The organism is Nocardia miyunensis NBRC 108239 (genome assembly GCF_001613065.1).
Lineage (GTDB): Bacteria > Actinomycetota > Actinomycetes > Mycobacteriales > Mycobacteriaceae > Nocardia > Nocardia miyunensis.
This window is the reverse complement of the sequence record NZ_BDBQ01000105.1, coordinates 1-54,165: the sequence shown is the minus strand read 5'-3', so window position 1 is coordinate 54,165 and position 54,165 is coordinate 1. Positions and strand designations below refer to the sequence as shown.

52 protein-coding genes are annotated in these 54,165 nt (G+C 68.5%); 32 read left to right on the top strand and 20 right to left on the bottom strand.

Annotated features, from left to right (window positions below):
• Positions 1 to 6: 6 nt before the first annotated feature.
• From NM2_RS53525 to NM2_RS39680, 8 genes are all read left to right on the top strand, one after another.
• A complete protein-coding gene (locus tag NM2_RS53525; RefSeq protein ID WP_439956969.1) occupies positions 7 to 126 on the top strand; it encodes a DUF6893 family small protein in 120 nt (39 codons plus the stop codon).
• Positions 123 to 599 (top strand): hydrogenase maturation protease, encoded by a 477-nt coding sequence (locus tag NM2_RS39710; RefSeq protein ID WP_067680748.1) that lies wholly within the window; start codon positions 123 to 125, stop codon positions 597 to 599. Before NM2_RS53525 ends, NM2_RS39710 begins: the two co-directional genes overlap by 4 nt.
• A gap of 2 nt (positions 600 to 601) precedes the next feature.
• Positions 602 to 844 carry a HypC/HybG/HupF family hydrogenase formation chaperone gene (locus NM2_RS39705; protein WP_067680747.1) on the top strand — a complete coding sequence of 81 codons (243 nt, stop codon included), beginning with the start codon at positions 602 to 604 and terminating at the stop codon, positions 842 to 844.
• Complete coding sequence (hypF, locus tag NM2_RS39700; RefSeq protein ID WP_067680744.1) at positions 841 to 3,114, top strand: carbamoyltransferase HypF; 2,274 nt, start codon at positions 841 to 843, stop codon at positions 3,112 to 3,114. The genes NM2_RS39705 and hypF overlap by 4 nt, the downstream gene beginning before the upstream one ends.
• 20 nt (positions 3,115 to 3,134) lie before the next feature.
• The gene (locus tag NM2_RS39695; protein ID WP_067680741.1) at positions 3,135 to 3,464 is read left to right on the top strand and encodes a HypC/HybG/HupF family hydrogenase formation chaperone; all 330 of its coding nucleotides are present in this window, start codon (positions 3,135 to 3,137) and stop codon (positions 3,462 to 3,464) included.
• Positions 3,461 to 4,573 (top strand): hydrogenase formation protein HypD, encoded by a 1,113-nt coding sequence (hypD, locus tag NM2_RS39690; protein ID WP_067680739.1) that lies wholly within the window; start codon positions 3,461 to 3,463, stop codon positions 4,571 to 4,573. The genes NM2_RS39695 and hypD overlap by 4 nt, the downstream gene beginning before the upstream one ends.
• Positions 4,566 to 5,651, top strand: coding sequence for a hydrogenase expression/formation protein HypE (gene hypE, locus NM2_RS39685; protein ID WP_067680736.1), 1,086 nt, complete (start codon positions 4,566 to 4,568; stop codon positions 5,649 to 5,651). The genes hypD and hypE overlap by 8 nt, the downstream gene beginning before the upstream one ends.
• Before the next feature lie 168 nt (positions 5,652 to 5,819).
• A complete protein-coding gene (locus tag NM2_RS39680) occupies positions 5,820 to 6,542 on the top strand; it encodes a DUF6390 family protein (RefSeq protein ID WP_245718447.1) in 723 nt (240 codons plus the stop codon).
• Between the two features lie 239 nt (positions 6,543 to 6,781).
• Here the strand turns inward: NM2_RS39680 and NM2_RS39675 are convergent, their stop codons facing one another.
• Positions 6,782 to 7,420, bottom strand: coding sequence for a TetR/AcrR family transcriptional regulator (locus NM2_RS39675; protein ID WP_067680730.1), 639 nt, complete (start codon positions 7,418 to 7,420; stop codon positions 6,782 to 6,784).
• A gap of 103 nt (positions 7,421 to 7,523) precedes the next feature.
• On the opposite strand from NM2_RS39675, the gene NM2_RS39670 reads away from it, so the two are divergent.
• The 3 genes from NM2_RS39670 to NM2_RS39660 all read left to right on the top strand — a co-directional run bounded on the left by NM2_RS39670 (position 7,524) and on the right by NM2_RS39660 (position 11,920).
• Positions 7,524 to 9,074, top strand: a complete 1,551-nt coding sequence (locus NM2_RS39670; protein ID WP_245718446.1) for an MFS transporter — start codon at positions 7,524 to 7,526, stop codon at positions 9,072 to 9,074.
• Positions 9,075 to 9,162: 88 nt separating this feature from the next.
• Positions 9,163 to 10,344 carry an amidohydrolase family protein gene (locus NM2_RS39665; protein ID WP_067680728.1) on the top strand — a complete coding sequence of 394 codons (1,182 nt, stop codon included), beginning with the start codon at positions 9,163 to 9,165 and terminating at the stop codon, positions 10,342 to 10,344.
• 148 nt (positions 10,345 to 10,492) lie between these two features.
• Positions 10,493 to 11,920 carry a FadD3 family acyl-CoA ligase gene (locus NM2_RS39660; protein WP_067680725.1) on the top strand — a complete coding sequence of 476 codons (1,428 nt, stop codon included), beginning with the start codon at positions 10,493 to 10,495 and terminating at the stop codon, positions 11,918 to 11,920.
• Positions 11,921 to 11,982: 62 nt separating this feature from the next.
• Here the strand turns inward: NM2_RS39660 and NM2_RS39655 are convergent, their stop codons facing one another.
• Together NM2_RS39655 and NM2_RS39650 are read right to left on the bottom strand one after the other, a co-directional pair.
• Complete coding sequence (locus tag NM2_RS39655) at positions 11,983 to 12,846, bottom strand: LLM class flavin-dependent oxidoreductase (protein WP_067680722.1); 864 nt, start codon at positions 12,844 to 12,846, stop codon at positions 11,983 to 11,985.
• A gap of 160 nt (positions 12,847 to 13,006) precedes the next feature.
• Positions 13,007 to 13,843, bottom strand: a complete 837-nt coding sequence (locus NM2_RS39650; RefSeq protein ID WP_067680719.1) for a mycofactocin-coupled SDR family oxidoreductase — start codon at positions 13,841 to 13,843, stop codon at positions 13,007 to 13,009.
• A gap of 462 nt (positions 13,844 to 14,305) precedes the next feature.
• On the opposite strand from NM2_RS39650, the gene NM2_RS39645 reads away from it, so the two are divergent.
• Positions 14,306 to 14,602: a DUF4286 family protein gene (locus NM2_RS39645; RefSeq protein WP_067680716.1), complete on the top strand. Its 297-nt coding sequence runs from the start codon at positions 14,306 to 14,308 to the stop codon at positions 14,600 to 14,602.
• Positions 14,603 to 14,612: 10 nt separating this feature from the next.
• Here NM2_RS39645 and NM2_RS39640 read toward each other — a convergent pair whose 3' ends face one another.
• The 6 genes from NM2_RS39640 to NM2_RS39615 all read right to left on the bottom strand — a co-directional run bounded on the left by NM2_RS39640 (position 14,613) and on the right by NM2_RS39615 (position 21,000).
• Positions 14,613 to 15,260 carry a TetR/AcrR family transcriptional regulator gene (locus tag NM2_RS39640; protein ID WP_067680713.1) on the bottom strand — a complete coding sequence of 216 codons (648 nt, stop codon included), beginning with the start codon at positions 15,258 to 15,260 and terminating at the stop codon, positions 14,613 to 14,615.
• Positions 15,261 to 15,398: 138 nt separating this feature from the next.
• Positions 15,399 to 15,791, bottom strand: a complete 393-nt coding sequence (locus NM2_RS39635; protein ID WP_067680710.1) for a hypothetical protein — start codon at positions 15,789 to 15,791, stop codon at positions 15,399 to 15,401.
• Position 15,792: 1 nt separating this feature from the next.
• Positions 15,793 to 16,953: a thiolase C-terminal domain-containing protein gene (locus tag NM2_RS39630; protein ID WP_067680707.1), complete on the bottom strand. Its 1,161-nt coding sequence runs from the start codon at positions 16,951 to 16,953 to the stop codon at positions 15,793 to 15,795.
• A 187-nt stretch (positions 16,954 to 17,140) separates the two neighbouring features.
• A complete protein-coding gene (locus NM2_RS39625) occupies positions 17,141 to 18,313 on the bottom strand; it encodes an OB-fold domain-containing protein (protein WP_067680704.1) in 1,173 nt (390 codons plus the stop codon).
• Positions 18,314 to 18,328: 15 nt separating this feature from the next.
• Complete coding sequence (locus tag NM2_RS39620) at positions 18,329 to 19,537, bottom strand: CaiB/BaiF CoA transferase family protein (RefSeq protein ID WP_067680701.1); 1,209 nt, start codon at positions 19,535 to 19,537, stop codon at positions 18,329 to 18,331.
• Entirely contained in the window at positions 19,534 to 21,000 is a 1,467-nt protein-coding gene (locus NM2_RS39615; protein WP_067680698.1) for an aldehyde dehydrogenase family protein, read from the bottom strand. Before NM2_RS39615 ends, NM2_RS39620 begins: the two co-directional genes overlap by 4 nt.
• Before the next feature lie 207 nt (positions 21,001 to 21,207).
• Between NM2_RS39615 and NM2_RS39610 the strand changes: the two genes are divergently transcribed.
• The 9 genes from NM2_RS39610 (at position 21,208) to NM2_RS39570 (ending at position 30,693) form a co-directional block, all read left to right on the top strand.
• Positions 21,208 to 21,915: an SDR family NAD(P)-dependent oxidoreductase gene (locus tag NM2_RS39610; RefSeq protein WP_067680695.1), complete on the top strand. Its 708-nt coding sequence runs from the start codon at positions 21,208 to 21,210 to the stop codon at positions 21,913 to 21,915.
• 58 nt (positions 21,916 to 21,973) lie between these two features.
• Positions 21,974 to 22,834 carry a mycofactocin-coupled SDR family oxidoreductase gene (locus NM2_RS39605; RefSeq protein WP_067680692.1) on the top strand — a complete coding sequence of 287 codons (861 nt, stop codon included), beginning with the start codon at positions 21,974 to 21,976 and terminating at the stop codon, positions 22,832 to 22,834.
• A gap of 14 nt (positions 22,835 to 22,848) precedes the next feature.
• Positions 22,849 to 23,043: a ferredoxin gene (locus NM2_RS39600; protein WP_067680689.1), complete on the top strand. Its 195-nt coding sequence runs from the start codon at positions 22,849 to 22,851 to the stop codon at positions 23,041 to 23,043.
• A 10-nt stretch (positions 23,044 to 23,053) separates the two neighbouring features.
• Positions 23,054 to 24,412, top strand: a complete 1,359-nt coding sequence (locus tag NM2_RS39595; protein ID WP_067680687.1) for a cytochrome P450 — start codon at positions 23,054 to 23,056, stop codon at positions 24,410 to 24,412.
• 45 nt (positions 24,413 to 24,457) lie between these two features.
• Positions 24,458 to 26,116: a thiolase C-terminal domain-containing protein gene (locus tag NM2_RS39590; protein ID WP_067680684.1), complete on the top strand. Its 1,659-nt coding sequence runs from the start codon at positions 24,458 to 24,460 to the stop codon at positions 26,114 to 26,116.
• A 27-nt stretch (positions 26,117 to 26,143) separates the two neighbouring features.
• Complete coding sequence (locus NM2_RS39585) at positions 26,144 to 26,665, top strand: DoxX family protein (RefSeq protein ID WP_067680681.1); 522 nt, start codon at positions 26,144 to 26,146, stop codon at positions 26,663 to 26,665.
• 65 nt (positions 26,666 to 26,730) lie between these two features.
• Positions 26,731 to 27,546, top strand: coding sequence for an NAD(P)-dependent oxidoreductase (locus NM2_RS39580; RefSeq protein WP_067680678.1), 816 nt, complete (start codon positions 26,731 to 26,733; stop codon positions 27,544 to 27,546).
• 28 nt (positions 27,547 to 27,574) lie between these two features.
• Positions 27,575 to 28,384: an NAD(P)-dependent oxidoreductase gene (locus NM2_RS39575; protein WP_067680675.1), complete on the top strand. Its 810-nt coding sequence runs from the start codon at positions 27,575 to 27,577 to the stop codon at positions 28,382 to 28,384.
• 59 nt (positions 28,385 to 28,443) lie between these two features.
• Positions 28,444 to 30,693 (top strand): sensor histidine kinase, encoded by a 2,250-nt coding sequence (locus NM2_RS39570; protein WP_245718445.1) that lies wholly within the window; start codon positions 28,444 to 28,446, stop codon positions 30,691 to 30,693.
• A gap of 396 nt (positions 30,694 to 31,089) precedes the next feature.
• Here NM2_RS39570 and NM2_RS39565 read toward each other — a convergent pair whose 3' ends face one another.
• Complete coding sequence (locus NM2_RS39565; RefSeq protein WP_067680673.1) at positions 31,090 to 32,133, bottom strand: TIGR03617 family F420-dependent LLM class oxidoreductase; 1,044 nt, start codon at positions 32,131 to 32,133, stop codon at positions 31,090 to 31,092.
• Positions 32,134 to 32,287: 154 nt separating this feature from the next.
• Here NM2_RS39565 and NM2_RS39560 point away from each other — a divergent pair, with 154 nt between their 5' ends.
• Positions 32,288 to 33,127, top strand: a complete 840-nt coding sequence (locus NM2_RS39560; RefSeq protein WP_067680672.1) for an enoyl-CoA hydratase — start codon at positions 32,288 to 32,290, stop codon at positions 33,125 to 33,127.
• Positions 33,128 to 33,517: 390 nt separating this feature from the next.
• Here the strand turns inward: NM2_RS39560 and NM2_RS39555 are convergent, their stop codons facing one another.
• The 3 genes from NM2_RS39555 to NM2_RS39545 are packed head-to-tail and all read right to left on the bottom strand — an operon-like array spanning position 33,518 to position 36,689.
• Positions 33,518 to 35,131, bottom strand: coding sequence for an acyl-CoA synthetase (locus tag NM2_RS39555; RefSeq protein WP_084532032.1), 1,614 nt, complete (start codon positions 35,129 to 35,131; stop codon positions 33,518 to 33,520).
• A 29-nt stretch (positions 35,132 to 35,160) separates the two neighbouring features.
• Positions 35,161 to 35,346 (bottom strand): ferredoxin, encoded by a 186-nt coding sequence (locus tag NM2_RS39550; protein ID WP_067680671.1) that lies wholly within the window; start codon positions 35,344 to 35,346, stop codon positions 35,161 to 35,163.
• A gap of 5 nt (positions 35,347 to 35,351) precedes the next feature.
• Complete coding sequence (locus NM2_RS39545; RefSeq protein WP_157121686.1) at positions 35,352 to 36,689, bottom strand: cytochrome P450; 1,338 nt, start codon at positions 36,687 to 36,689, stop codon at positions 35,352 to 35,354.
• Positions 36,690 to 36,792: 103 nt separating this feature from the next.
• Between NM2_RS39545 and NM2_RS39540 the strand changes: the two genes are divergently transcribed.
• Genes NM2_RS39540 through NM2_RS39525 form a run of 4 tightly spaced genes read left to right on the top strand, consistent with a single transcriptional unit; the run spans position 36,793 to position 41,163 of the window.
• The gene (locus NM2_RS39540) at positions 36,793 to 37,923 is read left to right on the top strand and encodes an acyl-CoA dehydrogenase family protein (RefSeq protein ID WP_067680669.1); all 1,131 of its coding nucleotides are present in this window, start codon (positions 36,793 to 36,795) and stop codon (positions 37,921 to 37,923) included.
• Positions 37,920 to 39,161, top strand: coding sequence for an acyl-CoA dehydrogenase family protein (locus tag NM2_RS39535; RefSeq protein ID WP_067680668.1), 1,242 nt, complete (start codon positions 37,920 to 37,922; stop codon positions 39,159 to 39,161). Before NM2_RS39540 ends, NM2_RS39535 begins: the two co-directional genes overlap by 4 nt.
• A gap of 1 nt (position 39,162) precedes the next feature.
• Positions 39,163 to 40,065 (top strand): LLM class F420-dependent oxidoreductase, encoded by a 903-nt coding sequence (locus NM2_RS39530; protein WP_067680667.1) that lies wholly within the window; start codon positions 39,163 to 39,165, stop codon positions 40,063 to 40,065.
• Between the two features lie 3 nt (positions 40,066 to 40,068).
• Entirely contained in the window at positions 40,069 to 41,163 is a 1,095-nt protein-coding gene (locus NM2_RS39525; RefSeq protein ID WP_084532031.1) for an SDR family NAD(P)-dependent oxidoreductase, read from the top strand.
• A gap of 133 nt (positions 41,164 to 41,296) precedes the next feature.
• Here the strand turns inward: NM2_RS39525 and NM2_RS39520 are convergent, their stop codons facing one another.
• Positions 41,297 to 41,968 (bottom strand): TetR/AcrR family transcriptional regulator, encoded by a 672-nt coding sequence (locus tag NM2_RS39520; RefSeq protein WP_067680664.1) that lies wholly within the window; start codon positions 41,966 to 41,968, stop codon positions 41,297 to 41,299.
• Between the two features lie 113 nt (positions 41,969 to 42,081).
• On the opposite strand from NM2_RS39520, the gene NM2_RS39515 reads away from it, so the two are divergent.
• Positions 42,082 to 43,161 (top strand): CE1 family esterase, encoded by a 1,080-nt coding sequence (locus tag NM2_RS39515; RefSeq protein WP_067680661.1) that lies wholly within the window; start codon positions 42,082 to 42,084, stop codon positions 43,159 to 43,161.
• A 303-nt stretch (positions 43,162 to 43,464) separates the two neighbouring features.
• Here the strand turns inward: NM2_RS39515 and NM2_RS39510 are convergent, their stop codons facing one another.
• The 5 genes from NM2_RS39510 to NM2_RS39500 are packed head-to-tail and all read right to left on the bottom strand — an operon-like array spanning position 43,465 to position 46,914.
• Positions 43,465 to 44,232, bottom strand: coding sequence for an enoyl-CoA hydratase-related protein (locus NM2_RS39510; RefSeq protein ID WP_067680657.1), 768 nt, complete (start codon positions 44,230 to 44,232; stop codon positions 43,465 to 43,467).
• The gene (locus NM2_RS39505) at positions 44,233 to 45,501 is read right to left on the bottom strand and encodes an acetyl-CoA hydrolase/transferase family protein (RefSeq protein ID WP_067680654.1); all 1,269 of its coding nucleotides are present in this window, start codon (positions 45,499 to 45,501) and stop codon (positions 44,233 to 44,235) included. It lies immediately after the preceding gene.
• On the bottom strand, positions 45,498 to 45,620 hold the full coding sequence (locus tag NM2_RS52715) for a hypothetical protein (RefSeq protein WP_281182820.1): 123 nt from the start codon (positions 45,618 to 45,620) through the stop codon (positions 45,498 to 45,500). Before NM2_RS52715 ends, NM2_RS39505 begins: the two co-directional genes overlap by 4 nt.
• Positions 45,617 to 45,778, bottom strand: a complete 162-nt coding sequence (locus NM2_RS49785; protein WP_157121682.1) for a hypothetical protein — start codon at positions 45,776 to 45,778, stop codon at positions 45,617 to 45,619. Before NM2_RS49785 ends, NM2_RS52715 begins: the two co-directional genes overlap by 4 nt.
• Entirely contained in the window at positions 45,775 to 46,914 is a 1,140-nt protein-coding gene (locus tag NM2_RS39500) for a CaiB/BaiF CoA transferase family protein (RefSeq protein ID WP_067680651.1), read from the bottom strand. The genes NM2_RS49785 and NM2_RS39500 overlap by 4 nt, the downstream gene beginning before the upstream one ends.
• A gap of 243 nt (positions 46,915 to 47,157) precedes the next feature.
• On the opposite strand from NM2_RS39500, the gene NM2_RS39495 reads away from it, so the two are divergent.
• From NM2_RS39495 to NM2_RS39475, 5 genes are all read left to right on the top strand, one after another.
• On the top strand, positions 47,158 to 48,693 hold the full coding sequence (locus NM2_RS39495) for a class I adenylate-forming enzyme family protein (RefSeq protein ID WP_067680648.1): 1,536 nt from the start codon (positions 47,158 to 47,160) through the stop codon (positions 48,691 to 48,693).
• Between the two features lie 15 nt (positions 48,694 to 48,708).
• Positions 48,709 to 49,506, top strand: a complete 798-nt coding sequence (locus NM2_RS39490; protein WP_245718444.1) for an SDR family NAD(P)-dependent oxidoreductase — start codon at positions 48,709 to 48,711, stop codon at positions 49,504 to 49,506.
• 24 nt (positions 49,507 to 49,530) lie between these two features.
• Positions 49,531 to 50,514 (top strand): acrylyl-CoA reductase (NADPH), encoded by a 984-nt coding sequence (gene acuI, locus NM2_RS39485; protein WP_067680645.1) that lies wholly within the window; start codon positions 49,531 to 49,533, stop codon positions 50,512 to 50,514.
• 68 nt (positions 50,515 to 50,582) lie between these two features.
• Positions 50,583 to 51,800 (top strand): FAS1-like dehydratase domain-containing protein, encoded by a 1,218-nt coding sequence (locus NM2_RS39480; RefSeq protein ID WP_067680642.1) that lies wholly within the window; start codon positions 50,583 to 50,585, stop codon positions 51,798 to 51,800.
• Between the two features lie 19 nt (positions 51,801 to 51,819).
• Positions 51,820 to 53,538 (top strand): class I adenylate-forming enzyme family protein, encoded by a 1,719-nt coding sequence (locus tag NM2_RS39475; protein ID WP_245718443.1) that lies wholly within the window; start codon positions 51,820 to 51,822, stop codon positions 53,536 to 53,538.
• A 39-nt stretch (positions 53,539 to 53,577) separates the two neighbouring features.
• Here the strand turns inward: NM2_RS39475 and NM2_RS39470 are convergent.
• Positions 53,578 to 54,165 (bottom strand): alpha/beta hydrolase (locus tag NM2_RS39470; RefSeq protein WP_067680638.1); only part of this gene is annotated, 588 nt, incomplete at its 5' end.

Below are 54,165 nucleotides of genomic sequence, written 5' to 3'. Positions count from 1 at the left end.
GCACCCATGGAGGTCATGGGAATCATTTTGACGGTGGCCATCGTGGTGGCGATCGTTCTCGCCGCGGCGATCGGCCTGCGGTCGGTCCCCGACATGCGGCGTTACATGCGAATGCGGCGGATGTGACCGCTCGGGTACTGGTTGCCGGGATCGGCAACATCTTCCTCGGCGACGACGGGTTCGGCCCCGAAGTGGTGCGCCGGATGCCGTCCTGGCCCGGGGAGTCGGTGCGGATCGTCGACTACGGCATCCGCGGTATGCATCTGGCCTACGACCTGCTCGAGGACTGGGAGGCGCTGGTGCTCGTGGACGCCGTGCCCAACCGGGGCGACCCCGGCCGCCTGGAGATCTTCCGCGCCGAACCCGACTGCGACCGACCTGCCGATCTCGACGCGCACGGCATGGATCCGGCCGCGGTGTTCGCCGGTGTGCGGGCGCTGGGCGGCAGCATGCCGCCCACCGTCGTGGTCGGCTGCCAGGCGTGCTCGACCGAGGAGGAGATCGGGCTGTCCGATCCCGTCGCGGCCGCGGTGGAACCGGCGATCGAGGCCGTGCGACGAGTCGTGACCGATCTGCGAGCACAGCGAGCGGAGGTGTGAGCATGTGTCTCGGTATCCCCGGACGCGTGGTGGAGATCGTCGAGGGCTACGACCGCCAACTCGCCCTGGTCGACGTCTCCGGCGAGCGACGGAAGGTGAATATCGGTCTGCTGCAGGATGATCCGATACAGCCCGGGGAATGGGTGATCATCCACATGGGGTTGGCCGTCGAACGCACCGACGAGGTCGGCGCCCGCCAGGCGCTGGCGGGCCTGGAACTGATGGGCCGCGGTGAACAGCCGTGAACGCCGATCGCGGTCGTTGCCGGCTGCTCGTGCGCGGCGTCGTGCAGGGCGTCGGCTTCCGGCCGTTCGTCTACAGCACGGCCGCCGAACTCGCGTTGACCGGCAGCGTGTCCAACGACAGCGCCGGAGTGATCATCGATATCGAGGGCGCGCCCGCCGCGCTGCGCGAGTTCACCGAGCGATTGCGGCATCGCCCACCGCCGTTGGCGGTGATCGAATCGATCGAACGCAGCGAGTTGCCGGTGCGCGGCGGCACCGGATTCCACATCGCCGGGACCACCCGCGGCAGCGGCCGCACGCTGGCCTCCCCCGACGTGGCGATCTGCGCCGACTGCGCCCGGGAGCTGACCGATCCCGCCGATCGCAGATACCGTCATCCGTTCATCAACTGCACCAACTGCGGGCCGAGGTTCACCATCATCGCGAGCCTGCCGTACGACCGCGACCGGACCTCGATGGCCGATTTCGCGATGTGCCGGCGGTGCGCCCGGGAATACCACGATCCGGCCGACCGCCGCTTCCACGCCCAGCCGATCGCCTGCCCGGATTGCGGTCCCGCACTGGACTATTCCATCGCCGACACCGATGATCCGCTCGCCGCGGCGCGAAAGATGTTGCGCGAGGGCGGAATTCTCGCGGTCAAGGGAATCGGCGGATATCACCTGGCCTGCGATGCCACCGACGAGGACGCCGTGGCGCTGCTGCGCGCCCGGAAACGTCGCGGCGACAAGCCTTTCGCCGTCATGGTCGCCGATCGGGCCACCGCGGGCACGATCGCCCGGATCGACGGCGATGCCGCCGCGATACTGAGCAGCCCGCAACGTCCGATTCTGTTGCTGCCGCGCGGCACTCGCCCGCTCGCGGCCGCGGTGGCTCCGGGCAACCGCGATCTGGGCGTCATGCTGGCTTACACGCCGCTGCATCTGCTGCTGTTCGGTCTGCCCGGCGACCCGCCCGGCCCGGACGTGCTCGTGATGACCTCGGCCAATCTGGGCGGCGAACCCATCTGCTACACCGATGACGATGCCGCGCAACGGCTTCCGGAACTCGCCGATGCGGTCCTCGGGCACAACCGGCGAATTCTGGTGCCCTGCGACGATTCGGTGGTCCGGGTGGTCGACGGCGAGGAGCTGCCGATCCGCCGCTCGCGCGGATACGCGCCGCTGCCGCTGGCCCTGCCGACGCCCGCCGCACCCACCGTCGCGGTCGGCGCGGACGTGAAGAACACCTGCGCGGTCGCCGACGGCCGGTACGCGTGGCTGAGCCAGCACATCGGCGATATGGACGACCTGGCCACCCTGCACGCGTTCGAGGCCGCCGAACGTCACCTCGAGGAACTGACCGGGGTCCGTCCGCAGCGCCTGGCCGCCGACGCGCACCCCGGCTATCGCTCCAGCGCGTGGGCGCATCGCAGCGCGGGCGAGCGACCGGTGCATTCGGTGCAGCATCACCACGCGCACATCGCGGCGGTGATGGGTGAGCACGGCCTGCCCGATACCGCGACGGTCACCGGAATCGCCTTCGACGGCACTGGATTCGGCACCGACCGGGCGATCTGGGGTGGCGAGGTGCTCGCGGCGGGATACAAGGGATTCCGACGCCTCGCGCACCTGGCCTACGTCCCGCAGCCGGGCGGGGACGCCAGCGTGCACCGGCCATACCGGATGGCCCTGGCCCACCTGCACGCCGCCGGAATCGACTGGTCCGAGGCGATCGCATCGGTCGCCGCCTGTCCGTCCGACGAACGCCGGGTGCTGATCCATCAGCTGGAGACCGGGCTGGGCTGCGTGCCGACCTCGAGTATGGGTCGCCTGTTCGACGCGGTCGCGTCGCTGGCCGGGGTGCGGCACCGCGTCGACTACGAGGCCCAGGCCGCCATCGAACTCGAGGGCCTGGCCCGCGATGTCACGCCCGAGCACGCCTATCGCTTCGCGATCATCGACCCGGACGCCGACGGCCCGGCACGCATCTCCCCCGCCCCCGTACTCGCCGCGGTGGTCGCCGACGCGCTGGCCGGTGTCGACGCCGGGCTGATCGGTGCGCGCTTCCACGCGGCGGTCGCGGAGCTGATCGTGGACGCGGCGCGCCGATTCGGCGAACCGGGCGTTCCGGTCGCCCTCTCGGGCGGGGTGTTCCAGAACGCCCTGCTGTTGTCGCTCGCGCGTCATCGGCTCGCGGAGAAGGGATTTCACGTCATCACCCATCACAGGGTGCCACCCAACGACGGCGGCCTGGCCTTCGGACAGTTGCTCGCTGCCGGAGCCCAGTGAGCGAAAGGTAGGAACCGATCATGTGCCTGGCAGTCCCGGGTAAGGTGCTCGAACTCTACGAGCGCGACCAGACCCTGATGTCGGTGGTCGACTTCGGCGGCGTCCACAAGGACGTGTGCCTGCAATACATTCCGGACGCGGCCGTCGGCGACTACGTCGTGGTCCACGTCGGATTCGCGATTCAGCGGCTGGACGAGGAATCGGCGCTGCGCACGCTGGCCGAATTCGAGCATCTCGGCGTGCTGAACGAGGAATTCGGCGACGGGTTCGCGATCGCGTCCCGTCAGTCCGGTCTGCCCGACCCGACCGCACCATCCCAGCCGACCACCGACAATGAGGTGAACCGATGAAATACCTGGACGAATTCAGCAATCCCGAGTTGGCCCAGCACCTGCTCGAACGCATCCGCGCCACCACCACGCGCCGCTGGTCGATCATGGAAGTCTGTGGCGGACAGACGCATTCGATCATCCGCCACGGCATCGATCAGCTGCTGCCGGATCAGATCGAGATGATCCACGGTCCCGGCTGCCCGGTGTGCGTCACCCCGCTGGAGATCATCGACAAGGCGCTGGACATCGCCGCGCGCCCCGAGGTGATCTTCTGCTCCTTCGGCGACATGCTGCGCGTGCCCGGCAGTTCCAAGGATCTGTTCCGGATCAAGAGCGAGGGCGGGGATGTGCGGGTGGTTTACTCACCGCTGGACGCGCTCACCATCGCCAAGGAGAATCCCGATCGGCAGGTGGTGTTCTTCGGCATCGGATTCGAGACCACCGCCCCGGCCAACGCGATGACGGTGTATCAGGCCCAGCGCCTGGGCATCGAGAACTTCTCGCTGCTGGTCTCGCACGTGCTCGTCCCGCCGGCCATCGCCGCCATCATGGAATCCCCCGACTGCCGTGTGCAGGCATTCCTCGCCGCCGGGCACGTCTGCGCGGTGATGGGGACCAGCGAATACCCGCCGCTCGCGGAGAAGTATCGAGTTCCCATGGTGGTCACCGGATTCGAGCCGCTGGATATCCTCGAGGGCATCCGCCGCGCGGTGACGCAACTGGAGGATGGCCGATACGAGCTGGAGAACGCCTACCCGCGTGCGGTTCCGCCGCAAGGCAATCCGGCGGCCAAGGCGATGCTCGAGGACGTCTTCGAGGTCACCGATCGCGGCTGGCGCGGGATCGGCGTGATTCCGCGCAGCGGGTGGCGCCTGTCGCCGAAGTATCGCGACTACGACGCCGTACACCGGTTCGGCGTGAGCGATGTGCACACCGACGAATCCTCGATCTGCCGGTCCGGCGAGGTGCTGCAGGGTCTGATCAAGCCGACCGACTGCGCGGCCTTCGGCACCACCTGCACACCGCGAAACCCGTTGGGGGCCACCATGGTTTCCTCCGAGGGCGCGTGCGCCGCCTACTACCTGTATCGGCGCCTGGATCAGCCCGCGGAGGTGGCACATGCTTGACCAGGCCGCAAGCCCCGGCTCAGCACCGGGAATCGACGCCGGAAGCTGGGTATGCCCACTGCCGCTGCGGGATTCGCCGAACATCGTGATGGCGCACGGCGGCGGTGGCGCGATGTCGGGCGAGCTGATCGAGCACCTGTTCCTGCCCGCGTTCGGCGCGGCCGCCGACACGAGTCTCGGCGACGCGGCGGTGGTGGAGGTGGCCGGGGCCCGCCTGGCGTTCTCGACCGATTCGTTCGTGGTCAAACCGCTGATGTTCCCCGGGGGCACCATCGGCGAGCTCGCGGTCAACGGCACCGTCAACGATCTGGCCATGATGGGCGCGCGACCGCTGGTGCTGTCCACCGCGTTCATCCTGGAGGAGGGCACCGAGCTGGCCGAAATCGCCCGTGTCGCGGAATCTCTCGGCGCGGCGGCCGTCGCGGCGGAGGTGAAGCTGGTGACCGGCGACACCAAGGTCGTCGACGCCGGACATGGGGACGGCATCTTCATCAACACCGCCGGAATCGGCCTGGTCCCCGAGGGCGTGGACATCGGCCCGCAGCGCGCACGGCCCGGTGACGTCGTCCTGATCAGCGGCGATATCGGCGTGCACGGGATCGCGGTGATGAGTTGCCGGGAAGGGCTGGAATTCGGCACCACCGTGCGCAGCGACACCGCGCCCCTGCACGGTCTGGTCGCCGACGTGCTGGCCACCGGCGCGGACGTGCACGTCCTGCGCGATCCGACCCGCGGCGGGGTGGCGGCCACCCTCAACGAGATCGCCGCGCTCGCGAAAGTCGGTGTGCGACTGGATGAACGCGCGTTGCCGATCCCGGACTCGGTGCGCGACGCCTGCGGTCTGCTCGGGCTGGACCCGCTGTACGTCGCAAACGAGGGCAAGGCGGTCGCGTTCGTCGCGCCGCAGGATGCCGATCGCGCACTCGAGGCGATGCGGGCGCATCCGCTCGGCGCGGGTGCGCGGACGATCGGGGTCTGCGTCGAGGATCATCCGGGCATGGTGGTCGCACGCACCGCATTGGGCGGAACGCGTGTGGTGGACCTCCCCGCCGGTGAACAGTTGCCGCGGATCTGCTGAGCGATCACCGGCGAGGCGATGACGGACAGCGGTGCGGACGCGGTCGGCGATACCGGCGGCGTCCAGCCGAATCCGGTCGAAATCCGTTCGCGCGCAAGGTCACAGCGTAACGCTGCTGACCGGCGTGACCGTGGCCCCGCACCGGGTGGGCCCCGCGCCGTGACTCCGGTGAGCGGGCCACGCCTGTTCGCGCGTTACGCGTACGCCCCCAATGCCCTGGGCTACTGCGGTCCCCCCGACGCGGCGGCCATGGCCCGCGGCACCGATGCCGAGATCCGGGCGCTGGCCCGACAGTTTTCGGGGGTGTGGCCGTATCTGCGGGTGCTGGCGAGGATGACCGGAATCGACGACCCGCTGGACGCACGGCTGGTCGAATCCTATTGGCTCGGTGGGGGAATCGGCTCCGATGTGGACCCCGCGGCCTTCCTGTCGAATCTGCTCACGCTGATCGGGCCGATCGCGGGAGGGTACTGGCAGCACCTCGGCGCGGATCTGTCGGACGAGGTCGCCGCCGATCACAGCTTCCACGTCTTCGGCATCTATCCCTGGACCCGCCTGCTGGGACGCGGCCCGGACGAGCTACCGCTGCGGATCCTGGACAATTGCCGGATCACCCCGGCACTGGTCCGCGCACGGGACGGCGCGACCCTCACGGTCCAGGCCCGCCGCCTGCGCTGGGACGGGGATCGCCTGTTCCTGTCCGAGGAGGTCCCGCGCACGGTCGAGGTGACCGCCCCGGCGGACGAATCCGCGGCCGACATCGCGGTCGGCGACCATATCGCGCTGCACTGGGACCACGTCTGCGGCCGCCTCGACATCGACCAGGTCGACCGCCTCACCACCACTACCCAGCGCCAGCTGACGGCGACCAATCGCCGTCTGCACCAGTGATTCCCAGCGTTGGCAGATGTAATCGGACCCGTTCACCATCAGCGGTTCCAGATATCGCCCGGCCGACCCGCCCCAGCTCGTTTTCGCTGAGCCGTCATCAGTGTAGAGACGTGATTCGTGCCGAATGCCTTGCGTCTCGAGTCGTTCGGCCTGTCGCACACCGATATTCGCGAGTGCGCCTTCTCGCATCGGAGTGCCGCACCGGCCGTGAACCGTCCTCGACCGCACGGGGTTCCAGATCAGGCTGATGCGGCGGACTGTCCGTTGGAAACCACTGCGGCGGTGAGGAAGTCGTCGACTATGCGGGTGCAGTCGGCTCGGGTGGCGCGGCCGATGCCGGTGAGGCGGGGGAAGATGACGGGCCCGATGAGTTGGGCCAGGACCGTGGACAATTCGCGACCGGCGAGCAGGGCGCGGGCCTCGGGGCCTTCGAAGAGTTCGTCGAAAGGCTTGCGGTACTGCTCGATCAGGCGGTGACGCAGGGAGCCGACCCGGGCGCCGGCGCTGTCGTCGGCGCGTTCGGCGGTGGCGAGCCAGGCCAGGGTCGTCAGGTGCACGGGTGCGTCGTTGATCACCTCGGCCTGACGGGTGACCAGTTCGATCAGGCGCTCGCGCAGAGTACCGTCGGCAGGGATCGCTACCACCGGCGGCAGCATCCGTTCGAGGGTGGCGGCGCGCAGTTGCACCACATTGTCGAAATGCCGGTACAGAGTCGTGCGGGCGACGTGCGACATCCGCGTGACGCCGTCGATGGTGACCGCGTCGAGACCGCCGGACTCCAGCAACGCGGTGGCGGCGTCGAGTAGGCGGGCGCGCGAACGCGCCTTGCGGGGATCGTCATCGTGGTCCGGCCGACCATCGGCACTGCTCGTGGACATGAACGAAGGATGCTCCTCAGGGAAGGTCTGTCGCCACTGGCGGCACTTATGCTACTTGTAGTTGCGTAGCGATACTCATAGTTTCGTTTCTTGGGAGACAAGAATGAACCGTTCGGTGAAGCAGATGTCCGCAAGAATGCGATGGGTCGTGCTGCTGTCCTGTATGGCCGTGGCGCTGGTCGTCGCGGCGATGGCCGCGCTCTATACCGCGCTGCCGCACATCGCGACCGAAACCGGTGCGACACAGGGACAACTCACCTGGATCATCGACGGGTACACCCTGGCCCTGGCCTGCCTGGTACTGCCCGCCGGAGCCCTCGGCGACCGCTTCGGCCGCCGCCTGATGCTGTTCGGCGGGCTGACCGTGTTCACCGTCGCCTCGATCGTGCCGCTGGCCGTGCACGGACCGGTCTGGCTGATCGCGGCGCGTGCGGTCGCCGGGGCCGGGGCCGCGTTCGTGATGCCCTCCACCCTGTCGATCCTCACCGCCGGACTGCCCCGCGAACGGCGCAACGTCGCGGTGGGCATCTGGGCCGGCACGGTCGGCGTCGGGGCGATCGTGGGCATTCTCGGCTCGGGACTGCTGCTGACGCGGTTCTCGTGGGAGTCGATCATGATCGCGATGGCCGCCATCGGCGGCGTGCTGACGATCGCCACCGGGACGGTCCCGGAGTCGCGCGACTCCTCCCGCCCGTCCTTCGATCCCTGGGGCGCGCTGTCCGGTGCGGGCGCGGTGGCGCTGGCCGTGATCGCCGCACTCGAAGCGCCGCAACACGGCTGGACCGCGCCGATCGTCATCGGCACGGCGATCGGCGCGGTGGTGGTGGGCGCGGGCTTCGCGGTCATCGAGCTGCGCGTCGCGCATCCGCTGCTGGACGTGCGGCTGCTGGCCCAGCGCGGATTCGGCACCGGAACCGCTTCGGTCGCACTGCAATTCATGGTGTCCTTCGGACTGTTCATGCTGATCGTGCAGTACATGCAGCTGATCCTGGGTTATTCGCCCCTGATGTCGGCGGTGGCGATGGCCCCGATGATCGTGCCCATGGTCGCGCTTTCGGTCGTCTCGCCCTGGCTGGCCGAACGCTACGGGCTGCGCTGGCCGATGGGCTGTGGCCTGGCGATCGTCGGCATCGGCCTGCTCACGCTCGGACATCTGGACACGCACAGCACGTTCATCGATCTGTTGTGGCCGCTGTTGATCATGAGCACCGGACTGGGCCTGTCCTCGGCCCCGGCGACCGCGGCCATCGTCAACGGCGCACCGCCGGACAAGCACGGCGTCGCCGCTGCGGTGAACGACGCGGCGCGTGAGGTCGGCGCGGCGATCGGCATCGCCTTGGCGGGCAGCATCCTGGCCGCGGGGTACAGCAACCGCATCGCGAGTGTGATTCCACTCGTTCCCGAGCAGATCCGGGGGCCCGTATCCGGCTCACTCGCGGGCGCGCTGGAAGTCACCGAACGGATCGGCCCGCAGGCCCGACCCCTCGCCGATATGGCCGAGGCGGCCTTCGTGCACGGGCTGCACCAGGCCACGACCGCGCTGGGTGCGGCCACCGTGGTGGTGGCGGTGGTGCTGGGCGCGTGGGCTCCCGGACGCAAGCCCCGCCCGGCCCCCGAGACCGCCAAGGCGGAAGTGGCCGCCGGGGTCGACTGAATCCGGCCCGCACCGCATGTCTCGACCGAGCGATTGCCATGCATCTCGGATGAGAATAAGATTCTCCAAACAAGCGAAGGAGGATCTCATGCCAGTGCGGACCTTGCCGTACCCGCTGTTCGACGCCGACAACCATCTCTACGAGACCGAAGAGTCGCTGACCAAGTACCTGCCCGAGCGGTATAAGAACGCGATCCAGTACGTGAATGTCAACGGGCGCACCAAGATTGCCGTACGCGGTCAGATCAGCGACTACATCCCCAACCCCACCTTCGAGGTGGTCGCGCGGCCGGGCGCGATGGAGGAGTACTTCAAGAACGGCAATCCCGAGGGCAAGAGCCGCCGGGAGATCTTCGGCAAGTCGATGAAGTCGATCCCCGCCTTCCGGGAGCCTGCCGCCCGGCTGAAGCTGATGGACGAGCTCGGGGTGCAGCGGTCGCTGATGTTCCCGACCTTGGCCAGCCTCGTCGAGGAGCGCATGCGCGACGATCCGAAGCTGATCGTCGCGGTCGTGCACGCGCTGAACGAATGGCTGCTGGACGTCTGGAAGTTCAACTACGAGGACCGCATCTTCACCACTCCGGTGATCACCCTGCCGTTCGTGGACAAGGCGATCGAGGAACTGGATTGGGTGGTCGCCAACGGCGCCAAGGCGATTCTGGTGCGTCCCGCGCCGGTGCCCGGTCTCGAGGGCCCGCGCTCGTTCGCGCTGCCGGAGTTCGACCCGTTCTGGAAGCGCGTGGTCGAGCACGACATCCTGGTCGCGATGCACTCCTCGGACAGCGGCTACTCCCGCTACGACGCCGAATGGGAGGGCACCGGTTCGGAGATGCTGCCGTTCGTGACCAACACCTTCCGGATGGTCAACGAGTGGCGGCCGGTGCAGGACACCGTCGCCTCGTGGGTGTGCCACGGCGCGCTGTTCCGCTTCCCCGATCTGAAGATCGCCGTCATCGAGAACGGTTCGGCCTGGCTCGAGCCGCTGCTCGAGACCCTCGCCGACGTGTACAAGAAGGCCCCCGAGGGCTTCGGCATGCAGGATCCGGTCGCCGCGATCAAGAAGAGCATCCACGTGAGCCCCTTCTACGAGGAGGGCGTCACCGATCTGATCGACCTGATCGGCGTGGACCGGGTGCTGTTCGGCTCGGACTACCCGCATCCCGAGGGCTTGGCCGAGCCCACCCACTTCGCGGATATGCTCGGCCACCTCTCCGAGGCGGACCAGGCGAAGATCATGGGCGGCAACCTGGCTCGGCTGCTGGGCGTATGAGCGGTCAGGCCTGCGGTATGAGCGGCAGGAGCGGAGGCGGCAGCCTGCGTAACCACGGAGCGACCCGGGAATGCCGCCATCGGATACAGCGGCGGCAGCGGAGCGTAACCACGCAGTGCCCCGCCCATGCGCCCGATTGGCACAGCGTATGACTCACTGCGACACCATCCCGCAGCTGGTATCGATCGCGGGCGATCGCTTCGGTCCGGCCGAAGCGGTCGTCGACGGGACGCTGCGCTGGAGTTTCGCCGAACTCGCCGATCGCGTGCGCCGCGCGGCGGGCGCCTTCGCGGCGGCGGGAATCGCGAAGGGTGAGCGCGTCGCGATCTGGGCGCCCAATTCGGCGCAGTGGATCGTCGCGGCCTTCGGCGTGCTGACCGCGGGCGCGGTCCTGGTCCCGGTGAACACCCGCTTCACCGCCGCCGAGGCCGCCGACGTGATCCGCCGCAGCGGTGCGCGAATGGTGTTGGCGGAGCAGGGATTCCTGGGCCGCGAGTACACCGCGGACGTGCCGGTGATCGATCTTGCCTCGGAATTCCTTTCCAGCGGAGAGCCTTTCGAGGCGCAGATGCTGGGTACCGATGTGGCGGATGTGATCTACACCTCCGGCACGACCGGAAAGCCCAAGGGCGTCATGATGAATCACCGTCAGACGCTGCGCCTGTACGCCGAATGGTGCGATCTGGCCGATCTGCGGGAGGGCGACCGGTATCTGCTGGTCAATCCGTTCTTCCACACCTTCGGCTACAAAGCCGGATTGATCTCCTCGCTCACCCGCGGCGCGACGATGCTGCCGGTGCGGGTGCTCGACATGCCCGCGGTCCTGGATCTCATCGAGCGCGAACGGGTGACCATGCTGCCCGGCCCGCCGACCCTGTACCACTCACTGCTACAGGCACAGGGCAGCGGGCACGACCTGTCCTCACTGCGCGCGGCGGTGACCGGCGCGGCCGATATTCCGGTCGAACTGGTCCGCCGCATGCGTGAGGAACTGCCGTTCCGCTCGATCATGACCGGTTACGGCCTGACCGAGGCCGGGACCGTCACCGCCTCGCGGCCGGGCGACACCTTCGAGCAGATCGCCACCACCGCGGGCACGGCCTGCGACGGCATCGAGATCGGTCTCGGCGACGACGGCGAGGTTCTGGTGCGCGGATATTCGGTCATGCAGGGCTATCTCGACGATCCCGAGGCCACGGCCGCGGCCATCGATCCCGACGGCTGGCTGCACACCGGCGATCTGGGCGAACTCGATCCGGAGGGGCGGCTGCGCATCGTCGGCCGTAAGAAGGACATGTTCATCGTCGGCGGTTTCAATGCCTATCCGGCCGAGATCGAAGGCTTTCTGCTCGAACACCCCGCAGTGGCGCAGGTCGCGGTGATCGGGGTGCCCGATGAGCGGCTGGGCCAGGTGGGTAAGGCGTTCGTCGTGCCGAAAAGCGCTGTGACCGAAGAGGAGTTGTTGCGCTGGAGCCGGGAGCGGATGGCCGGATTCAAGGTGCCGCGGTCGCTCGAGTTCCGGACCGAACTGCCGATGAACGCCACCGGCAAGGTGGTCAAGGATCAGCTGAAGTGAGCTGAGCGCGAACGACGGTGGCGGCGAGTCGATCTCGCGCAGGCTCGTACGTCAGCGTCCCGTCAGCCGTGGCGGCCGAAACGGGGATCGGCGATGACCGTCTCCCCGAATTCGGTAAGTGTCTGCGGCGCAGCGAAATCGGCGAACCACACGTAGAACCGTTCGACCCCGCGCGCGGCCAGGCCCGCGAAGTGACCGGCGAGTCGCGCTGCATCGCCGACGACGAGACCGTCATCGAGATAACCGAATCGGCGGTCGCTCTGTGCGCGCACCTGTTCGGCATCGCCTGCGCGCCCGACGAATCCGACCATCTGCTGCACCGACACGCGGGCCGAGCCGACCTCGGATTTCAGCGATTCCAGCCGATCAAGGTGCGAGACAGGCAGATTCCACCACGAGGCATACCGACGCACCAGTTCCAGCACCGGCGTGCTCGTGCCGCCGATCACGATCGGAATCGGTACGCTCGGGCGCGGCGGCTGGAAGAGTCTCTCCGCACCGGGGGCTCCCCAATACTGTTGCAGCAGTTCGAGTGTGCGTCCCAGCCGCGCTCGCCGCGCCGCGGCCTTGTCCCGGGTGATGTCGAATCCGGTCAGCTCCCCCGGCTGCGATCCCGCGCCCAGCCCGAGCTCGAATCGGCCGCCGGACGCCTCCTGCAACGTCACCGCCTGTTTGGCCAGCACCGCCGGATGCCGGAACGCGTCGCACAGCACCAGATGACCGATGCGCAACCGCTCGGTCCGCGCGGCCACCCAGGTGGCCACCGTCATCGCCTCCCACAGCGGCTGTTGATCGGCCCCGGGCGCGAGCAGATGATCGATGAAGGCGATCCCGTCGAATCCGGCGGCCTCGGCCGCTCGGGCGCGCTCGACGATATCGGCGACATCCATCCGAATCTGCGGCAGGAACAGGAACCACTCGGCCATCAGGACATTCCTCTCGCACAGCGCCGAACCATCGCACCGCGTGTCACACTGCTGTCAGGACCGGCGGGAACCACCGGAATCATTCGGTCACCACGCCGGACCGCCGACGCATTGGCCATCACACCGCTATCGGTACCGGCAGAACACCGACACCACTCGGTCACAACGCCAGGCCACCGTCGACGGGAACCACAGCGCCGGTCATCGCACTGCTATCCGGTCCGGCGAGAAAGGCCAGCACCGCGGCGATTTCGGCCGGATCCAGCAATCGGCCGACCGGCTGCTGCCCGCCGAAGCGCGCCGCGTCGGGCAGGTGGTAGATCCGCGCGGTCTCGGCCAGGACCTCGGTGTCGGTGGATCCCGGGCTGACCGCGTTGGCGCTGACCCCGGTGCCGCCCAGTTCCGCGCCCAGCGCCCGGATCAGGCCGGTCACACCGGCTTTCGCGGCACAGTAGGCCGCGAGCTGCGGCAATCCCTTGGTGGCCGCGGCCGAGGCGACGGCCAGGAAACGTCCGGTCCGCGGCTCCGGACGGGCCAGCAGCGCCGGAATCGCGGCCCGAGCCAGATTCATCACCCCGCCCAGGCAGATGTCCATGACGGCGCGTTCCCGCTCGACCGGCATCTCCCACAGCGGTTCTCCGCCCGCGATGACCCCGGCCACCGCGATCGCCGCGTCCAGCCCGCCCCAGGTCTCGACCGACTCGGCCACCGCCGCGCGCAACGCCTCCGGATCGCGCACATCGGCCACGAACGGCCGGACCGCACCCACCCGGCTGACCCGGCTGCTGGCCTCGGCCGCCACCGCCACGAGCTCACTCTTGCTACCCATCGGATACGGCAGCGCCGGATCGTCACACGCGACGTCCACCGCCAGTACCGACCAGCCCCGGTCGGCCAGTTCCAGCACCGTGGCCGCGCCGATCCCCCGCGCCGCGCCCGTCACCAGCGCCACCCGCCGATGCTCCCCCGAATTCACCTTCCCGTGCGGACGTGCCATGACACTGTCCCCTTCCTCGAACCTGCCAACTCATCCCGCCCGAGCCACCACGGCAACCTGCCGCGCGGGCCGTGCGCGCAGACGTATCGCGCGGCCGGATCGGCAGGCGCCCGCACCGCGATCCGACCGTTGGACGACGCGGAATCAACTCTGCGCCAGGCACTCTCGTACCTCCCGCACCGTCGCTCGGACACGCCGGCAGCAGCTCCGCCGCGCGCACCACCACACAGGTCGGTCAGCACCGCGCATTCCCTCGATCGAGACGCCGTGGACCAGCGACTCGCCACGGCGGAGCCGACCGCACTGATGTCGCTGTTCATCGGCCGACCTCCCGCGCCGTCGCCGGCGTCATCCGGTGACGCTGGTGGAAATGTGGTTCTCTAAATAAGATAATGATGTTTCGTCACAGAGACAAGACCGTCGTCGCGCACCGCGAGCGCGGTCACACGAACGGAGGACACGATGAAGATGCTGGTGAATTCCCGTGCCATAGCGGGCAAGGACGAGGAGTACAACACCTGGTACGCCACCGTCCACGTCCCGGAGATGCTCGCCATCGAAGGCGTGAGTTCCGTTACGCGCCACCGGCTTCTCGGCAAGGACGGGCAGCCTCCCGAATTCCTGGCGATCTACGAGATCGACGGCGATATCAACGCCGTGCGCAAGGAGATCGGAGCGCGGCTCGAGGACGGCCGCATGCAGGCGAGCACCCTGGGCGATCCCGAGCACACCACGATGACGGTCTGGGAACCGATCTGATCGCAGCGGTTCAGCGCGGGCGCAAACCGTCCAGCAGCAGGCGCACGGTGAACCCCACCCGCTCCTCGAGCTGCGCGGCACTGGGCGGGCGCCCCGCCACGATGCTGCGCACCTGCCCGCCGACCACCATGCTCATGAAGGCGCGCGCGGCCTGGTCGGTATCGATCGGCGCGATGGTCCCGGCCACGATCGCGCGATCGAGCACACCGGCCACGAAGTCGATCACCGGCCCGGCGCTGCGCTCGTAGTTGGCCACGAAGATCTCCGGGAACCGGTAGCCCTCGGTATTGATGATCCGTTGCAGGCGTAGGCCGTTGGGCGTCATCACCTGATCGATGCGCAGCCGGGCGACCGATTCGAGCGTCTGCGTGAGATCCCCGGAATCGAAGCCCGCAAGCACCTCGCGCGGCACGATCTGACCTTCCACGGCGCGATGCACCGCCGCCAGGAACAACGCCGCCTTGTCCGGATACCGCGCGTAGATGGTGCGCTTGGTCATATTCACCCGCGAGGCGATCATCTCCACGGTCGTCGCGTCGAATCCGTTCTCCAGGAACAGATCCAGCGCCGTGTCGAGCAGCTCCTGCTGCCGCGCCGCCGCCTGCTCGCGAGTGGGCCGCCCGGCCCCGCGACGCGCGGGTGCATCCGCCTCGCCCATCCGGTCCTCCTCGCAGCTCTCGTGGCTCACCTCTCTCGTGCCATTCTGCCGTCACAGCATCGTCACAGCATAATGAAACCGGCCGGCCACCCTCGTGCCCGTCGAGCGGCGACAGCGGGTACGGAGCGAAGTATCCGCTCAGCCGCGTTCGGGGCGCACCACCCGGATCGAGGCCGGGCGCAGCAGGGAGGAGCGGCGCGGCAGTACCGCGACCACCCCGGCCAGCTTCGCCCGCCGCAGCGCCTGCCCGGCCGCGCCCATGGCGACGTACTGCCACGTCCAGCCGCACCCGTGCGGAGCGAGAGTTGTTGCGGTGCAGCGGAAATCGAGATGCTCGCGGTTGCCGTCGTCGAGCACGAAACCGTACAGCGCCATCGAGCCGAGCAGCAGCGGATCGGGCATGCCGTCGCAGACCACGTGCACGGTGCCGGTGTGGCCCACGAATCGCGCGGCCCATTCCAGGACGATCCGGCGCACCGACGGCCTGCCGGAGATCAGGGCGACCACCTCGGGCCCCGGTGCTGCGGTCATCTCAGGCTCCGGGTCCCTCCAGCAGGGTCACCGCGGATACGGCGGTCGGCCCGCCGAGATTGTGCGCCAACCCGATTCGCGCACCGTCCACCTGATTGGCGGCCTCGCCGCGCAACTGCTCGAACAACTCGACGCACTGCGCCACCCCGGTCGCGCCCGGCGGATGCCCCTTGGTCTTGAGCCCGCCGCTGGGATTCACCGGCAGCATGCCGCCGACGCTGGTCGCGCCGGTCTCGAGCAGTTTGTAGCCCTCGAAGCGTTCGGCGAAGCCGAGGTCCTCGTAGCTGATCAGTTCGATGCCGGTGAAGAAGTCGTGCACCTCGGCGACATCCACGTCGCGCGGGGACAGCCCGGCCATGGTGAACGCCGCGCGGGCCGCGCGCACCGTCGCGGGGAACGTCGTCATGTCCTGCTTGTGCTGGTGCATCACCGAATCCAGCCCCAGCCCGACGCCGCGAATCCACACCGGCCGGGAGGTGTAGCGGTCCACCACGTCCTCGGCGGCCAGCAGCAGCGCGGCCGCGCCGTCGCTCTGCGGCGCGCAGTCGTACACCCCGAACGGCCCGGCCACCGTGGGCGCGTCCAGGGCCTGCGCCATGGTGATCTCGAACCGCAAGCGCGCCTTGGGATTACGCACGCCGTGCCGGTGGTTCTTCACCGCCACCATGGCCAGATGCTCACGGGTGGCCGGTGATTCGTGCAGATAGCGCGAGACGTGCAGGGCGAATCCGGCGGGCGCGATCAGGCCCAGCGGATAGTCCCACGCCATATCGCGGGCCATCGCCTCCCACTCCCACAGCATGTCCTTCTGCGCGGTCTCGCGCAGTTTGTCCGCGCCGACCACCAATGCCACGTCGCACGCGCCCGAGGCGATTCCGAACAGGGCGTTGCGCACGGCGTCATTGCCTGTGGCACAAGAGTTCTCGACCCGAGTCACCGGCAAATCCGGCATCCCCAGCGCATCGGCGAGAATCCCGGCAGGAAACCCGTCGGTATTGCCCATCGCCCCGAACCAGGCCGCCTGCACATCGGACTTGGGCATCCCCCGATCCACCCCGCCGAGACATTCGGCGAACGCCATAGGCACGAGATCCTTCATCCCCAAAGCGAAATGCTCGGCGAACGGAGTCATCCCCGCACCGACGACAGCGACGCGCCGCATAATTACTCCCTCTCCGGTGTGACCGGTGTCCGTGCACTCCCGACCCGCCGCCGCACTCCACAGCAGCACAACCGAGATTCCAGACCGTTCCGCCCGCCGCCGCGACCGGTCACCTCGCTACCACTCACACCACGCTCTCCGGAATGATCGTGTCGCGCAGCCGACGCGGATGTGCCTTTCCGGACGATCATGTCGTGCCCTCCGGATCGAACGCGTAGCCGTAGTCGGGCACCCCGGATCGCACCGCCACGCGCCGCAGCACCATCCGCCCGCGATCGCCGATCGCCACCGTCCCGGGATCGGTGCCGGTGACCTTGGCCAGCGCCCGCACCCCGACGTCGTCGAGTTCCACGATGACCAGCGTGTAGGGCGTGGGCAGACCCGGAACCGGAACCGCGACAGTACATTCGGTGTAGACGGTGCCGGTGCGCGGCAGCGGCACCAGCGTGTACTCGGTGCTCAACGTGCCATCCTCGCCCACCCGGTAGCGCGGCGGGAAGTCCAGTTCGTCACTGCCGGAATGCTTTCCGGCCTCCCAGCGCACCTTCGCCTCGAAGGCACGCTCGTAGGCGGCCAGCGAGATCGGGATCTCCGAGCCGGGCACCAGATCGCTCGGCGGTAGATCCCGGGCCGCGGGTTCGCGGCGGTGCACCACGGCGTCCCCGCCGACGACCGTGATCCCGGACAATCCGGCCTGTTCCACGCCGACCAGCAAACCCGTTGTGCCCCAATCGGACATCGCCGCCAGCGCGAACAGGCTGGCACTCGCCCCGAGGGTCGGCAGCGAGGGCGGGACCGAGCGGCACAGGTCCGCGGCCTGTTTGTCGCCGACCCCGGCGACCGCCGCGGGGGTGTCCAGCCAGGCCGCGGCCAGCGAGGCCACCAGCCCGCGTTCGTGCAGCAGCCGTGGATCGCCGTAGTCGTGCACCGTGCCGATCGCATTGCGGGTGCGCACCGGCAGACTCCGCGCCACCCGCGCGGCGATGCGGATCTGCAGGCCGTGATCGGAGACCAGGACCGCCGCCGCACCGGCGGGATCCAGATCCACCCCGATGATCAGCGTGCGCGAACGCGCGGAACTGAGGGCGTCGAGGGTGGCGGGCGCACCGCCGAGCCGCTCGATCACCTCCAGTTCCGGATCCAGGCCCAGCCCGGCCAGCAACACCGCGGCGTTACTGCTGCCGACCAGCGGCAGATCCCGGCTGACCACCACGACCCGTTCCACCGGACCGGCGTCGTACAGGGCCGCGCGCCCGGCCTCCACGGCGAGGGTGACCGCGTCCTCGTCCGATCCGGGCACCCGGTGGCGCGGTGCGCCCCAGCACGGCAGGTACGTCCCCAGCGATGCGATGAACGGCATTGGTACTCCAGCGAATTACGTGACCGCGCCCGCGGACTTGAGGGCGATGATGCGGTCCCAGTCCAGGCCCAGATCCTGCAGCACCTCGTCGGTCTGCGCGGCGAACTCCGGGCCGGGCCGCAGTTCCGGCGGGGTCAGGTCGAATTGCACCGGACTCGAAACCAGTTGCAGCTCACCGGCTTCGCGAATGTACTCGTTCGCCCGCACCTGCGGATCGGCGAGCACCTGCAGCGCGTCCTGCACCGGGGCCCACGGCCCGGACAACGTGCCGAACCGCTCGGTCCACTCCGCGAGGGTGCGCGTGCCGATGACCTCGCGCAGAATCTCCACTGCCGCAGCGGTATTGGCGGCGATCGACGCCGCGTCGGCGAACCGCGGGTCCTCGGCGAGCTCGGGCCGGTCGATATGACGGCACACATCGGCCCAGAACTTGCCCGGCTGCAACATCACCAGCGACAGATACCGGCCGTCCTTGGTGGCGTACAGCCCCGAGAGCGGATTGGCCGGTGACCCGTGCGCACCGGTCGGCCCGGCCTGCAACGCCTCGCCCGCGTACGACGACAGCGCGATGGTGTGGCCCATCGACCACAGTCCGCTGGACAGCAGCGAAACGTCGACCACCGAGGTCTCCCCCGTGCGCTCGCGCTTGAACAGCGCCGCGGCGATGCCACCGGCCAGATTCGTCCCGGAGATGGTGTCCCCGAACGCCGGGCCCGGCGGCCCGATCAGCCCGTCCACATCGGGCGGGGTGACCGTCGCCGCGACACTGCCGCGGCACCAGTACGCGGTCATGTCGTAGCCGCCCTTGTCCGCCTCCGCGCCGCGCGGGCCCAGACCGCTGCCGCGGGCGTAGACGACGGCCGGATTCACCGCGCGGATGTCGTCCACGTCGATGCCGAACTTGCGGCGGTGCTGCGGCAGGAAGCTGGTCAGGAACACATCGGCGGTCTTGGCCAGTTCGTGGATCACCTCCCGCCCCTCGGGCACCGACATGTCCACCCCGATGCTGCGCTTGCCCCGATTGGCATGCTCCACATTGGGATTCGGATCGCCCTCGACCTTGAACTTCCCGATCTGCCGCAGCCCGCGCTGCGGATCGCCCGTGACCGCGTGCTCGACCTTGATCACGTCCGCGCCCCAGTCGGACAGCACCGCCCCCGCCGAGGGCACGAACCCGTACATCGCGACCTCGAGGACCCGAATCCCCGCCAGCGGCCCGCTCATGCCGACGCCGCCGCGAAGGTCTTGGTCTCCAGGAACTCCTCCATACCCGCAACTCCCATCTCACGGCCGATGCCGGACTGCTTGTAACCACCGAAGGGCGCGTCGGCCCCGAAGTAGTTGCCGCCGTTGATACTCATGGTTCCGGTGCGGATGCGTCGCGCCACACCGAGCGCACGTTCTTCGTCGGCGCTGAACACGCCGCCGGACAGGCCGTAGATCGAATTGTTGGCGATCCGCACCGCGTCCTCGTCGTCCTCGTACGGGATCACCGCGAGGACCGGCCCGAAGACCTCCTCCTGCGCGATCTCGCTGTCGGGATCGACACCGGCCAGCAGCGTGGGCTTGTAGAAGTAGCCCGGGTCGACCTTCTCGCCGCCGGTGATCAGCTTGGCCCCGGCCTCGACCGCGCGCTGCACCAGACCGTCGACCTTGTCGCGCTGACGTTCGCTGATCAGCGGGCCCATGATGGTCTTGGGATCACCCGGATCGCCGTATTTCACCATGCCCATGAAGTTGGCGACCTGTTCCACGACCGCGTCGTGATCCTTGCGCTGCACCAGCAGCCGCGAGGTCAGCGCGCAGCCCTGACCGGCATGGCTGACGATGCTGAACGCCGCGAACATCGCGGCGTTGTTGTAGTCGGCGTCGTCCAGCAGGATCGCCGCCGATTTGCCGCCGAGTTCGAGGAACACCTTCTTGAGCGTGCCTGCCGCGCCGGCCATGATCTTGCGCCCGACGGGGGTCGAACCGGTGAAGGTGACCACGTCCACGTCCGGGTGGGTGGTCATCCGCTCGCCCACCGAAACATCCGAGGAGGCAAGCACATTCACCACGCCCGCGGGAATGTCGGTGTGCTGGGCGATGATCTCGCCCAGGGCCAGCGTCGCCAGCGGAGTATCGGGCGCACCCTTGAGCACCACCGTGCATCCGGCGGCGAGCGAGGGCGCGAGCTTGGCCAGGGCCAGCTGATGCGGATAGTTGTAGGCAGCGATGGCCGCGACGACGCCCCCGGCCTCGCGCTCGGTCCAGCGCCGGTGCGGACGGCCCCGGAATTCGATGTCGCCGATCTCCTCGCGGAAGGAGTACTTCGGCAGCAGATCCGCGTAGTACCGGACGATCTCGAACGGAACCTCCAGCTGATTGGCGTGCGTGAGCTGGCGGGTCGCGCCGACCTCGGCGATGGTCAGCTCGCGCAGCTCTTCCACGTTGTCCCGCAACGCCTTGTACAGCTGATCGAGGCAGCGCGCCCGGAACGCGTGGTCGGTGGCCCAGCTGGTGGTGTCGAACGCGCGCCGGGCCGCGGCCACGGCCGCGTCGGTCTCGGCGATACCGGCCTCGGGCGCGTAACCGTACACCTGCCCCGTCGCGGGATTCAGCGAGGCGAGCGTGCGCTCGGTCTCGACCAAGCGCCCGTCGATGAGCAGTCGTCGCGTGACACCCGACTCCTGTATTTGCGCTGACATCGCGTCTCCCAACTGCGCGTGAAAATTGCATTCTCTTTAACGGAGAATGATACATTCTTCTCCAGCGGACTGTAGCAACAATCGGTGACCCGGCAAACACTCCAGCCCGGAATGCCCGGCAACCACTCGGTTCCACAACCGCGGAAACCTTGCGCACCCGTTCAGCGCGAGAGTACCGTTCTCAGCATTCGGAAGGGAGATTCTTTCGTGAAAACCGCCGTAGTCACCGGCGGCGCGTCCGGTATCGGTCTCGGTATCGCCGAGCGCCTGCGCGCCGACGGCCTGCACGTCGCCACCCTCGACCTGAACCCGGCCGCCGACGACGATTTCGCCTATCGGGCCGACGTCACCAACTCCGACGAGATCACCGCCGCCCTGACCGACATCCGCGAGAAGCTGGGCCCGGTAACAGTATTGGTGAACGCGGCGGGCGTGGAGAAGTACCGGCGGTTCCAGAACCTCAGCTTCGAGGAATGGAAGCAGATCATCGACGTCAACCTGCACGGGGTGTTCCACACCGTGCAGGCCGTGCTGCCGGACATGATGTCCGCGAACTGGGGCCGGGTGGTGAACATCTCCTCCTCGAGCACCCACTCCGGCCAGCCGTTCATGGCGGCCTACGTCGCGGCCAAATCGGGTCTCAACGGACTCACCAAATCCCTTGCGCTGGAACTGGGTCCGTACGGGATCACGGTCAACGCCGTCCCGCCGGGCTTCATCGACACCCCCATGCTGCGCCGCTCGGAGGAGAAGGGGCTGCTGGGCGGCACCATCGAGGAGCACACTCAGCGCACTCCCGTGCGGCGCGTCGGCAAACCCGCCGACATCGCCGCGGCCTGCTCGTTCCTGATCTCCGAGGACGCCGGATACATCACCGGTCAGATCCTCGGGGTCAACGGCGGGCGCAACACCTGAGCGCACGCGCCGCGAGCGCGGGCGAGCAGCAATCGAGTAAGTACCGAAAGGAAGACCCGTGGGACGCGTTGAGGGCAAGGTCGCCTTCGTCACCGGAGCGGCACGAGGGCAGGGACGCAGTCACGCGGTGCGCCTGGCCGAAGAGGGCGCCGACATCATCGCGGTGGACATCTGCCGCGACATCGACACGATCGGATATCACCTGTCCCGGCCGGAGGATCTCGAGGAGACCGCCCGGCTGGTCGAGAAGACGGGCCGCCGGATCATCGCCGAGCAGGGCGATGTGCGCGACCGCGCGCAACTGGCCGCCACCCTGGAACGCGGCGTCGCCGAATTCGGTCATCTGGACATCGTGGTCGCCCAGGCCGGGATCGCCGGTATGCGCGGCGAACCGCAGTGGCAGGCGTGGACCGATGTCATCGACACCAATCTGCTCGGCGTCATCAACGCGGTGCAGGCCTCGCTGCCGTACCTTCCGGACGGCGCTTCGATCATCGCCACCGGATCGACCGCGGCCCTGATGGACGTGTCCAAGGTCGACCAGCCCGGCAAGGATCCCGGCGGCGTGGCCTACATGACCGCCAAACGTCTTCTCTCGCAATATATTCACGAGATCGCGACGCACCTTGCGGCGCGCAAGATCCGCGCCAACGTGGTGCACCCCACCAACTGCAACACCCCGATGCTCCAGAGCGAGCCCATGTACCGGTCGTTCCGCCCGGATCTCGAACATCCCACCCGCGCGGACGCCGAACCGGCCTTCGGTGTGCAGCAGGCGATGCCGGTGCCGTACGTGGAACCCGAGGAGATCAGCAACGCCGTGCTGTTCCTGGCCTCCGACGAGTCCCGCTTCATCACCGGAACCCAGCTGCGTGTCGATGCCGGTGGCTATCTCAAGTGGTACGACTACCACATCTGAAGGGAAGAAATATCGTGAAGGTTCATGTCGACTCCGATCGCTGCCAGGGCCACACGCTCTGCTCGATGATCGCCCCGAAGATGTTCGAGCTCAGCGAGATCGACGGTCACTCCTCACCGGTGAGCGAGGACGTCCCGGCCGATCAGGAGGAGAATGTGCGCGAGGCCGTGCGCTCCTGCCCCGAGCGCGCGATCGCGATCACCGAGTAGGGATACCGCCATGAGCGTGGAGCACGTCGCCGACGCCGAACGCAGAGCGCCGGTCTTCCATTTCGATCGGCACACCCCGCAGTACCGCGAGCAGTTCACCGCGATCACCGAGCAGATGCAGGACGCCTGCCCGATCGCCTGGACCGAGACCTACGGCGGGCACTGGGTCGCCGCGGGCAACCGTGAGGTCTTCGAACTCGCGCGCTGCCCGTACACCTCGAACGACCGCGACCCCGACGGGGAACGCCGTGGCTACCAAGGGATCACGATCCCGAGCCCCGACCGCGGGCAGACCAGGCGCTCGGGAATCCTGGAGATGGATCCGCCCGAGCAGAAGGAACTGCGCGCCGCGCTCAACCCCTACCTGTCTCCCGCGGCCGTGCAACGCTGGATTCCGGTGGCGGACGAGGTGATTCGCGCCAGCATCGACGAGAAGATCGAATCCGGACGGATCGATTTCGTCGACGATCTGGCCAATGTCGTTCCCGCGGTGCTCACCCTGGCGATGATGGGCATCCGGCTGGACAACTGGACCATCTACAACGAACCCGCGCACGCCTCGGTCTACACCCCGCCCGATTCGCCGGACAACGCGCGCGTCGGCGAGATGAACCAGGCCATGGGCGTGGATCTGCTCACCAATTACCTTGCGATCAAGCAGAATCCGCGCCCCGGCCTGATCGATGCGGTGGCGCGGTCCACGCTGTCCGGCGAGCCCATCTCGGACATGGACGCCCTCGGCATGCTCGCGCTGATCATCGGCGGCGGGTTCGACACCACCACCGCGCTCACCGCGCACTCGCTGGAATGGCTGTCCGAGCACCCCGATCAACGCGAATTGCTCAGCCGCGAGCGGGATCTCATGCTCGACTCGGCGACCGAGGAATTCCTGCGCTACTTCACCCCGGCCCCCGGCGACGGCCGCACCATCGCCGAGGACTGCGAGGTCGCCGGGAAACGATTCGTCGAGGGCGAGCGGCTGTGGCTGTCCTGGGCGATGGCCAACCGCGATCCCCGGGTGTTCGACAATCCGCACGAGGTCGACCTCGAGCGCCGCGGCAACCGGCACTACAGCTTCGGCCTCGGTGTGCACCGCTGCATCGGATCGAATATGGCGCGCATGGTGTTCAAGCGGATGCTGCTGGCCGTCCTGGACCGGATGCCGGACTTCCGGTGCGATCCCGAGGGCACGGTGCACTACGACACCATCGGCGTCATCCAGGGCATGCGGCATCTGCCCGCGAGTTTCACCCCGGGCCCGCGCCTGGGCGCCGGACTCGACGAGACGCTGGAAGCGCTGCAACGCATCTGCGACGAGCAGCGCTTGGCCGAACCGGTCACCGCCCGCAAGGGCAGCGCCGAGATCTGATCGGCACCACCCGCACGAGGACATCCGGCGAAGTAAGGAGGCGATATGGCAGAGGAATCGGGACGACCGCTACCGTTGCTCACCCTGGAGAACGAATTCTTCTGGACCTCGGGTGCGGACGGCAACCTGCGGGTGCAGGAGTGCGAATCCTGTGCGGCACTGATTCATCCGCCGCAGCCGATCTGCCGGTACTGCCGCAGCCGCGAGCTCGGCGTGCGGGTGGTGTCGGGATTCGGCACGCTCGCCGGCTTCACCGTCAACGAGCGGTTCAGCCTGCCGGGCATGCCCGCGCCGTACGTCATCGCGCAGGTCGCGCTCGAGGACGATCCGCGAGTTCGACTGACCACCAACGTCATCGACGCCGATCCGGACTCGCTGGTGCTGGGCATGCGGGTGGAGGTCACCTTCCTCGCCGACGGCGATGTGTGGCTGCCGTTGTTCCGGCCGGTGGCGGATCAGCCCGAGCCCGCGCCGCTACCGCAGGACGAGATCGACCCGGCGCGATTCGGCGAATACGTGCGCCCGATGGTCCGCACCGAGAAGTTCGAGGACAAGGTAGCCCTCACCGGAATCGGCATGTCGCAGATCGGGCGGCGGCTCATGCGCCCGCCGCTCGAGCTGACCATCGATGCCTGTGAGCAGGCGGTCGCCGACGCGGGCCTGACCATGGCCGATATCGACGGGCTGTCGACCTATCCCGGCGGCGGCAATCTCGGCGGTATGGCCGAGGGCGGTGTCACCGCGCTCGAGGCGGCCCTGGGCCTGCGGCCCACCTGGCACAACGGCGGGATCGAGACGTTCGGGCCCGGCGGTTCGGTGATCGCGGCGATGCTCGCGGTCGCCGGTGGCCTGGCCCGGCACGTGCTGTGCTTCCGGACCGTGTGGGAGGCGACGTTCAACGAGCGCATGCGCACGGGCAAGATCCCCTCGGGCGGCGGGCGCTCGCCGGGCTGGCTGATGCCCTTCGGCGCGTCCTCGGCGGCGCACACTCTCGCGCAGAACGCGCAGCGGCACTTCCACCGCTACGGCACCACGCGCGAGACGCTCGGCTGGATCGCGCTGAACCAGCGGGCCAACGCGGAGTTGAATCCCAGTGCGGTGTACCGGGATCCGATGACCATGGAGGACTACCTCTCCGCGCGGACCATCACCACCCCGTTCGGCCTGTACGACTGCGACGTGCCGTGCGACGGCGCGGTCGCGGTCATCGTCTCGGCCGCCGACGCCGCGCGCGATCTGGCCGTCGCGCCGGTGCATGTGGAGGCGGTCGGCACGCAGATCATGGAGCGCATCGACTGGGACCAGAGCACCCTGGCCCACGAGCCGCAGTCGCTGGGGCCCGCGGCGCATCTGTGGAGCCGAACCTCGTTGCGTCCCACCGACGTCGACGTCGCCGAGCTCTACGACGGGTTCTCGTTCAACTGCCTGTCCTGGATCGAATCGCTGGGCTTCTGCGGTATCGGCGAGGCGAAGGACTTCCTCGACGGCGGCAAGAACATCGCCCGCGACGGACTGCTGCCGCTGAACACCCACGGCGGCCAGCTCTCGCACGGCAGAACGCACGGCATGGGCCTGCTGCACGAGGCTATCGTGCAATTGCGCGGCGAGGGCGGTGCCCGTCAGGTCACCGACGCCCACGTCGCGGTCGTCTCCAGCGGCGGCCTGACCCCCGGTGGGGCGCTGCTGCTGCGCAGCGACACCTGATCGGCCAATGCTATCGGAGGAGAATTCATGAACGTGACCGATGTCGCGTTGCTGCTGATACGAATCGTGCTGGGCGTCACCATGATCGCGCACGGCGTCAACCACTGGGTGGGCGGCGGCAAGATCGCCGGAACCGCCGGGTGGTTCGGCGGTCTCGGGCTGCGCCGGCCCGTCCTGCAAGCATGGCTGAGCGTGCTGACCGAGATCGCGGCCGGGGTGCTGCTGGTGCTCGGGTTGCTGACCTCGTTCGCGGCCGCCGCGGTGATCTCGGTGATGCTGGTCGCCGGACTGCTCGCGCATCGCTCGAACGGGTTCTTCGTGTTCAAGGAGGGCTACGAGTACGTGCTGGTGCTGGGCGTGGTTGCGCTGGCGCTGGGCATTCTCGGGCCCGGCTGGCTGTCGGTGGATCACGCGGCCGGTATCGATGTCACCGGCTGGGCGGGCGGCGGTATCGCCCTGATCCTCGGGGTGGTCGCGACCGGCGGACTGCTGGCGACGTTCTACCGGCCCCAGCCCGCGCCCGCCGCCGAGGCCGCGCCGCAGAACTAGAGATCATCGTCGCGCGTCGCCGGACAGCGCTGCGCGGCAACGCTTTTCGATATGGAGGACACCGGATGCGGGTTGGATTCATCGGACTGGGCAGTCAGGGCGGCCCGATGGCTCGCCGGATCGTCGAGGAGGGTTACGAGACGACGCTCTGGGCGCGCCGCCCCGCGTCGCTGGAGCCTTACGCCGACACCGCCGCGAAGACCGCGGCCACCCCGGCGGAGCTGGGTGCGGCCAGCGATCTGGTGTGCCTGTGCGTGGTCGGCGACGACGACGTGCGGCAGGTGCTCGAGGGCGAACACGGCGTGCTGGCCGGAATGCGGTCCGGCGGCATCATCGCCATCCACAGCACGGTCCACCCCGACACCTGTCGGCAGCTGGCCGAAAAAACTGCCGCACAGGGCATCTCCCTGATCGACGCGACGGTCAGCGGCGGGGGTATGGCCGCGGCGGAGCGGCGGCTGCTGGTGATGGTCGGCGGCGAGGACGATGCGGTCGAACGGGTTCGCCCCGTGTTCGCTACCTATGCCGACCCGATCGTTCACCTGGGCGGCGTCGGCTCCGGGCAGACCACCAAACTACTGAACAACCTGCTGTTCACCGCGAACCTGGCCACCGCCAAGAGCGCCCTGGACCTGGGCAGCGCGCTCGGCATCGATGCGGCCCGGCTGGGCGAGGTCATCACGCACGGCACCGCGAACAGCTTCGCACTGGGCCGGATCACCAATCCCGGCGGCTTCGAGCTGCTCGCCGGGCACGCGGCCGGTCTGCTGCGCAAGGACGTGGGCCTGATCGCCGGACTGGCCTCGACCGCGGACGCCGAGCCCGGCATCGTGCTCACCGCGGCGGACGCCACGCTCGCGATGATGCAGAACCCGCGCTGAATTCGACTGCCGGACAGGAATACTCGCGATGCGAATCGGATTCGTCGGTACGGGCCGGATGGGACGACCCATGGTCCGGCGGCTGGTGGCGGCCGGACATCAGGTGAGCGCGCTGGGCCGCAGCGGCGAAACCCGCAGGGCCCTGGCCGAACTGGGCGCCCAGGCGGTGCCCTTCGCTGCGGCCACCGGAACCGACGCGGACGCGGTCATCGTCTGCGTGTTCACCGATGAACAGGTGCGGGCGGTCTGCCTGGACACGCCGCTGCTCGAGACCATGCCGCCCGGATCGGTCCTGGCCGTGCACACCACCGGCAGCCCGCGCACCGTGGAAGACATTGCCGCGGTGGCCGATTCCCATGACATCGAGGTGCTCGACATACCGGTCAGCGGCGGCCCGCACGATATCGACGCCGGGCAGCTCACGCTGTTCGGCGGCGGGAACGCCGCTGCGCTGGAACGGATCCGGCCCGCGCTGGCCGCCTACGGGGATCCGATCCTGCACCTTGGCCCGCTGGGTTCGGGTCAGCGCGTCAAGCTGGTCAACAACGTGCTGTTCGCGGCGCAGATCGGGCTGGTGGCCGAATCGGTCCGGCTGGCAACACAACTCGGCGTCGAGGAGTCCGCGCTGCTGTCGGCCCTGCCGCACGCCAGCAGTGCCGGGCGCGCGCTCGGCAGCGTCGCGGCCACGGGGTCGGTAGCGGCCTTCGCCGAATCGGTCGGTGAATTCCTCCGCAAGGACGTCTCGGTAGCTCGGAACCTCGCCACCGAGCTGAATGCGGACCTCGGCCCGCTGGCCACGGCCATCGACGCCGCCGATTATCGAGATCCCGGCGATTAGCTGCGAATTCTCTCTGTTTGAGCGAGTTAAGTTCTATGCTTTTCCGTTATATTGGCTCGGTGCTACCCGCTAGATTCGCCGGGATCCGCAGCAAGATCCTCGCCGTCGCACTCGTTCCCAGCCTCGTCCTGCTCGCCATCGGCATCACCGGCGCGATCTATCTGGTGATCACCGGACATCGCGCCGAGAGCTTCGCCAAGGACCTGCAGGCGAACCAGGCCCCGGCCCGGAATCTGATTCTGTCCGTGGAACGGGAACGGCTGCTGTCGCTGTGGCATCTGGCCGGGCAGCAGATCGATCCCGACGCATTGCAGACCGCCCGCACTCAGTTCGACGGTGCGTTGGACGGGATCATCCCGGTCGAGGTCCAGTACGCCCGGACCCAGGGCACCTCGGTCGATGCGGCCCTGCACGCATTCGACGCGCTCAAAACACAGCTTCCGTTGCTGCGCAAGGCAATCGACGCGCGCACCGCTCCGATCGCCGACATCTACACCTTCTACTGCCACCTGCTCGACGGCGAGGACCAGGGCAAGTACACGATCGAGCAATCCGCACCGGATGTCGCCTCGGTCATCCAGCTCACCCATGCCTCCGATCTACTCGGGGTCATGGAGGCCATGTCCCGGTCCATCTCCCTGACCGCGCTGGCCGGGACAGGTGGCCTACCACCGACCCTGACCACCGACTACCGCAACCAGGTCGGTTGGTACCACACGCAATTGACCAAGGTCCAGGCCGGATACACACAGACCGATCCGGCCACCGGGAAGCGGATCGCCGATCTGATCGCCTCCCCGGACTGGCGTCAGCTCAGCGCCATGGAAGACGCCATCCTGCGCCCCGCGACATCCGCGAAATCCGGTAACACCACGGTGCTGCCGACGAACCTCACCGACTGGCTGCGCACCGCCGACACCGTCGAGGGCCAGATGACGTCGCTGTGGGTCGACCATGACGCGCAGGCGCAGCGACAGTCCGCCGTATCGGGCAGCCGCAACGCACACAATTCACTGATCGTCGGGATCGGCACGGCGGCCCTGGCGTTGCTGGGATTCGCGCTCTCACTCCTGCTGGCCAACCGGATCATCGGACGCCTCCAGCGCTTGCGGACCGAGACCCTCGCCCTCGCCGAGATCGCGCTACCCGAGACCATGCGCAGGCTCGGGGCCGGTGAGAACGTCTCCGCCGAGGAGCGTGCCGCGCAGCTGGACTTCGGGCGCGACGAGATCGGCGCTGTGGCACAGGCTTTCAATCAGGCGCACACCGCCGCCGTGGACGCGGCGGTCACCGAGGCGCGCACCCGCGAGGGCGTGCGCGCGGTCTTCCTCAATATCGCGCACCGCAGCCAGCTCGTGGTGCACCGGCAGCTGGAGATCCTGGACGAAGCCGAACGGGGAGAAGAGAATCCGGCGGTTCTGGACGTGTACTTCCGGCTCGATCACCTTGCCACCCGCGAGCGCCGCAATGCCGAGAATCTGCTCATCCTCGGCGGCGGGCGGCCCGGCCGCCAGTGGCGCAAACCGGTGCCGCTGATGGAACTGGTCCGCAGCGCGGTCGGTGAGACCATGGATTACGCCCGGGTGCACACCAGCCGGATGCCGCAGGCGTACATCCTGGGCAATGTCGTCGGCGACCTGATCCACCTGCTGGCCGAACTGGTCGACAACGCCACCTCGTTCTCGCCGCCGGAATCCCGCGTGGACGTCACCGGCACGGTGGTCGGACGCGGCGTGGCGGTGGAGGTCGGCGATCAGGGTATGGGCATGAGCCCCGAGGACATCCGCCGCACCAACGAGATGCTCGCCCGCCCACCGGATTTCGCGGTCGCCACGCTGTCGGCCGATTCCCGGCTCGGACTGTTCGTCGTCGCGCTGCTCGGCGCGCGCCACGGCATCTCGGTACGCCTGGCCGAATCCGATTACGGCGGCGTCCGGGCCATCGTCCTCATCCCGAACTCCTGCGTCAGCATCGAGCCGATCACCGACGAGAATGCCCCGCACCGCATTTCACCCCCGCCCGAACCCGTAGCGGTCCCGGTCGGCGCCGCCCCCCACATGCCCGCCCCCACACAGACCCACCACGCCCCGCCCCGCCAGGCCAAACCCGCACTCCCCAAACGCCGCCGCCAGGCCAGCCTCGCCCCCGAACTAGCGGCCGACACCCCGGGTACCGAGCCACCAGCCCCACGCCCGAACCGCACCGCCGAACAAGCCCGAGACCTCATGTCGACCATCGAGAACGGCACCCGCCAGGGCCGCCGCGCGGCCCCGCCGAACCGACTCCCACCGAATACCGACGGCCGGTAGGGCCGCAGCTCAGTGGAATCCGGATCCGGTCTCTGGGGACGTGCATTCCGCACGGATCCGGTGAGCGAGGTCGGCGGCCTGGTCCCGGTCGATGTTCGGCGGCAGGGTCAGCGACAAACGCGCAAGCACGCCGCCGGGCTGTTTCCCCGGCTACCCGGACTCGGAGACTCCGCCGGTAGATGAACAACGGAGGCTATGCCCGCAGGACCTTCTCCGTACCATGGGCGCATGTCCATGCCAGGTGTCGAGCGCCCTGACCTCCCGGAATACATGACTTGGGAAGAGCTGGAGCAGCTGCCCGAGGAAATCGCCATGCGGATCGAACTCTGGAGACCTCACCGTTGTGGCGTCGAGCCCGGGCAGCCCCACTGGGGCATGGTCCGAGACACCGCAGATTCAGCTCCGGGTGGCCGCGGAATTCACTTCCCGTGCCCGGCACGTATCCCGGATCCGACGGGCGAGGTCGGCGGCCTGATCGCGGTCGATGCTCGGCGGGAGGGGCAGCGACAGGCGGGTCAGCAGGCCGCCGAAGCGGTCGGCGATGCGGGACGGGAGCTCGTCGGGCGGGGCGATGACAGCGAAGGCGTCGAGCATCTCGTCGGTGATCAGGGGCGGCATCTCGTCCCAGTCGCCCGCCTTGGACAGGGCGGTCAGGCGCTCGCGGGTCTCCGCCCAGCCGTGCAGTTCGAAGATGCCGCGGTAGGCGGGGGTCGAGGCGTAGAACGCGATGCGTTGCCGGAGTGCGGGTATCGCGGCGGCGATCTGCGATTCGGCGCCGGTGATGACGAAAGGTGTTGCGACCATGTCGAATCCGGCCATGGTCGCACCGGCGCGCGCCCGGCCCTCGCGCAGTGCGGGGACGGTGCGTTCGCGCAGCCAGCGGGCGGTGGTGAAGCCGTGGCACAGGAAGCCGTCGGCGACCTCGCCGGCGACCCGCGTCATCGCCTCGCCCACCCCGGCCAGCAGAACCGGGGGCGGGCCGAAATCGTGTGACGGCGGGACGAAGTCAGGCGGCATGAGGGTGTGCCGGTAGAACTCGCCCTCGAAGGCCAGCGGGACGTCCTCGTGCCAGCGGGACCAGATCGCACGCAGCGCCAGCACGTATTCACGCATCTGCGCGGCGGGCCGACCCCACGGCATCGCGAACCGGCGCACGACATGCGCCCGGACCTGAGAACCCAGTCCGAGGGTGAGCCGACCGCCCGAATGCCGCTGCAGATCGTCGGCGGTGTAGGCCAGCGTCATGGGCGAGCGGGCGAAGGCCACCGCGATCGAGGTGCCCAGCCGGATGCGTTCGGTGGCCTCGGTGGCCACGGCCAGCGCCAGGAACGGATCCTGATTCATCTCCCCGGCCCACAGACCGTCGAATCCGTCGGCCTCGAGCTCGCGCGCACGGGCGGAGGCCACGCTCAGCCCCGCGATGGTCGCGTCGACCTTCATCGCGAAAACCTCCGGCGCACGCACGATCTCATGCCGGATACCGACACCTCAGCAGAGTGGAAACTATACTCTCTCATTAAGAGAATCATATATTCACAGCGGTGTGGACGATAGGCCCCGCAGGGACCGCCACCGCAACGATCGGAGGTGCCCCGTGACCGATGCCGAGTCACTGGTCCGCGTCGCGACCGCGGATCGTGTCGCGACCCTCACGCTCGATCGCCCCGAGGCGCGAAATGCCCTGAGCCGCGCGCTGATGGACGCACTGTGGGATGCGGTCACCGCGGCCGGGAACGATCCCGGAATCGACGTCGTCGTGCTGACCGGCGCGGATCCGGTGTTCTGCGCGGGCGTGGACCTCGTCGAGGCCGCGAGCGGCACCATGTCACCCCTGCGCGCACCCGGCGAGGGCCCCGGACGCGACACCAACGGCCTGTTCCGATTCCTGCCGCCGATCGCCAAACCCGTCATCGGCGCGATCAACGGCGCGGCGGTCACCGGCGGCCTCGAGGTGGCCCTGCAGTGCACCTTCCTGATCGCGTCGGACCGCGCCCGGTTCGCCGACACTCACGCCCGCGTCGGCGTCATGCCCGGCGCAGGCGCCACCGTCCTGCTCGCCGCGACGGTCGGCACCCGCAAGGCCATCGAACTCTCCCTCACCGGCAACTTCCTCACCGCCGCCGAGGCACTCCGCCTGGGCCTGGTGAATCACGTTGTGCCACATGAGGACCTACTCCCCTTCACACACCGCCTCGCCACCGATATCGCGGGCAACGACCCCCATGCGGTACGGCACCTCCTGGCCCACTACAACCGCCTCGCCGACACCGCCACTCTCACCGAGGCTCATCTGCTGGAAGGCATCCTCGCCGAAACCTGGCGCCCCGGCCTCAGCAATGTCGGCGCTCGCCGAGCAGCGGTCATCGCCCGCGGCCGCAACCAAGTGCACGCGGACGCCACCCCGGCCGACACCGACACAACACTCACATCCTGACTTCGCCACACCGCCGCCCACGTCGACGCGTCACACCACGCGCAGCCGACATATCGACCACCATCGATGCCCGGAACCCGACCACACGACGGATCATCACGGCCGAAAGCACCGAATCGGCTCCGCCGCAACCATTGTCGACGAGCATGTACCGGCCGCCTGCGCCAAGCACCGATATCTGATGCGACCTGCGGGAACGGGACGCGGAGCGTTACAGCGCCGAGCTATGGCAACTATCGGAACGCACATCGACCATGGATCGTTACGCCCTGACAACGCGCCGCATCCCGACCTCAACGCACCAGGTTGCCGAAGCCCTCCGATAGCGGCCGTAGCTACCAATCGCCCAGTCGCCCCCCGAGTCACGGGACAGTTCGGCCGCGACCGGTCTCAGCGCACCAGGTTGTCGTGACCTTCCCAATAGCGTTGCCGCAGTTTGCGTTTGTAGAGCTTGCCGCTGGGGTCGCGCGGCAGTTCGGTGACGAAGTCGACCGTGCGGGGGCATTTGTAGGCGGCCAGTTCCGCGCGGCAGCAGGCGATCAGCTCAGCGGCGAGGGCCGGGGTGGCGGCGGACGAGTCGACCAGTTGCACAACGGCTTTCACCGATTCGCCCATTTCCTCATCGGGGACGCCGATGACGGCGACGTCCGCGATGGCGGGGTGCGAGGCCAGGATGTTCTCCGCCTCCTGCGGGTAGATGTTCACCCCGCCGGAGATGATCATGTGGGCCTGCCGGTCGGTCAGGTACAGGTAGCCGTCCTGGTCGAGGTAGCCCATGTCTCCGAGGGTGCGCCAGCCCTTCTCGTGCGTGACCGACGCCGTCTTGGCCGCGTCGTGATGGTATTCGAACTGGCGGCCACCCGCGAAGTAGACCACGCCGACCTGCCCGACGGGCACCTCCGCGCCGTCCGCGCCGACGATATGGCATTCCTGCGCGGGCCTGCCCACCGAACCGGGATGCGCGAGCCATTCCGGCGCGGAGATGTAGGTGTTACCCACATCCTCTGTGCCCGAATAGTATTCGCTGATGATCGGCCCCCACCAGTCCAGCATCTGCCGCTTGACCGGCACCGGGCAGGGCGCGGCCGAATGCACCGCGTCCACCAGGCTGGAGACGTCGTAGCTCTCGCGTTCCTCGCGCGGCAGCCGCAACATCCGCACGAACATCGTCGGCACGAGTTGGCTGTGGGTCACCCGATACCGCTGGACCAGTTCGAGATACAGCCGCGGATCGAAGCGTTCCATGACGATCACGATCGCGCCCATCCGCTGCCAGGACATCGAGAACACCAGCGGCGCACCGTGATACAGCGGCGCGGGCGAGAGATACACCGCGTCCTCGCGGGCGCCGCTCACCAGCAGACCGCGCGCGATCTGCACCGGCGGCGCATCGGGATCACCCAGCGGCGTAGCCGGGAGCGGTTTGCGAATTCCCTTGGGCCGCCCCGTCGTTCCCGACGAGTAGAGCATCTCCCGGCCTTCGCACTCCTGCGCGCCCAGCGGCTCGGCCGACGAGTCCGCCAGCACCCGCGCGTAGTCCTCGAAACCCTCGATCCGCCCGGCCGCGCAGATCCGGACCGGGATCCGCGACAGATCCAGACCCGCGACCACCTCGGCCAGCGATTCGCTCGTCACCAGCGCCGTCGCGCCGCAGTCGTCCAGGATGTACTGCACCTCACCGGCGGTCAGATGCCGATTCACCGCGGTGTAGTACAGCCCGGAACGCTGTGCCGCCCAGGCGATCTCGAGAAATTCCCGATTGTTCTCGAGCAGAATCGCGATATGGTCGCCGACCTTCGCCCCCCGCGCGAGCAGCGCCCGCGCGAAGCGAACGGACCGCTCCTCGAGTTGCGCGTACGTCACCACCTCGGCGCTGGAGGCGAGCACGATCGCGGGCCGGTCCGGTGTCCGCTCGGCATGCCAGCCGGGCGTCAGCGGCGCCGCGCCCTGCGGCCGATCTCCTTCGGCCGCAGGGGAATCGGACGATGTGCCGGTTTCGCGCATCTTCGCGCTCCCTCCGATCGAGACTGCGATCAGCTCACGACGATGGCCCGCTCGGGACAGGCCGAGGCGGCGCTGCGCACCGCCTTCTCGAACTCCGGCGGAACGTCCGGTCCCGCCTCGGCGTACCCGTCATCGTTGAGCTCGAACACCTCCGGACACTCGCCCAGGCAGATGCCGTGGCCGCGGCAGCGGTCCGTATCGATGGATACCTTCATCGGGATTACGACTCCTTCTCGGCCAGATCGAATTCCAGGTGCAACTCGGTCAGACCGCGCAGCACGAACGTCGGCACATAGGTGTACTTGCGCGCATCGGCGGGCCCGTGGACCTTCTCGTCGATGCGGATGTCGGTGGTGCGATCCAGCAGCCGCTCGATGGCCACCCGCGATTCCGCCCGCGCCAGCGGCGCACCCGGGCAGGTGTGGATGCCGCGCCCGAACGAAATGTGCTGGCGCGCATTGGAACGCTGCGGATCGAAGGCCGAGGGATCCGCGAACTTGCGCGGATCCCGGTTGGCTCCGCCGTTGACGACCATCAGCGTCGTCCCGGCGGGCAGATCGACCCCGCCCACGGTGACCGGCACCTTGGACAGCCGGAAATCGCCCTTCACCGGACTCTCCATGCGCAGCACCTCCTCGAGGAAGTTGCCGATCCGCGAACGATCCTCGCGCAGCAGCCGCTGCACCTCGGGCTGTTCGGCGATCACCCGCAGCGCCGAACTGAGCAGCCGGACCGTGGTCTCCTGCCCGGCGGAGAACAGATTCGACGCCACCGCGACCACATCGCGCACCGGCGGCTCGGTACCGTCGGCGAAGGGTGCGGCGGCCATACTCGACAGCACGTCCCCGCGCGGTTCGCGGCGACGGTCCTCGATATAGGTAGAGAACTTCTCGTAGAGGAATTCGATCGGATTCTCCGTCATGGCATCACCTTTGGTGCTGCCGATGGTGTTGCCCTGATTGCGGTGCGGATCACGCTGCAAGGTGTAGAGGAAGTCCTCCTGATCGTCCGGCGGCACGCCCAGCAGATCGGCGATCGTGTACAGCGTGAACGGCCCGGCGAAATCACGGATGAAGCAGGCCGACTCGTCGGCGAGGTAGCTGTCCAGGATCCGGTCGGCGATGGCCCACATCGCCTGCTCGTTCTCCTTGAGCCGCTTGGGCGTGATCAGCCGCATGAGCAGGCCGCGGTGCTGGGTGTGCACCGGCGGGTCGAGCGTGGGCAGCTGATCACTGAAGGGCAGCGAGTCGCGGTGCTCCTCGATCAGGCCACTGATGTCATCGCCCTCGAGCGGGACCGGAAATCCCGGAAACGGCCCGGTCACCGAGGTGCACGAGGAGAACTTCTCCGCGTCGTTGAGCACCTCGAGCGCCTCGTCGTACCCGGTCACCATGTAGACGTTGTGGTGGTTCTCCTTGGTGACGGGACATTGCGCCCGCAGGGCGTCGAAGTATGGGTACGGGTCCTCGAGGAGCTCGCGCCCCAGGAAAAAGTCCGTCGACGTGACGTCGTTCACCACTGCTGACTCCCTTCGGGCGGCGGCGGTTGCACCGTCCATCCGACTCATGAGAATGATACTCTCATTAACTGATGATCCGATTCTCACACCGGTTGGCGGGGCCGTCAAATGAGGATCGCTGAGAAGTGGAGGACCGAACACCATGACTGCGGAACCGAACGGCGATCAGCTGCTGTTCCAGACCACCACCCGCGAGTTCCTCGACCGCACCGCGCCCATTCCGGTGATTCGCGAACTCGCCGACACCGCAACGGGATTCGACCGCGACTGGTGGCGGCGCGGAGCGGAGTTGGGCTGGACGGCGATGCTGGTGCCCGAGAGTCTGGGCGGCGGTTCGGTCTCCGGCCGACCGCTGACCGAACTGGCCCTCGTGGCCGCGGAATTCGGGCACGCCTGCGCGCCGGGACCGCTGATACCCACCAGCACAGCGCTATCGGGCCTGGTCGCCGCAGGTGATCGATTCGCCGAGGTGATCGGGGAAATCGTCGCGGGCGACCTGATCGCCGCGTGGGCGCTGTACGAACCACGGCACGGGCTCGAACTCGCCCCCGGGCAGACCCGCGCCGAACCCGACGGCGAGGGCTACCGCCTCACCGGGTGCAAGGACCGCGTCGAGGCCGGAGATACCGCCGACGTCCTGCTGGTCACCGCGCAGGGCCCGGACGGCCCGATCCAGCTGCTGGTCCGCACCGACGCCCCCGGGGTCACGGTCACCCCGACGTGGACGCTGGACCTGGTCCGCCGCACCGCGCGGATCGAGTTCGACGATGTCGCCGTGGGTGCCGAAGCTGTCGTCCAGCACGGCGAAAGCGCCTCTGCCGCAGTGCAATCCCAACTCCACATCGCCGCCGCGCTGACCGCCGCCGAGTCGACCGCAGCCACCCGCCGCGCCTTCGACGCCACCGTGGAGTGGATGTTCGACCGCTACACCTTCGGCCGTCCGCTGGCCTCCTATCAGGCCCTCAAACATCGCATGGCCGACAACAAGACTTGGCTCGAGGCGTGCGAGGCCACCTCCCGCGCCGCCGCCGCGGCCATCGACGACAGCCCGCTCACCGCCGCCGAACTCGTCAGCGTGGCCAAGGCGTACGTGAGCGGGAAAGCGCCGGTCATCGTGCAGGACTGCGTGCAGATCCACGGCGGCATCGGCGTCACCTGGGAACACGATTTGCACCTGTTCCTGCGGCGGGTCACCCTCGGCCGGGCGCTGTACGGCACCCCGGAGGAGCACCACCGCCGCATCACCGATCTACTCGTCCGGAGCGCCGCATGACCACCGCACCCGAATCCACCGAGCTCGAACCCGTCGACGCCTTCCGCGACCGGGCCCGGCGCTGGTTGAAGGAGAACCTCCCGAACGTCGCGCAGGGCCGCCTCGGCGTCCCCGACGACGAGAGCTGGGACCGCGCCCGCCGATTGCAGCGCATCCTGTCCGAGGGCGGCTTCGCGGGCATCTGCTTCCCGAAAGCCTATGGCGGACAAGGACTCACGCCCGCTCATCAGCGCGCGTTCACCGAGGAGTCGTTCGGCTACGAGATGCCGCTCGAGCTGAATGTGCCGACCCTGGCCATCTGCGCGGCCACCCTCGCCGATCTCGGCACCGAGAAGCAGAAACTCACGCACCTGGCCGCCGTGCTGAAGGGCGAAGAGATCCTCGCGCAATTCCTGTCCGAACCCAAGGGCGGATCGGATCTGGCCGGGCTCACCACGCGCGCGGACCGCGACGGGGACGAATGGATTCTCAACGGCTCCAAGATCTGGAGTTCGGGCGCGTACGGCGCGGACTACGGACTGTGCCTGGCCCGCACCGACTGGGATGTGCCCAAACACAACGGGCTCACGATGTTCCTGGTCCCGGTGCACGCGCCCGGGGTGACCATTCAGCGGATCAAGCAGGTGACCGGGTCCACCGAGTTCTGCCAGGAATTCTTCGACGACGTGCGGCTGTCCGCGGACGCCGTGGTCGGGGAGGTCGGCGGCGGCTGGGCGGCGGCCTCGCGACTGCTGGTGCACGAGCGCGCGGCGATGGGCGGCACCTCGCCCTACACCAGCGGCCGGCGTCCGCACTTCGGCAGCGATGCGCACGTCCTGGTCGATCTCGCCCGCGACACCGAACGCCTGGACGATCCCCGCGTGCGCGAGGACATCGGCGCGGCCCGGGTGATGACCGTGGTCCGCAATCAGCTGATCGATCACGTCACCCAGGCCATCTCCACCGGTGCGATGCCCCCGGCCGCGGGATCCATCGTGAGGCTGTTCGGGGCCGAAACCAATTGGCTGCAAACCGATTCCGCGATGACGATCGCGGGCGCGGCGTCGGTGACCGGCGACGCCGACGGGCCCGGCGTCGCGCGAATCGGCCTGGACTACCTGTTCCGCAACGCGTGGAGCCTGGCCGGCGGCAGTACCGAAATGGCCCGCAACATGATCAGCGAACGGGTGCTGGGCATGCCCCGCGAATACGCCGCGGACCGCGATGTGCCGTTCAACCAGGTCAAGCGAGGACGTTGAGATGCGCTTCATCTTCCACTACCCGGAAACCACGGGATACGACGGCGACGTTCTGGACGCGGGCCCGATGCGCGAGGTCGCGATCGCGGTCGAGCGCGCCGGATTCGACGCGCTGTCGCTGAGCGAGCATCCGATTCCCGGTGCGCGCTGGCTGGCCTCGGGCGGACATCAGACCCTCGATCCGCTGGTGGCGCTGGGCTACATCGCGGGCGCGACCGAACGACTGCGGCTGCTGACCTATCTGGCCGTCGCGCCGTACCGCAATCCGTTCCTGCTCGCCAAGGCGGCGGCCACCCTGGACAAACTCTCCGGCGGGCGAGTGATCCTGGGGCTGGGCGCCGGCTATCAGAAGAGTGAATTCCATGCTCTGGGAATCGATTTCGAGGAACGCAACGCGCTGTTCGACGAGGCGCTGGAGACGTTGCCGCTGCACTGGAGCGGTGAGCCGTTCAGCTATGCGGGACGGCATTTCAACGCCCGGGACGTGATCGCCCGTCCGCGGCCGGTGCAGGATCCGATCCCGATCTGGATCGGTGGCAATTCCAAGCTCACCCAGCGCCGCGTCGCCGCACACGCGCAGGGTTGGATGCCGATGTCCGGCGGAGCCCAGATGAGTTCCACCACAAGAACTCCCGAGCTCGGCCCGATCGGTCAGCTGGCCGGTGACATCGCCGAACTGCGGGCGTCCGCGCAGCAGCAGGGGCGCACCGATCCGATCGACGTGGTGTACTCCTACCACGCGGACGGCCTGGGCACCCCCACCGACGACCCCGACCGCAATCGGGAGACGTTCGCCGAACTCGACAAGGCCGGGGTCACCTGGATCGTGGTCTCCTCGCGGACCCGGGAGCGCACCGCGACACTGGACTTCATCGAATCCTTCGGCGCGACCTATCTGCGGTAGACGATGAGCGAATCAGGAAACGACACAGCGGAATTCGACCGGGAGGCGGAGACCGGGGGTAGCAACCGGCACGGCGAGCCGACGAGCCGAGTCGGCGCCCGGAAACCCGAGTCCGCTGGAATAGAGCAGCCGAGCGCGCCGACGAGCGAAGCCACCGCCCGGGAACCCGAGTCGGCGGAGCAACACAGCGAGCCGAGGAACCGGCTCAGCGACCGAGCACCCGGCTCCGGCTGGTTCGAGCAGCGCAGCGGGCTGGCCGACCAGGTCGCCGTGATCACAGGTGGCGCAGGCGGTCTCGGCCGGGCCATCGTGACGGATCTCGCGGCCAACGGTGTGCGCACGGCGGTACTGGACCTGGATACCGAGGCCGCCGAAGACCTGCGCGCCACACTCGTCGCCGACGGCCACGACGCGGTGGTGCACGTCGGGGACGCCCGCGATCCCGATGTGCTCGCGGCGCTGTTCGACGAGGTCGATCGGCGCTGGGGACGGCTGGATACGCTGGTCAACGTGGTCGGCGGCACCTTCCGTGCGCCCTTCACCGAGACCCGCCCCAAAGGCTGGGACGCGCTGCTGCGGGCGAATCTGCTGCACGTCATGCACGCCTGCTCGCTGGCCGCGCCGCGGATGCGCGCGGGCGGGCGCGGGGGCAGCATCGTCACCATCACCACCATCGAAGCGCACCGTGCCGCACCGGGTTTCGCGGTCTACTCCGCGGCCAAGGCCGCAGTCGAGCAGTTCTCCCGGACGCTGGCGATCGAACTCGCGCCCGACCGGATCCGGGTCAACTGCGTTGCGCCGGACTATGTTCCGACGCCCAACCTGGCGCGCATCGGGCACGGGCAGGGTGACAGCGCGATGGACGATCCAGTCGGCGTGCGGGTGGCGATTCCGCTGGGGCGGTCCGGGGAGGTCACCGACATCTCCGGCTGCGTGGTGTTCCTGGCCTCGGATCTGTCGGCGTATCTGACCGGTACGACCCTGCATCCGGACGGCGGCACCTCGGCCTCGGCGGGCTGGTTCAACTGGCCCGAGCAGGGCTGGGCCAACTACGCCCCCCTCAGCTATCTGCGGAATTCGGACGGGCAGCCCAGCTAGCACCGGGCCGATCGTGAGCATCGGCGCAATCGGCCCGGACCAGGTACGCCCCGCTCAACTGCCCACGAGATCCGGCCCCGGTCCCGAGTTGGCGCGTATTGGCCCGGTACGGACTGGGCCCACCACACCCGGCTCAGCGCCCTCCGGGGTGCTGCCCAGCATCCGGCCGAATCGTGAGCGCCCGCAGGCAGAACGCGGTCACCCGGTCCACATCCGCGGCGGTGGGTTCCTCGCGCCGCCACAGATGGTCCGAGAGCCGGCCGACGGTCGCGTGGGCGACCAGTCCCGCGTCGAATTCCGGCTCGGCACTGCCCAATTCGGCGAACGGCCGGTGCAGCAGCAGCGCCAGCCGTCCGCTGGGCAGCGGTGAGCCCGCGTCGATGGCCGGGGTCAGCACGCCCGCGTTCCACAGCACCGCACGGGTGGTCGTCGCGGTCTCGTCGGCGGCCTGGGACAGCACGCCCTCCACCCAGGCCCGCACGGCCTCGCGCGGGGAGTCGCGCTTGTCCATGCGATGGGCGACATAGCTGACCAGGCGGTCGGCCCCGTCCTCGATGAGCACCGCGATGAGTGCGTCCTTCGACGGAAAGTGCCGGTAGAACGCATCATTGGACAGGCCCGCGGCCGCGACGATATCGGCCACCCTGGGCCGCGCGCCGGTGCCCCCGGCGCGGATGAGTTCGAGTGCGGCGTCCAGCAACCGCCGCACCTCACCCGCGTAGGCCGCCTCCCGGTCGGCGAGTGTGCGTGCCGCGATCCGGCTCGCTATATCACCCGCAGGACGCGCAGCGTTATTCTCACTCACAAGAATATTATTCTTGCCAGCGTGGATTCTCGCAAATTTCGAGCCGAGGTTCCAGCGGGAATCCGATGGCGAACCGGTCCACGCACGCACTATTACATGCAAGCATTCCTCTCATGAATGAGAATGCCGTTATCATCCCGCCGTGTGCGGCACATCGGGATCTGCGCGCTCGCCACCGAACCGCGGACTGGTTCGGTCGCACCGGCCGCGCGCTGACCGCCGCTGTCCTCGCCGCGACCGCCATTACCGCAGCTGGGCAGGCCGCCGAGGCAGCGCCCGCGAGCTCCGTCGCCCCGGTGGGCTCGTCCGGATGTCATATGGCACCGCCGGCGTCGGGCCAGTCGACTCGGCAGTTCGCGGCGGGCCGCCGATCCGGCACCTACATCGAGGATGTTCCCGCGGCCACGGATCATCCGATGCCGCTGGTCTTCGACATGCACGGCTATCTCGAACCGGCCGCGCTCGAGCACATCGGCAGCGGGCTCGGATCGTACGGCGACAGCCACGGCTTCGTGACGATCACCCCGCAGATCGACGAATCCGGTTTCCCCCGCTGGGATTTCAACCCCAACAGCGCCGATGTGTCCTTCCTGTCACAGCTGATGACGAACGTGGAATCCTCGGCCTGCATCGACCTGCGGCGGGTGTACGTGGCGGGGTTGTCGATGGGCGCCTTCACCACCTCGTCGCTGGGTTGCCAACTGTCGGACCGGATCGCGGCCATCGCACCGGTCGCCGGGCTGCAGAACTTCGCCTGGTGCCGCACCGGCCGTCCGGTTCCCGTAGTCGCCTTCCACGGCACCGCGGATCCACTCGTCGCCTACGGAGGCGGGCAGGGCGTCGGCGCGAAATTCCTTCCCGCCCCCAACGGCCCGCTCGGCGAACCGCTGAACGGCCCCGGCCCCACCGACATCCCCGCCAACGCCGCGGCCTGGGCCCACCGCAACGGCTGCGGCCCACAGCCGCAACAACGTTCGATCGCCGCCGACGTCACCCTGACCACCTATCCGTGCCCGCCGAACGCGACCGTCGAGTTGTATTCCGTTCTCGGCGGAGGACACTCGTGGCCCGGCCACCGGACGATCATCTCGCCCGAACCGATCGTCGGCCCCACCACCACATCGATCGACGCCACCGCGATCATGTGGGATTTTTTCCAGGCACACCCTCTGACCGGGGCCGTGCACAGCTGAGTGCGTCCGGCCTGCCACGCACCTCGACGAACAGCGGGCGGGCCGGAGAGCCTCACCCCAGCCGCGCTCGGCCGAACCTCCCGGGCAGCGCGATTTCCACCATACCGACGTGGACAACGCTTTTCGCCGATGGACGCCGCTCACGTCCATCGGTGCGATGACAGCCCAGCCTGGACACGATCCCCCGGGCACCCGTACAACCCATGTGCGTAGTCCGCATGACGGTTTCACAGACGATATCGACCGACAGCGGCGCTCCGGGCGGATCTCCTCGCACAGTCGCCGAGGCAGCGTGGTTCCGGTTCACCGCCCTTGCCAACGCGGCGAACGCTTTTCGGCGAAGGCGCGCGGGCCCTCCTGGGCATCGTCGCTGTTGTAGCAGAGCTCCGAGGCGTTGCGCGCGGCCTGTAGTGCCGCCGACCGGCCCATTTCCGTTGCGAGCATGACTGTTTCGCGGGCGGCGCGGACCGAGAGCGGTGCTCCGGCGAGTACCTCGGTGGCCAATTCCACTGCGGCGGTGAATAGTTCATCGGGCTCGGCGATGCGGTTGACCAGGCCGACCTCGTACGCACGACGGGCGGTGATCGGCTTGCCCGTCAGCATGATCTCCATCATGATCCGCTGCGGGATCATGTGGATCAGCGGTGCGGCCCAGGGGGCGCTGCGGCCGACCTTCACCTCGGTGATCGCGAAGCGAGCGGTGGTGGACGCGACGCACAGGTCACAGGCCTGGGCGATCATCCAGCCGCCCGCGTAGGCGACGCCGTTGACCGCCGCGATGGTGGGTTTGGACAGCTCGACGGTGTCGTACGGCAGGGCGAACATGTCCCGGGGCGGCACCCGCATACCCGTGTCGACCATCTCCTTCAGATCGCCGCCCGCGCAGAACGCCCGGTCCCCCGCACCGGTCAGAATCGCGATGCGCAGCAACGGATCCCGCTCGAACCTCGCCCAGGCCCGCGCCAGGCCCGCGCGCACCTGCGCGGTCAGGCAGTTGCGAATCTCGGGGCGGTTGAGCGTGATGACGGCGATACCGTCGTCGCGGGCCTCGAACAGGACGGCGTCGTTCACTCAGAAACCTCTCTGCTGGATGATGTGCGCGGCCCGCTCCAGGTCTTCCCGGAAGTCCGGATGCGCGATGGCGACCAGGCGGCGGGTGCGCTCGGCCAGGGTCCGCCCGCCCAACTCGGCCGCGCCGTACTCGGTAACGATCACGTCCACATCGCTGCGCGCGGTGGTCACCGGTCCGGACAGTGCGGCGGTGATCCGGCTGACCGTGCCCTTCTTCGCCGTGGACGGCAGCACGATCACCGAGTGACCGCCCGGCGAACACACTCCGGCCCGCACGAAATCCACCTGGCCACCGGTCCCGCCGAGATAGGCCGCACCGGTCTGCTCGGCGTTGACCTGGCCGGTGAGATCCACCTCGAGCGCGGAGTTGATCGTCACCAGCCGGTCCAGTTGCGCGAGCACCGCCGCGTCGTGGGTGTACGAGGTCGGGCACATGCGAATCTCGTTGTTGCGGTGGGCGAATGCGTAGAGGCGGTCGGTGCCGATCAGCGCGCCGGTGATCGAGACGCCCGGATCGATCCGCTTGCGCGCGTTGGTGAGCACACCGGCCTCGGCCAGATCGACCAGGCCGTCACCGATCATGCCCGAATGCACGCCCAGGTCCCGGCGGTCGTGCAGCAGCCGCAGGATCGCGTCGGGCACCGCCCCCACACCGGTCTGGATGACCGAGCCGTCCTCGATATAGGCGGCGGCGTATTTCGCGATGGCCGAATCGATGTCGGTGATCCGCGCGGGCGGCACCTGTACCGGATCGCGGGAAACCCTTACCGCGTAGTCGATCTCGCTGGCACGCAGCGTCGACCCACACGTCCAGGGCACCCGATCGTTGACCTCCGCGACCACCAGCCGCGCCCGCTCGACCGCGGCCCGAACGTAATCGCTGATCAGCCCGAAACTGTAGTCCCCCCGCGCATCCGGTGGCGAGACCTGCACGAAGGCCACATCGCACCCGATGATCCCGGTCTCGATGAACGGCCCCACCCGCCCGACATGACACGGAATCACCTCGAGCTTCCCTGCGGCGGTCAGTGATCGCAATGCGCCGATCGCCCCCATGCTCGACATCGAAAGCCCCTGCGTCGCTTCCGGAGTCAGCAGCCCGGAGAAGCTGGTCGCGATGAACGCCGACAGCCCCCCGATCGCCCCCGCCCCCGCGAGCAGCCCTTCCATCAAAGTGGTCGGCTCGCCGCACGCCTGCCCGACGACAATCCGGTCACCCGGCCGCAGGAATTCCGCGACGTCCAGCTCATCGGCTTCGATCACATTCATGCGCACTCCTCCACGATCTGCGCGACGCACTCACCGAGCCGATGAGTTGGCTCCACCACCCGCCCCCGCATACGCCACGCCTCGACGGCCTCCGGATCCTCGATATCGATCGTCTTCACGCGCGCTCCCTGTCCACGACCTCCGCGGTGTGCTCACCGAGCCGCGGAGCCGGACCCATCACCGGCCGCGATATACCCGAAACCCACTTCGGCACAACGAGATAACGCATCGGCCGATACCACGCCTCAACGGCCTCCACGACCCCTACCGCCTTCACGCGCCCTCCCCGTCCATGACCTCCGCAGTGTGCTGACCAAGCCGCGGAGCCGGACCCGCCACCCGCCCCGGCGTACGCGAGAACCACGTCGGCACACCGGGATAACGCACCGGGCCGTACGGGGCCTCGACGGTTTCGAAGAATTCCGCCGAGGTCAGGTGGGGATTGTCGAACAGTTCGTCCAGGGTCCGCACCGGCGCGCACGGAATGTCGCGCGAGCGGAGCAGTTCGAGCCATTCGTGTGTGGTCCGCTCGGCGAAGGTCTCCCCCAGCAGCGCGTACACGGCATCGATGCGTTCCGCGCGTTGCGCCAGCGTGGCGAATTCCGGTCCGGCCCAAGGCGGTTGCACCGCCTCGACGAACGCGGCCCACTGCTTGTCGTTGTAGACCAGCGCGGAGATGTACCCGTCCTTGGTTCGATACGGCCGTCGATTGCGGTCCACCGCACGGTGATACACCGCCGGGCCCAGCGGTGGGGAGAACATCGCACCGTTGGCATGTTCGACGAGCAGGAACGCGGCCATGGTCTCGAACATGGCGACCTCCACCTCCTGCCCCTCGCCGGTGCGCTCGCGATGGAACAGCGCCATCGTCGTCGCGTACAGCGCGGTCAGCCCGGCGACCTTGTCGGCCATGATGGTGGCGACGTAACCCGCTGTGCCGGTGAGCTGTTCCTGCACCGAGGGCAGTCCGCACTCGGCCTGGATGGTGTCGTCGTACGCGGTCAGATTCGCATCGGTGCCGCGGCGGCCGTACCCGTAGCAGTTGGTGTAGACGATGGCGGGATTGATCGCGGCGACCGCCTCGTAGTCGAAGCCGAGGTCGGCGATCGCCTTGCCGCGCATGGAGTGGATGAACACATCGCCGTCGCGGATGAGCTCGCGCAGCGCCCGTTCGCCTTCGTCGGACCGCAGATCCAGTACCACACTTCGCTTTCCGCGGTTGACGTTCACGAACACCCCGCCCATCCCGGGCTCCGGCCCGGCGGAGATGTAGCGGGTGTTGTCCCCGGCGGGCGGTTCGATCTTGATCACGTCGGCGCCCATGTCCGCCATGATCTGCGTGCAGTACGGCCCCATGACCATCGCCGTGAGATCGATGACCCGTATTCCCGACAGTGGACCGGTGTGTTTCATCTGCGTCAGTCCTCCACTTTCGGATGCCGGCGCTCCCGCCAGAGGACGCCGAATCGAGGGTGTCGAGCGCGGATGACGGATGTGGCCGGGACACCCCGGTTTTCGGTTGATCACGCTGCCCGCGTGATTCGGTGCGCAGCACGCCGGGACGGAGCGATCACGGACCGGGCCCCGGTGGCGCGTCTGCCAGAGTATCGGATTAATCCTTGCAAGGATAGTAAAGATGCTGATATCAAAGGGAGCGTGGAAAGTAGCACCGGCGCGGCGTCCCAGCGCAACAGTCCGGGCACGATCGCCCGGGTGCTCGACACCGCGCTGCGAACACATCCGGACTCCCCCGCGATCGAGGCCGCCTCCGGTATCTGGTCGTATGCGGAACTCGACGAGCGGGCCGATCGCGCCGCCGGCGCCCTGTGGTCGCTCGGCGTGCGTCCGGGCGACCGGGTGGCCGCCTGCCTGCCCAATGACCTGGACATCGTCGCCGCCTTCCACGGCGTCGCGCGCATCGGCGCGATCTGGGCGGGCATCGGCGAGGCGCTGGCCGAGAGTGAGCAGGCCGGACTGCACGAGACCTGCGAACCGGCGGTCCTGCTGGCCGCGGAACGCTGCCGCATCGACGTCCCCGGCCGCATCGACGCGCCTCGCTGGGTCGAACTGCTCGACCACGCCGAGGCGGCCCCGGAGGTCACGGTCGAACCGCACGCGCCCGCGGCCATCGCCTTCACCAGCGGCACCTCCGGTCGCCCGAAGGCCGTCGTGCACAGCCACCACAACCTGCTCCTGCCGGGCGCGACGCTGGTCGAGACCCGAGGCTGGGGACCGGACCTGCGCAAGGGCGACAGCTTCCCCCTGACGATCCTGAACCTCATGGTGCTGTCCACCCTGCTCACCGCCCAGGCGGGCGGCTGCGCGGTGATCATGGACCGGCGCGATGTCGACGGCGTCGCCGAGTGGATCACGACCCGCGGCGTGACGGTCTGGAACGGCGCACCCGCGCAGGTCTTCGATCTGGCGCGACGGCCGCACCTGGATCTCGGTTCCCTGCGAGAGGTCTGGAGCGGCGGCGGCGACGCGGGCGAGAACCTGTTCGCCGATTTCGCCGCCGCACACGGCGTAACCCCCAGGGCCACATACGGACTCACCGAAGCACCCGCCGTGGTCTCGATCGATCCCGTGGGCCAGGAGCGACGCGCGCGAGCGAGCGGACAACTGCTGCCGCAGTACGACGTCGCGGCCTACGACGATGCGGGCCAACGACTTCCGGCCGGTGAGCTCGGCGAGCTGCGACTCGCCGCAACCACATCCGGACCGCATGCGGGACAGTGGCGACCGTTCCTGGGCCACTGGGACAACGGCCGCATCCGCCCACCGGAGCCGGGCCCGATCGAGACCGGCGATATCGGCACCGTCGACGCCGACGGCTGGCTGACGGTGCTGGACCGCAAGAAACTCATCATCATCCGCGGCGGAGCCAATATCTATCCGCTCGAGGTGGAGCGGATCATCGCTACCGATCCCGCCGTCGCCGCGGTCGCCCTTTGCCCGGTGCCCGACGAACGACTCGGTCAGCGCGTGGCCGCGCTGGTCCAGAGCGCGGGCGGCACAGTGGATTTCGATGCCCTGGACGCACTGTGCCGGCGCGAGCTGGCCGGTTACAAGGTCCCCGAAATCTGGTGTGCCGTGCCGGAACTGCCGCTCAACGCGATGGGCAAGGTCGAACGCACCCGACTACCCGAACTGCTCGACCGCCACCGGTCGCCGAACCCCCGCACCTACTGACGATTGGGTAAGCCCGTGGCCGACAACGCCGCCGAACCGGCACCCCCCGGTGACACCGCCGCCCGCATGTTCGACCTGCGCGATCGCGTGGCGATCGTGACGGGCGCGTCCTCGGGCCTGGGTGCGGACGTCGCCCGGGCCCTGGCCGGACTCGGCGCGCGGGTCGCGGTGGTGGCGCGGCGGCACGACCGGCTCGCGGAGCTGGCCAAGGACATCGACGGCGCGGCGATCACCTGCGATCTGGCCGACCCGGCGGCGATCGGGCAGCTCGGGCCCGCGGTGGCCGACACGCTCGGACCGCCGGAGATCCTGATCAACGCGGCGGGCAACAGATTCGGGACCGAACGCGCCGAATCCGAACCCCTCACCGATGTGCGCCATACCATGGAGCTGAACCTGATCGCACCATTGTTGTTGGCGCAGCAGGTCTTTCCGTACATGCTCGAGGTCGGGCGCGGCTCGATCGTGCACGTCTCCTCGATCAGCGGGCGCGTCGGCGTGCCGGGCATTCCGCAGGCATCCTATGCGGCGAGCAAGGCGGGCCTGTCCGGGCTCACCGCCGAATTGGCGGTGCAGTGGGCACGCCATTCGATCCGGGTCAACACCGTGGCCCCGGGCTTCTTCCGCAGTGAGATCACCGACTCCCTCTACGACAGCGAACGCGGCGCGGAATATCTGCGCCGAAACACACCCTTGCCACGGCAGGGGGTCGCCGGTGACATCACCGGGGCCATCGTATGGCTGGCCGGTGACGCGGCAGCCTATGTCACCGGCCAGACGATCGTCGTCGACGGCGGCTGGACCGCACGCTAAAAACCAGAAAGGACTTCTCCCCCTATGTTTTCCGCACTCGTGATCGACAAATCCGATGCCGGGCAGACGGTTTCCGCGACGAGCCTGGACGAGGACCGGCTCCCGGACGGCGACGTCACCATCGACGTCGAGTACTCGACGCTGAATTTCAAGGACGCCCTGGCGATCACCGGGTCCTCGCCCATCGCGCGCACCTTCCCGCTGGTGCCCGGCATCGACCTGGCCGGTGTGGTCACCGACAGCAGCCACGCCGAGTTCTCCACTGGTGACCGGGTGGTGCTCAACGGCTGGGGCGTGGGCGAAAAGCATTGGGGCGGACTGGCTCAGCGCGCTCGCCTGAACGGTGACTGGCTGGTGCCGCTGCCGTCGGCATTCAGCAGCCGCCAGGCGATGGCGATCGGCACCGCGGGCTACACCGCGAGCCTGTGCGTCGAGGCGCTGCACTCCTTCGGCCTGCGGCCCGATCACGGCGAGGTGCTGGTCACCGGCGCGACCGGCGGTGTCGGCAGTATCGCCATCGCCCTGCTCACCGCGGCCGGCTTCACCGTGGCCGCGGCGACCGGCAAGACCGCCGAGGCCGACTATCTGCGCCGGCTCGGCGCGACCACCGTGGTGGACCGCGCCGAACTCGCCGAGCGCGGCAAGCCGTTGCAGAAGGAACGCTGGGCCGGTGTGGTCGACACCGCGGGCAGCCACATCCTGGCCAACGCGCTGGCGCAGACCCGCTACGGCGGCGCGGTCGCCGCCTGCGGCCTGGCCCAGGGCATGGACTTCCCGGCGACGGTCGCCCCGCACATCCTGCGCGGGGTCAGCCTGCTGGGCATCGACAGCGTGATGGCGCCCCGGGAACGGCGAATCACCGCGTGGGAGCGGCTGTCCCGTGATCTGGACGCCACCGCGCTGGAATCGCTGACCGAGGAGATCGCCCTGGCGGACGCCATCGGGGCGGCGAGCAAATTCATCGACGGCACGGTGCGCGGGCGCATCGTCGTGGACGTCAACCGCTGAGAGCAACACCCGGTTCCATTGGGCGACAACCAATTTCTCCCCGGAACCCGGTAGAAAGACAGGCAGCAGTGAGCACTTCATCGAACAAGTCCACCGAGAACACCACCGCCGAGGACACGGTCGAACTCGACCTGTCCGATGTGATCCCCCGCGTGGGACAACCGGTCGGCGGCGGCCAGTTGTGGGATCCGTGCAGCACCTCCGACATTCGCCGCTGGGTGATGGCGATGGACTACCCCAATCCAATCCACTGGGATGAGGAATTCGCCAGAGCATCGCGCTACGGCGGCATCGTCGCGCCCCAATCCATCGCCATCGCACTGGATTACGGTCACGGCGCGGCCCCGGCATGTGTCGGACGGATCCCCGGCAGCCACCTGATCTTCGGCGGCGAGGAGTGGTGGTTCTACGGCACCCCGGTGCGGCCGGGCGATAAACTGTTGCAGGAGCGGCGCTTCCACGACTACAAGGTCGCGCAGACGAATTTCGCCGGGCCCACCCTGTTCCAGCGCGGCGACACCACACACCGCAATCAACACGGCGCGCTGGTCGCCCGCGAACGATCCACCTCGATCCGCTACCTCGCCGAAGAGGCGAACAAGCGCGGCATGTACGAGAATCAGCTCGGCGAGAAGAAGCAGTGGACCGAGGCCGAACTCGACGAGGTCGGCCGCCTGCGCACCGAATGGCTGATGTCCAATCGCCTCGGCGTCTCACCGCATTACGACGAGGTGAAGGTCGGGGACACCCTGCCGCGCCGGGTGATCGGCCCGCACAGCATCGCGAGCTTCACCACCGAGTACCGGGCGTTCCTGTTCAACATCTGGGGCACGTTCGAATGGGTCACCCCGCAGGGCGTCGACGACCCGTGGGTGTATCAGGATCCGGGCTGGACCGAGGGGTTCGGCTTCGACGAGGAGGGCGCCAAGATCGATCCGCGACTGCGGGACGGACTGTACGTCGGACCCTCGCGCGGGCATATCGACCAGGACAAGGCGGGCAAGGTCGGCATGGCCCGCGCCTACGGTTACGGCGCGACCATGGGCGGCTGGTGCACCGACTACGTGGCCTACTGGGCGGGCAACGACGGCCTGGTGCGGCATATCAAATCCGACTACCGGCTGCCGTCGTTCGAGGGCGACGTCACCTATTTCGACGCCGAGGTCATCGACAAGCAAGACCAGTCGGAGTGGGGCGTGCCGCTGGTGCAGATCAAGTTGCAATTGACCAATCAGGATGGCGGCGTGCTGGTCAAGAGCATCGCCGAGGTCGAACTGCCGCTGTAGCGGCGGGAAGGGGTCAGCGGTGGATACCACTGCCGCACAGGACATCTCGATCGTATCGGGACCTCCGCTGGACAGTGAGCCCGGATTGGGCGCGCTGACCCTGCCGGGCTTTCTGCGCGAGGTCACCGAGCTGTACGGTGACCGCGAAGCCGTGGCCGGGCACACCGGCGAGGGCGTGGTGCGCTGGTCCTACACCGAGCTGTGGGAGCGCGCGATGGCGGTGGCCCGCGCGCTGCGGGCCTGCGGCATCGGCCGCGACGGCCGGGTCGGGGTGCTGATGACGAATCGTCCCGAATGGCTCGCGGCGGTCTTCGGCGCGAGCCTGGCCGGGGGCGTGGCGGTGCCGCTGAGCACCTTCTCGACCGCGACGGAACTCGATCAGCTGCTACAGCTGTCCGAGGTGTCGGTACTGCTGTTCGAAAGACGGGTGCTCAACAAGGATTTCGCGCAGATCCTCGCCGAGCTCGAACCCGCGCTCGGCGAGGCCGGGCTCGGCCCGCTGCGGTCGGCGCGCTATCCGTTCCTGCGCCGATTGGCCATGCTCGGACCGGCGCTGCCCACCGCGGCGATCGACACCTGGGACACCTTCCTCGCCCGCGGGCGCACCGAACCGCGCGAGCTGGTCGAGGCGACCGCCGCCTCGACCCGCCCGAGCGATACCGGGGTGCTGTTCTTCTCCTCCGGATCCACCAGCGCACCCAAGGGCGTCCTGAGCGCGCATCGCGGTGTGACCATCCAGATGTGGCGGTTCCGGCGGCTGTTCGGATTCGGTCCCGAGGACGACGTCCGCGCCTGGGTTGCCAATGGATTCTTCTGGTCCGGGAACTTCGCGCAGGCGCTGGGCTCGACCCTGGCAGCAGGCGGATCCCTTGTGCTGCAACAGATCTTCGACGCGCCGGAGGCGCTGGAGCTGATGCAGGCCGAGCGGGTGAACTTTCCGGGTGCGTGGCCGCATCAATGGGCCCAGCTCGAGGCCGCACCCAACTGGGACACCGTGGATCTGAGTGCCATGCGGTTCGTGGACTACAACACCCCGATCGCGCACCACCCGAGCGTGTCCACGGTCTGGTACGAGCCCGGGCACGCCTACGGCAACACCGAAACCTTCACCATCACAACATGTTTCCCCTCCGATACCCCGGAGGACGTGCACGCGGGAAGCAGCGGCGTCGCGCTGCCCGGGGTGACGGTGAAGATCGTCGACCCGATCACCGGCACGGTCACCGCGCTCGGCGAGTCCGGCGAAATCTGCGTCAAGGGACCGACTCTCATGCTCGGCTACCTCGGCACGCCGCTCTCGGAGACCCTGGACCCGGACGGCTACTTCCACACCGGCGACGGCGGCCATCTGGATGCGACCGGACGGCTGTTCTGGGAGGGACGCCTCACCGACATCATCAAGACCGGCGGCGCGAACGTCTCACCGCTCGAGGTGGACGAGGCGCTGATCGGCTATCCGGGCGTGAAAGTCGCTCGTACGGTTGGTGTTCCGCACGAAACCCTGGGTGAGGTGGTGGTGGCCTGCGTGGTCCCGCACGACGGCGCCACACCGGACGCCGCGGCCATCCGTTCGCATCTGCGCGAGCGCCTGGCCAGCTACAAGGTTCCACGGCACGTGCTGTTCTTCGACGAGTCCGATATCGCCTTGACCGGCAGCGCCAAGATCAAGTCCAGCGATCTGCGCGCACTGGCCGAGCGGCGGCTGGCCGATGACCCGAATCCGACTGCTGGACAGTAGGTTCCGGGTATCGGATTCGGCTCTCGGGGAGGTCGCCGCTCAGTAGGCGGCGATCTCCAGCAGCGCGTCGGCGACGGCCCGCGGTTCGGTGATCATCAGATCGTGGCCGGTGTCGATATCCCACAGCCGCCCCTGCGCCCGTGCCTTGGCGACCAACTCCGGGTCACGGGTGGCCAGGGTCGAGGTGCACACGATGTGATATTGCGGCAGCGCCCACAGCTCATCCTCGTTGCGCAGGTCGAGGTGGTCCTCGAAACACTGCCACGGATGCGCGGTGAGCCGCTCGGCCATCCAGGCCACCTGCTCCGGCTCGGTGACCCCGTAGAACAGCGGGGCCTCCGCCGCGGGCACCAGCACGAGTTCCACTCCGTCGACCGTCTCGCCCATCGGCCGCGTGGACTCGATGATCGGCCCGGCGACGTCGACCAGCGACTGACCGTTCACCGGATTGGCCGCGTCCAGATACACGACCCGGCCGATGCGATCCACGGCACGGTCGGCCGCACCGGTGATCACCATGCCGCCGTAGCTGTGCCCCACCAGGATCACCTCGCGCAGATCCTCGTAGTGCAGCAATGAGGCCACGTCCTGGATATGGGTCTCCAGACCGATTCCCGCCGTGCGCAG

Coding starts and splice junctions, on each gene's coding strand:
- NM2_RS39535 (WP_067680668.1), top strand. CDS start 37,920: ATGACCACCGCACCCGAATCCACCGAGCTCGAACCCGTCGACGCCTTC.
- NM2_RS39635 (WP_067680710.1), bottom strand. CDS start 15,791: ATGACCGCAGCACCGGGGCCCGAGGTGGTCGCCCTGATCTCCGGCAGG.
- NM2_RS39500 (WP_067680651.1), bottom strand. CDS start 46,914: ATGAAACACACCGGTCCACTGTCGGGAATACGGGTCATCGATCTCACG.
- NM2_RS39515 (WP_067680661.1), top strand. CDS start 42,082: ATGAATGAGAATGCCGTTATCATCCCGCCGTGTGCGGCACATCGGGAT.
- NM2_RS39625 (WP_067680704.1), bottom strand. CDS start 18,313: ATGCCGTTCATCGCATCGCTGGGGACGTACCTGCCGTGCTGGGGCGCA.
- NM2_RS39630 (WP_067680707.1), bottom strand. CDS start 16,953: ATGCGGCGCGTCGCTGTCGTCGGTGCGGGGATGACTCCGTTCGCCGAG.
- NM2_RS39580 (WP_067680678.1), top strand. CDS start 26,731: ATGCGGGTTGGATTCATCGGACTGGGCAGTCAGGGCGGCCCGATGGCT.
- NM2_RS39565 (WP_067680673.1), bottom strand. CDS start 32,133: ATGAAGGTCGACGCGACCATCGCGGGGCTGAGCGTGGCCTCCGCCCGT.
- NM2_RS39615 (WP_067680698.1), bottom strand. CDS start 21,000: ATGTCAGCGCAAATACAGGAGTCGGGTGTCACGCGACGACTGCTCATC.
- NM2_RS39555 (WP_084532032.1), bottom strand. CDS start 35,131: ATGCGCGAAACCGGCACATCGTCCGATTCCCCTGCGGCCGAAGGAGAT.
- NM2_RS39550 (WP_067680671.1), bottom strand. CDS start 35,346: ATGAAGGTATCCATCGATACGGACCGCTGCCGCGGCCACGGCATCTGC.
- NM2_RS39675 (WP_067680730.1), bottom strand. CDS start 7,420: ATGTCCACGAGCAGTGCCGATGGTCGGCCGGACCACGATGACGATCCC.
- NM2_RS39525 (WP_084532031.1), top strand. CDS start 40,069: ATGAGCGAATCAGGAAACGACACAGCGGAATTCGACCGGGAGGCGGAG.
- NM2_RS39650 (WP_067680719.1), bottom strand. CDS start 13,843: ATGGCACGTCCGCACGGGAAGGTGAATTCGGGGGAGCATCGGCGGGTG.
- NM2_RS39540 (WP_067680669.1), top strand. CDS start 36,793: ATGACTGCGGAACCGAACGGCGATCAGCTGCTGTTCCAGACCACCACC.
- NM2_RS39645 (WP_067680716.1), top strand. CDS start 14,306: ATGAAGATGCTGGTGAATTCCCGTGCCATAGCGGGCAAGGACGAGGAG.
- NM2_RS39640 (WP_067680713.1), bottom strand. CDS start 15,260: ATGGGCGAGGCGGATGCACCCGCGCGTCGCGGGGCCGGGCGGCCCACT.
- NM2_RS39595 (WP_067680687.1), top strand. CDS start 23,054: ATGAGCGTGGAGCACGTCGCCGACGCCGAACGCAGAGCGCCGGTCTTC.
- NM2_RS39695 (WP_067680741.1), top strand. CDS start 3,135: ATGTGCCTGGCAGTCCCGGGTAAGGTGCTCGAACTCTACGAGCGCGAC.
- NM2_RS39705 (WP_067680747.1), top strand. CDS start 602: ATGTGTCTCGGTATCCCCGGACGCGTGGTGGAGATCGTCGAGGGCTAC.
- acuI (WP_067680645.1), top strand. CDS start 49,531: ATGTTTTCCGCACTCGTGATCGACAAATCCGATGCCGGGCAGACGGTT.
- hypE (WP_067680736.1), top strand. CDS start 4,566: ATGCTTGACCAGGCCGCAAGCCCCGGCTCAGCACCGGGAATCGACGCC.
- NM2_RS39660 (WP_067680725.1), top strand. CDS start 10,493: ATGACTCACTGCGACACCATCCCGCAGCTGGTATCGATCGCGGGCGAT.
- NM2_RS39505 (WP_067680654.1), bottom strand. CDS start 45,501: ATGAATGTGATCGAAGCCGATGAGCTGGACGTCGCGGAATTCCTGCGG.
- hypD (WP_067680739.1), top strand. CDS start 3,461: ATGAAATACCTGGACGAATTCAGCAATCCCGAGTTGGCCCAGCACCTG.
- NM2_RS39620 (WP_067680701.1), bottom strand. CDS start 19,537: ATGAGCGGGCCGCTGGCGGGGATTCGGGTCCTCGAGGTCGCGATGTAC.
- NM2_RS39530 (WP_067680667.1), top strand. CDS start 39,163: ATGCGCTTCATCTTCCACTACCCGGAAACCACGGGATACGACGGCGAC.
- NM2_RS39545 (WP_157121686.1), bottom strand. CDS start 36,689: ATGGACGGTGCAACCGCCGCCGCCCGAAGGGAGTCAGCAGTGGTGAAC.
- NM2_RS53525 (WP_439956969.1), top strand. CDS start 7: ATGGAGGTCATGGGAATCATTTTGACGGTGGCCATCGTGGTGGCGATC.
- NM2_RS39590 (WP_067680684.1), top strand. CDS start 24,458: ATGGCAGAGGAATCGGGACGACCGCTACCGTTGCTCACCCTGGAGAAC.
- NM2_RS39655 (WP_067680722.1), bottom strand. CDS start 12,846: ATGGCCGAGTGGTTCCTGTTCCTGCCGCAGATTCGGATGGATGTCGCC.
- NM2_RS39670 (WP_245718446.1), top strand. CDS start 7,524: ATGAACCGTTCGGTGAAGCAGATGTCCGCAAGAATGCGATGGGTCGTG.
- NM2_RS39665 (WP_067680728.1), top strand. CDS start 9,163: ATGCCAGTGCGGACCTTGCCGTACCCGCTGTTCGACGCCGACAACCAT.
- NM2_RS39585 (WP_067680681.1), top strand. CDS start 26,144: ATGAACGTGACCGATGTCGCGTTGCTGCTGATACGAATCGTGCTGGGC.
- NM2_RS39575 (WP_067680675.1), top strand. CDS start 27,575: ATGCGAATCGGATTCGTCGGTACGGGCCGGATGGGACGACCCATGGTC.